Source organism: Azospirillum terrae, assembly GCF_053470425.1.
The window spans coordinates 56,204-110,379 of sequence record NZ_JBPXMR010000015.1; the positions used below are offsets into that span (position 1 = coordinate 56,204).

The 54,176-nt window shown below is 68.3% G+C and carries 55 protein-coding genes (2 of these 55 running past the window's edge); 17 read left to right on the top strand and 38 right to left on the bottom strand.

Translation table 11 applies throughout. The features are described 5' to 3' along the window. Positions 1-865: the 5' portion of a citrate synthase gene (gene gltA, locus ACSVDD_RS25630; RefSeq protein ID WP_448192260.1), read on the bottom strand. Its footprint begins 470 nt before the window's first position; 865 of the gene's 1,335 nt are visible here — the first part of the coding sequence; its start codon is at positions 863-865; the stop codon falls past the left edge of the window. 204 nt (positions 866-1,069) lie between these two features. Here gltA and ACSVDD_RS25635 point away from each other — a divergent pair, with 204 nt between their 5' ends. Then, positions 1,070-1,237, top strand: coding sequence for a hypothetical protein (locus tag ACSVDD_RS25635; RefSeq protein ID WP_448192261.1), 168 nt, complete (start codon positions 1,070-1,072; stop codon positions 1,235-1,237). A 3-nt stretch (positions 1,238-1,240) separates the two neighbouring features. Here the strand turns inward: ACSVDD_RS25635 and ACSVDD_RS25640 are convergent, their stop codons facing one another. From ACSVDD_RS25640 to ACSVDD_RS25670, 7 genes are read right to left on the bottom strand one after another with little or no spacing between them, the layout of a single operon-like run. Next, complete coding sequence (locus ACSVDD_RS25640; RefSeq protein WP_448192262.1) at positions 1,241-2,242, bottom strand: formate dehydrogenase subunit gamma; 1,002 nt, start codon at positions 2,240-2,242, stop codon at positions 1,241-1,243. Between the two features lie 40 nt (positions 2,243-2,282). After that, positions 2,283-2,918, bottom strand: a complete 636-nt coding sequence (gene fdh3B, locus ACSVDD_RS25645) for a formate dehydrogenase FDH3 subunit beta (RefSeq protein WP_448192263.1) — start codon at positions 2,916-2,918, stop codon at positions 2,283-2,285. Between the two features lie 28 nt (positions 2,919-2,946). Then, on the bottom strand, positions 2,947-5,844 hold the full coding sequence (locus ACSVDD_RS25650; RefSeq protein ID WP_448192264.1) for a formate dehydrogenase subunit alpha: 2,898 nt from the start codon (positions 5,842-5,844) through the stop codon (positions 2,947-2,949). Positions 5,845-5,870: 26 nt separating this feature from the next. Further along, positions 5,871-6,083, bottom strand: a complete 213-nt coding sequence (locus ACSVDD_RS25655) for a twin-arginine translocation signal domain-containing protein (RefSeq protein WP_448192265.1) — start codon at positions 6,081-6,083, stop codon at positions 5,871-5,873. After that, positions 6,037-6,711, bottom strand: a complete 675-nt coding sequence (locus tag ACSVDD_RS25660) for a TorD/DmsD family molecular chaperone (RefSeq protein ID WP_448192266.1) — start codon at positions 6,709-6,711, stop codon at positions 6,037-6,039. The genes ACSVDD_RS25655 and ACSVDD_RS25660 overlap by 47 nt, the downstream gene beginning before the upstream one ends. 48 nt (positions 6,712-6,759) lie before the next feature. Continuing rightward, entirely contained in the window at positions 6,760-7,242 is a 483-nt protein-coding gene (locus ACSVDD_RS25665; RefSeq protein ID WP_448192267.1) for a DUF3306 domain-containing protein, read from the bottom strand. Further along, the gene (locus tag ACSVDD_RS25670; protein ID WP_448192268.1) at positions 7,235-7,744 is read right to left on the bottom strand and encodes a DUF3305 domain-containing protein; all 510 of its coding nucleotides are present in this window, start codon (positions 7,742-7,744) and stop codon (positions 7,235-7,237) included. Before ACSVDD_RS25670 ends, ACSVDD_RS25665 begins: the two co-directional genes overlap by 8 nt. A gap of 83 nt (positions 7,745-7,827) precedes the next feature. Here ACSVDD_RS25670 and ACSVDD_RS25675 point away from each other — a divergent pair, with 83 nt between their 5' ends. Further along, entirely contained in the window at positions 7,828-8,169 is a 342-nt protein-coding gene (locus ACSVDD_RS25675) for a hypothetical protein (RefSeq protein WP_448192269.1), read from the top strand. 187 nt (positions 8,170-8,356) lie between these two features. After that, complete coding sequence (locus tag ACSVDD_RS25680; protein ID WP_448192270.1) at positions 8,357-10,054, top strand: methyl-accepting chemotaxis protein; 1,698 nt, start codon at positions 8,357-8,359, stop codon at positions 10,052-10,054. A gap of 62 nt (positions 10,055-10,116) precedes the next feature. On the opposite strand, the gene kce is transcribed toward ACSVDD_RS25680, so the two are convergent. From kce to ACSVDD_RS25720, 8 genes are all read right to left on the bottom strand, one after another. After that, a complete protein-coding gene (gene kce / locus ACSVDD_RS25685; protein ID WP_448192271.1) occupies positions 10,117-11,061 on the bottom strand; it encodes a 3,5-dioxohexanoate:acetyl-CoA acetone transferase in 945 nt (314 codons plus the stop codon). A gap of 19 nt (positions 11,062-11,080) precedes the next feature. Next, positions 11,081-11,854 carry an SDR family oxidoreductase gene (locus ACSVDD_RS25690; RefSeq protein ID WP_448192272.1) on the bottom strand — a complete coding sequence of 258 codons (774 nt, stop codon included), beginning with the start codon at positions 11,852-11,854 and terminating at the stop codon, positions 11,081-11,083. 72 nt (positions 11,855-11,926) lie between these two features. Beyond that, a complete protein-coding gene (locus ACSVDD_RS25695; protein WP_448192273.1) occupies positions 11,927-12,865 on the bottom strand; it encodes a 3-hydroxyacyl-CoA dehydrogenase in 939 nt (312 codons plus the stop codon). Positions 12,866-12,887: 22 nt separating this feature from the next. Next, positions 12,888-15,464 (bottom strand): branched-chain amino acid ABC transporter ATP-binding protein/permease, encoded by a 2,577-nt coding sequence (locus ACSVDD_RS25700; RefSeq protein WP_448192274.1) that lies wholly within the window; start codon positions 15,462-15,464, stop codon positions 12,888-12,890. A gap of 10 nt (positions 15,465-15,474) precedes the next feature. Beyond that, complete coding sequence (locus tag ACSVDD_RS25705; RefSeq protein ID WP_448192275.1) at positions 15,475-16,350, bottom strand: branched-chain amino acid ABC transporter permease; 876 nt, start codon at positions 16,348-16,350, stop codon at positions 15,475-15,477. 169 nt (positions 16,351-16,519) lie between these two features. Next, complete coding sequence (locus ACSVDD_RS25710; protein ID WP_448192276.1) at positions 16,520-17,767, bottom strand: ABC transporter substrate-binding protein; 1,248 nt, start codon at positions 17,765-17,767, stop codon at positions 16,520-16,522. 222 nt (positions 17,768-17,989) lie between these two features. Then, entirely contained in the window at positions 17,990-18,217 is a 228-nt protein-coding gene (locus ACSVDD_RS25715; RefSeq protein ID WP_448192277.1) for a hypothetical protein, read from the bottom strand. Between the two features lie 95 nt (positions 18,218-18,312). Then, complete coding sequence (locus tag ACSVDD_RS25720; RefSeq protein WP_448192278.1) at positions 18,313-18,678, bottom strand: hypothetical protein; 366 nt, start codon at positions 18,676-18,678, stop codon at positions 18,313-18,315. Positions 18,679-18,818: 140 nt separating this feature from the next. On the opposite strand from ACSVDD_RS25720, the gene ACSVDD_RS25725 reads away from it, so the two are divergent. Both ACSVDD_RS25725 and ACSVDD_RS25730 read left to right on the top strand, forming a co-directional pair. Further along, entirely contained in the window at positions 18,819-19,319 is a 501-nt protein-coding gene (locus ACSVDD_RS25725; protein WP_448192279.1) for an MORN repeat-containing protein, read from the top strand. Between the two features lie 79 nt (positions 19,320-19,398). Beyond that, entirely contained in the window at positions 19,399-19,920 is a 522-nt protein-coding gene (locus ACSVDD_RS25730) for a hypothetical protein (protein ID WP_448192280.1), read from the top strand. Here the strand turns inward: ACSVDD_RS25730 and ACSVDD_RS25735 are convergent. The 7 genes from ACSVDD_RS25735 to ACSVDD_RS25765 all read right to left on the bottom strand — a co-directional run bounded on the left by ACSVDD_RS25735 (position 19,883) and on the right by ACSVDD_RS25765 (position 27,897). After that, on the bottom strand, positions 19,883-20,758 hold the full coding sequence (locus ACSVDD_RS25735; protein ID WP_448192281.1) for a YihY/virulence factor BrkB family protein: 876 nt from the start codon (positions 20,756-20,758) through the stop codon (positions 19,883-19,885). The two genes, ACSVDD_RS25730 and ACSVDD_RS25735, sit on opposite strands and share 38 nt — an antisense overlap. A 67-nt stretch (positions 20,759-20,825) precedes the next feature. Beyond that, positions 20,826-21,671 (bottom strand): ABC transporter ATP-binding protein, encoded by an 846-nt coding sequence (locus tag ACSVDD_RS25740; RefSeq protein WP_448192282.1) that lies wholly within the window; start codon positions 21,669-21,671, stop codon positions 20,826-20,828. A 158-nt stretch (positions 21,672-21,829) separates the two neighbouring features. Continuing rightward, positions 21,830-23,104 (bottom strand): ABC transporter substrate-binding protein, encoded by a 1,275-nt coding sequence (locus ACSVDD_RS25745; protein WP_448192336.1) that lies wholly within the window; start codon positions 23,102-23,104, stop codon positions 21,830-21,832. A gap of 46 nt (positions 23,105-23,150) precedes the next feature. Beyond that, positions 23,151-24,224, bottom strand: a complete 1,074-nt coding sequence (locus ACSVDD_RS25750; protein WP_448192283.1) for a branched-chain amino acid ABC transporter permease — start codon at positions 24,222-24,224, stop codon at positions 23,151-23,153. Between the two features lie 10 nt (positions 24,225-24,234). Beyond that, positions 24,235-25,128: a branched-chain amino acid ABC transporter permease gene (locus ACSVDD_RS25755; RefSeq protein WP_448192284.1), complete on the bottom strand. Its 894-nt coding sequence runs from the start codon at positions 25,126-25,128 to the stop codon at positions 24,235-24,237. 16 nt (positions 25,129-25,144) lie between these two features. Next, the gene (locus ACSVDD_RS25760; protein ID WP_448192285.1) at positions 25,145-27,085 is read right to left on the bottom strand and encodes a long-chain fatty acid--CoA ligase; all 1,941 of its coding nucleotides are present in this window, start codon (positions 27,083-27,085) and stop codon (positions 25,145-25,147) included. Continuing rightward, positions 27,085-27,897 carry an ABC transporter ATP-binding protein gene (locus ACSVDD_RS25765; protein WP_448192286.1) on the bottom strand — a complete coding sequence of 271 codons (813 nt, stop codon included), beginning with the start codon at positions 27,895-27,897 and terminating at the stop codon, positions 27,085-27,087. Before ACSVDD_RS25765 ends, ACSVDD_RS25760 begins: the two co-directional genes overlap by 1 nt. 610 nt (positions 27,898-28,507) lie before the next feature. On the opposite strand from ACSVDD_RS25765, the gene ACSVDD_RS25770 reads away from it, so the two are divergent. From ACSVDD_RS25770 to ACSVDD_RS25780, 3 genes are all read left to right on the top strand, one after another. Then, positions 28,508-28,723, top strand: coding sequence for a hypothetical protein (locus tag ACSVDD_RS25770; protein ID WP_448192287.1), 216 nt, complete (start codon positions 28,508-28,510; stop codon positions 28,721-28,723). A 68-nt stretch (positions 28,724-28,791) separates the two neighbouring features. Continuing rightward, positions 28,792-29,163 (top strand): hypothetical protein, encoded by a 372-nt coding sequence (locus tag ACSVDD_RS25775; RefSeq protein ID WP_448192288.1) that lies wholly within the window; start codon positions 28,792-28,794, stop codon positions 29,161-29,163. Between the two features lie 65 nt (positions 29,164-29,228). Continuing rightward, the gene (locus ACSVDD_RS25780) at positions 29,229-29,615 is read left to right on the top strand and encodes a PRC-barrel domain-containing protein (RefSeq protein WP_448192289.1); all 387 of its coding nucleotides are present in this window, start codon (positions 29,229-29,231) and stop codon (positions 29,613-29,615) included. A gap of 155 nt (positions 29,616-29,770) precedes the next feature. Here the strand turns inward: ACSVDD_RS25780 and ACSVDD_RS25785 are convergent, their stop codons facing one another. Then, complete coding sequence (locus ACSVDD_RS25785) at positions 29,771-30,529, bottom strand: SDR family NAD(P)-dependent oxidoreductase (RefSeq protein ID WP_448192290.1); 759 nt, start codon at positions 30,527-30,529, stop codon at positions 29,771-29,773. 223 nt (positions 30,530-30,752) lie between these two features. Here ACSVDD_RS25785 and ACSVDD_RS25790 point away from each other — a divergent pair, with 223 nt between their 5' ends. After that, a complete protein-coding gene (locus tag ACSVDD_RS25790) occupies positions 30,753-31,259 on the top strand; it encodes a DUF938 domain-containing protein (protein WP_448192291.1) in 507 nt (168 codons plus the stop codon). 8 nt (positions 31,260-31,267) lie between these two features. Here ACSVDD_RS25790 and ACSVDD_RS25795 read toward each other — a convergent pair whose 3' ends face one another. Beyond that, complete coding sequence (locus ACSVDD_RS25795) at positions 31,268-32,686, bottom strand: L,D-transpeptidase family protein (RefSeq protein ID WP_448192292.1); 1,419 nt, start codon at positions 32,684-32,686, stop codon at positions 31,268-31,270. A gap of 225 nt (positions 32,687-32,911) precedes the next feature. Between ACSVDD_RS25795 and ACSVDD_RS25800 the strand changes: the two genes are divergently transcribed. From ACSVDD_RS25800 to ACSVDD_RS25825, 6 genes are all read left to right on the top strand, one after another. Next, positions 32,912-33,811, top strand: coding sequence for a D-alanyl-D-alanine carboxypeptidase family protein (locus ACSVDD_RS25800; protein ID WP_448192293.1), 900 nt, complete (start codon positions 32,912-32,914; stop codon positions 33,809-33,811). A 91-nt stretch (positions 33,812-33,902) separates the two neighbouring features. Continuing rightward, entirely contained in the window at positions 33,903-35,537 is a 1,635-nt protein-coding gene (locus tag ACSVDD_RS25805; RefSeq protein WP_448192294.1) for a putative bifunctional lysylphosphatidylglycerol flippase/synthetase, read from the top strand. A 94-nt stretch (positions 35,538-35,631) separates the two neighbouring features. Further along, complete coding sequence (locus tag ACSVDD_RS25810) at positions 35,632-36,747, top strand: extracellular catalytic domain type 1 short-chain-length polyhydroxyalkanoate depolymerase (protein WP_448192295.1); 1,116 nt, start codon at positions 35,632-35,634, stop codon at positions 36,745-36,747. Between the two features lie 63 nt (positions 36,748-36,810). Beyond that, on the top strand, positions 36,811-37,167 hold the full coding sequence (locus ACSVDD_RS25815) for a ComEA family DNA-binding protein (RefSeq protein WP_448192296.1): 357 nt from the start codon (positions 36,811-36,813) through the stop codon (positions 37,165-37,167). Positions 37,168-37,207: 40 nt separating this feature from the next. Next, complete coding sequence (locus ACSVDD_RS25820; RefSeq protein ID WP_448192297.1) at positions 37,208-37,408, top strand: CsbD family protein; 201 nt, start codon at positions 37,208-37,210, stop codon at positions 37,406-37,408. Between the two features lie 97 nt (positions 37,409-37,505). Further along, positions 37,506-38,744, top strand: a complete 1,239-nt coding sequence (locus ACSVDD_RS25825) for a multidrug effflux MFS transporter (protein ID WP_448192298.1) — start codon at positions 37,506-37,508, stop codon at positions 38,742-38,744. Between the two features lie 6 nt (positions 38,745-38,750). On the opposite strand, the gene ACSVDD_RS25830 is transcribed toward ACSVDD_RS25825, so the two are convergent. The 5 genes from ACSVDD_RS25830 to ACSVDD_RS25850 form a co-directional block, all read right to left on the bottom strand. After that, on the bottom strand, positions 38,751-39,605 hold the full coding sequence (locus ACSVDD_RS25830) for an aldolase/citrate lyase family protein (protein ID WP_448192299.1): 855 nt from the start codon (positions 39,603-39,605) through the stop codon (positions 38,751-38,753). After that, positions 39,602-40,441, bottom strand: a complete 840-nt coding sequence (locus ACSVDD_RS25835) for an HTD2 family dehydratase (protein WP_448192300.1) — start codon at positions 40,439-40,441, stop codon at positions 39,602-39,604. Before ACSVDD_RS25835 ends, ACSVDD_RS25830 begins: the two co-directional genes overlap by 4 nt. After that, the gene (locus tag ACSVDD_RS25840; RefSeq protein WP_448192301.1) at positions 40,438-41,562 is read right to left on the bottom strand and encodes a CaiB/BaiF CoA transferase family protein; all 1,125 of its coding nucleotides are present in this window, start codon (positions 41,560-41,562) and stop codon (positions 40,438-40,440) included. Before ACSVDD_RS25840 ends, ACSVDD_RS25835 begins: the two co-directional genes overlap by 4 nt. Positions 41,563-41,565: 3 nt before the next feature. Beyond that, entirely contained in the window at positions 41,566-42,723 is a 1,158-nt protein-coding gene (locus ACSVDD_RS25845) for an acyl-CoA dehydrogenase family protein (protein ID WP_448192302.1), read from the bottom strand. A gap of 280 nt (positions 42,724-43,003) precedes the next feature. Next, entirely contained in the window at positions 43,004-43,981 is a 978-nt protein-coding gene (locus tag ACSVDD_RS25850) for a D-2-hydroxyacid dehydrogenase family protein (RefSeq protein WP_448192303.1), read from the bottom strand. A 268-nt stretch (positions 43,982-44,249) separates the two neighbouring features. On the opposite strand from ACSVDD_RS25850, the gene ACSVDD_RS25855 reads away from it, so the two are divergent. Then, a complete protein-coding gene (locus tag ACSVDD_RS25855; protein WP_448192304.1) occupies positions 44,250-44,693 on the top strand; it encodes a peptidoglycan-binding domain-containing protein in 444 nt (147 codons plus the stop codon). On the opposite strand, the gene ACSVDD_RS25860 is transcribed toward ACSVDD_RS25855, so the two are convergent. The 5 genes from ACSVDD_RS25860 to ACSVDD_RS25880 form a co-directional block, all read right to left on the bottom strand. Next, positions 44,672-44,992, bottom strand: a complete 321-nt coding sequence (locus ACSVDD_RS25860; protein ID WP_448192305.1) for a hypothetical protein — start codon at positions 44,990-44,992, stop codon at positions 44,672-44,674. The two genes, ACSVDD_RS25855 and ACSVDD_RS25860, sit on opposite strands and share 22 nt — an antisense overlap. A 118-nt stretch (positions 44,993-45,110) precedes the next feature. Further along, the gene (locus ACSVDD_RS25865) at positions 45,111-46,742 is read right to left on the bottom strand and encodes an alpha-D-glucose phosphate-specific phosphoglucomutase (protein ID WP_448192306.1); all 1,632 of its coding nucleotides are present in this window, start codon (positions 46,740-46,742) and stop codon (positions 45,111-45,113) included. A 93-nt stretch (positions 46,743-46,835) separates the two neighbouring features. Then, complete coding sequence (locus ACSVDD_RS25870) at positions 46,836-48,620, bottom strand: ABC transporter ATP-binding protein (RefSeq protein ID WP_448192307.1); 1,785 nt, start codon at positions 48,618-48,620, stop codon at positions 46,836-46,838. Positions 48,621-48,710: 90 nt separating this feature from the next. Next, entirely contained in the window at positions 48,711-50,519 is a 1,809-nt protein-coding gene (locus tag ACSVDD_RS25875; protein WP_448192308.1) for a carbon starvation CstA family protein, read from the bottom strand. A 121-nt stretch (positions 50,520-50,640) separates the two neighbouring features. After that, entirely contained in the window at positions 50,641-50,886 is a 246-nt protein-coding gene (locus ACSVDD_RS25880) for a hypothetical protein (RefSeq protein WP_448192309.1), read from the bottom strand. 257 nt (positions 50,887-51,143) lie between these two features. Here ACSVDD_RS25880 and ACSVDD_RS25885 point away from each other — a divergent pair, with 257 nt between their 5' ends. Beyond that, entirely contained in the window at positions 51,144-51,326 is a 183-nt protein-coding gene (locus tag ACSVDD_RS25885) for a CstA-like transporter-associated (seleno)protein (protein WP_448192310.1), read from the top strand. Between the two features lie 29 nt (positions 51,327-51,355). Here ACSVDD_RS25885 and btsR read toward each other — a convergent pair whose 3' ends face one another. The 3 genes from btsR to ACSVDD_RS25900 all read right to left on the bottom strand — a co-directional run. Then, complete coding sequence (gene btsR, locus ACSVDD_RS25890; RefSeq protein ID WP_448192311.1) at positions 51,356-52,075, bottom strand: two-component system response regulator BtsR; 720 nt, start codon at positions 52,073-52,075, stop codon at positions 51,356-51,358. Then, complete coding sequence (locus ACSVDD_RS25895) at positions 52,072-53,766, bottom strand: LytS/YhcK type 5TM receptor domain-containing protein (RefSeq protein ID WP_448192312.1); 1,695 nt, start codon at positions 53,764-53,766, stop codon at positions 52,072-52,074. Before ACSVDD_RS25895 ends, btsR begins: the two co-directional genes overlap by 4 nt. A gap of 102 nt (positions 53,767-53,868) precedes the next feature. Next, positions 53,869-54,176: the 3' portion of a hypothetical protein gene (locus ACSVDD_RS25900; protein ID WP_448192313.1), read on the bottom strand. It continues 127 nt past the right edge of the window; 308 of the gene's 435 nt are visible here — the last part of the coding sequence; its start codon lies off the right edge, out of view — the gene reads right to left on this strand; the stop codon is at positions 53,869-53,871.

Consider the following 54,176-nt stretch of genomic DNA (forward strand, 5'->3'; position numbering starts at 1 on the left):
TCAGCACGGCCTCGTTGGCGCCGCCGTGCGCCGGCCCCCACAGCGCGGTGATGCCCGAGGCGATGCAGGCAAACGGGTTGGCGTGCGACGACCCGGCGAGGCGGACCGTCGAGGTGGACGCGTTCTGCTCGTGGTCGGCGTGCAGGATGAAGATCTTGTCCAGCGCCCGCGCCAGCACGGGGTTGACCTTGTACGGCTCGAACGGCGTGCCGAACATCATGTACAGGAAGTTCTCCGCGTACCCCAGATCGTTGCGCGGGTACATGAAGGGCTGGCCGACCGCGTATTTGTAGGCCATGGCGGCCATGGTGGGCATCTTGGCGATCAGCCGGTGCGACGTGATCATCCGCTGCACCGGATCGTTGATGTCCATGGAATCATGGTAGAACGCCGACAGCGCCCCGGCGACGCCGCACATCACCGCCATCGGGTGCGCGTCGCGGCGGAAGCCGCTGTAGAAGCGGATCAACTGCTCGTGCACCATCGTGTGATAGGTGATGGTGTGGGAGAAATCCGCCTTCTGCGTAGCGTCGGGCAGCTCGCCGTTCAGCAGCAGGTAGCAGACCTCCAGAAAGTCGCAGTGCTCCGCCAGATCCTGGATCGGGTAGCCGCGGTGCAGCAGCACGCCCTCGTCGCCGTCGATGTAGGTGATCGCCGACTCGCAACTGGCGGTCGAGGTGAAGCCGGGGTCGAAGGTGAAGTAGCCGGATTCGGCGTAGAGCTTGCGGATATCGACGGTCCGCGGCCCCGTGCTGCCCTCCAGCAGCGGCAGCTTGAAGCTTCGCCCGGTGGTGTCGTCGGTGACGGTTACGGTACCGACCTGGCGGACGGGGGCGTGCCCCGGCATCGTCGTCTTGGGCTCCATGCCGCTGCTCCTGCCGTTTGAGGGTTCTGTCTTACGCGGTTGCAATATGTGACGTGTGCGCGTTGGGCGGTCCCGTCAATGGGCGCGCACCCTCTAATCCCATCAGCAGGCCACGAAGCGGTACTCTTGGCAATCGGCTGAACGGACTATCTGGCTTGAGCGGCTGTTGACGGTGGAAGAAGCAGTCACGCGGGAGTGAAACCCATGAAGGCCTTCGGACTTGCGGTGCTCTTCGTGCTGGTGATGGCGGCCGGCGCCGGGGCCGTGCTGGAAGGTGCGTTCAGCCGCAGCGCGGACGACGCCTTCGCACTCTCCAGCGTGCGGGTCGGCGACGCCGGCTCCATCGAGCAGCGCCACTTCTCGGGCAAGTAGCCGCTATTCCGCGGCGCGGGGACCCACCCGCGCGCCGTTGTTGGCGAGCCCTTTCTTGAGCTGCTGCTCGTACCAGCGGCGGTGGTGGTCCTTGGCCCAGTTCTCGTCCACCTCGCCGGTGCCCATGGCATCGAACGCGCCTTCCATGCCCAGCGAGCCGATGTAGATGTGCGCCAGGATGATGGCGATCATCAGCGCCGCCAAGCTGCCATGGATGACGTGGATGATCTGCATGCCGCCGATGCCCGTCACGGCGAACGGCGCCAGCATCAGGAAGCCGGTCACCGCCAGCGCCCCTCCGCCCAGCACGACGGCCCAGAAGATGCCCTTCTGTCCGGCGTTGAAGCGCCCGCACTCCGGGTGCTTGCCCTTCTTCGACAAGAGGCCGCCCAGCGTCTTGATCCACACCAGATCGGCCTTTTCCGGGACGTTGTCGCGGATCCACAGCCCGATCATCAACAGAATGCCGAGGACGAACGGCACGCTGAGGAAGTTGTGCACGGCCTTGCCGTTTTCGGCCAGCGTGCTGAAGGCCGGATGCCCGATCAGCGGGATCAGCAGCGGCCGCCCGAAGGTCACCACCAGCCCGGTCAGCGCCAGCGTCAGGAAACTCACCGCGGTGGTCCAGTGCGCGAAGCGGTCGATCCCGCTGAAGCGCGGCACGGTCCGGCCGGAACGCCCCTCTTCGATGCGGATGGTGCCGCGCACGAGGTAGAACAGAGTCAGCAGCGCCGCCATGCCGAGAATGGCGATGGCCGCCCCCCAGCGCAGGATGACGGTGCGGAAGTCCCGCCACTGCCGCCCCTCCGGCTGGACCAGCACGGCGGCCTTGGCGTCGGGGATGCTGACGATACCGACCGTCTTGCCCCGCTGCGGCTGGTACAGCTCCACCTGCTCCTTGGAGTTGGGCGAGTTGGGGCCGGGCGTCTGGGTGAGCTGCGCCTGCACGGCGGGGGCTGCAAGCAGCAGCGCCGCGAGGAGCAGGAGGTGCCTGAGGTGCCGCATGATGTCATTCCCTCGCTTGTTTTTTTCATGCCGAAGGGCTCTAACTGCCGCCCGTCCCCATATGCCCCGGCGCCAGCGCGTCGTCGCGGTTGTGGACTGCGTAGGCCGTCGTCCACCCCGGCGCCCCCGAGCCATACCCCCGCCGCACCACCCGTTCCTTGTAGATGTCGGCCAGCACGTCGCCGTCGCCGGCCATCAGCGCGCGGGTCGAGCACATCTCGGCGCACAGCGGCAGCTTGCCCTCGGCCAGACGGTTCTTGCCGTACTTCTGGAATTCCTCGGGGGAGTTGTCGGCTTCCGGGCCGCCTGCGCAAAAGGTGCACTTGTCCATCTTGCCGCGCCCGCCGAAGTTGGTCGTCTTGGGGAACTGCGGCGCCCCGAACGGACACGCGTAGAAGCAATACCCACACCCGATGCACAGATCCTTGCTGTGCAGCACCACGCCCTCGGCGGTCTGGTAGAAGCAGTCCACCGGACACACCGCGGCGCAGGGCGGGTCGGTGCAGTGCATGCAGGCCATGGAGATGGAGCGCTCGCCCGGATCGCCGTCGCGCAGCGTGACGACGCGCCGCCGGTTCATGCCCCAGGGCACCTCGTGCTCGTTCTTGCAGGAGGTGACGCAGGCGTTGCACTCGATGCAGCGCTCGGCGTCGCAGAGGAATTTCATGCGTGCCATCGGATGATTCTTTCTCTGTCCCTGGCCCTCACGCCGGCTCGACGCGGCATAGCGTGACCTTGGTTTCCTGCATGAACGTCACCGGGTCGTAGCCGTAGGTGGTCACGCCGTTGCACGGTTCGCCCAGCACGATGGGGTCGGTGTCGGGCGGATAGGCCGCCCGCAGGCTCTCGCCCTGCCAGTAGCCCGAGAAGTGGAAGGGCATGAACACCGTGCCCGGCCCCACCCGGTTGGTGACCAGCGCCTTTACCCTGGCCTTGGAATTGTTCTCCGGCCCGTACACCCACACCCAGCCGTCGTTCTTGATGCCCAGGCGCTCGGCGTCGTGCACGTTGATCTCGGCGAACATCGACTGCTGCAACTCGGCCAGCCAGCGGTTGGATCGCGTCTCCTCGCCGCCGCCCTCATACTCGACCAGCCGGCCCGAGGTGAGGATGAACGGGAACCTGCCCGGAATGTCCTTGTCCTGCACGCTGGCTTGCAAGGACTTGGCGAGCTGCGGCAGGCGGAAGTCGCGGCGGTCGTTGATCGCCGGGTACTGCGAGACCAGATCCTTGCGCGGCGTGTAGATCGGCTCGCGGTGGACCGGCACCGGGTCGGGCAGGTTCCACGCCGACGCCCGCGCCTTGGCGTTGCCGTGGGGCGAGCAGCCGTGCTTCAGGGCCACGCGGATGATCCCCATGGACAGGTCGGTCTGCCAGCTCACCTCGTCGACCTTGGCGCCGCCGACAGCCTGGATGACGCGCATCTCCTCCGGCGTCAAATCCTTGTCCCAGCCGAGCTTCTTCAGCACGGCCATGGTGAACTCGGGGTATCCGTCCTGGATCTCCGATCCCTTGGAGTACGACCCCTCGGCCAGCAGCGACACGCCGTCGCGCTCGACGCCGAAGCGGGCGCGGAAGACGCCGCCGCCCTCCATGACGTGCTTGGAGGTGTCGTAGAGGATGGCCGAGCCGGGATGCTTCAGCTCCGGATGCCCCCAGCACGGCCAGGGCAGGCCGTAGTACTCGCCTTTGCACGGCCCGCTTTCCGCCCGCATGGAGATCTTGTCGAAATCGGCCTGATGCTTCATGTGCAGCTTCAGCCGCTCCGGCGACTGGCCGGTGTAGCCGGTCGAGATGCAGCTGCGGTTCATCTCGCGCAGGATGTCTTCCGGCACCGGCCGCGTGCCCTCGACCGTGATGTGCTTGAACATCTCGTCGGCGAGGCCGAGCTTGCGGGCCAGCAGGTACATGATGGTGTAGTCGTCCTTCGATTCGAAGATCGGCTCGACGATTTTCTCCCCCCACTGCATGGAGCGGTTGGAGCAGGTGCGCGAGCCGTCCGTCTCGAACTGCGTGCAGGCCGGCAGGATGTAGGTTCCGTTGCGCCGGCCGCTGATCGCCGCGAAGGTGGTCGGGTGCGGGTCGGCGATGACCAGCAGCGACAGCTTTTCCAAGCCCTTCAGCATGTCCGGCATGCGGGTGACGGTGTTGCCGCCATGGCCGAAGCACACCATGGCCTTCAATGTGTCGGGCTGATCCAGCTCCCCCTTCTTGGCGAGCACCGCGTCGAACCAGCGGGTGGTCGGGATGCCCTTGGCCTCCATCAGCTCCTTCGAGGCGAAGCGGCCCTTGATCCACTCGTAGTCCACGTCCCAGGCGCGGCAGAAATGCTTCCACGCCCCCTCGGCCAGCCCGTAGTAGGACGGCAGGGTGGACACATCCAACCCGAAGTCGGTGGCGCCCTGCACGTTGCAGTGGCCGCGGTAGATGTTGGCCCCGCCGCCCTCCACGCCGATGTTGCCCAGCGCCAGTTGCAGGATGCTGAAGGCGCGCACGTTGGCGGTGCCGACCGTTTTCTGCGTCGCCCCCATGCACCAGATCAGCGTGGAAGGCTTGTTCTTCGCCATCGCCTCGGCGACGCGCTTCAACTGTTCGCCGGGCACGCCGGAGACGCGCTCGACCTCCTGGGGCGTCCACTTCTTCACCTCGGCGCGGACCTGATCCATGCCGTAGACGCGCTGGCGGATGTACTCCTTGTCCTCCCAACCGTTCTCGAAGACGTGCCAGAGGACACCCCAGATCACCGGAATGTCGGTGCCGGGGCGGATGCGCACGTACTCGGTGGCGTGCGCGGCGGTGCGGGTGAATCGCGGGTCGATGACGATGAACGGCGCCCGGTTGCGCTCCTTACCGCGCAGCATGTGCTGCATGGACACGGGGTGCGCCTCGGCCGGGTTGCCGCCGATGATGACCAGGCACTTGGAGTTCTGGATGTCGTTGTAGCTGTTTGTCATGGCGCCGTAGCCCCACGTGTTCGCCACGCCGGCGACCGTGGTGGAGTGGCAGATGCGCGCCTGATGATCGACGTTGTTGGTCCCCCAGAACGCCGCCAGCTTGCGATACAGGTACGACCCCTCGTTCGAGAACTTGGCCGAGCCCAGCCAGAACACGCTGTCCGGCCCGGACTTCTGCCTGATATCCAAAAGCTGGTTGCCGATTTCCTCGATGGCCTGATCCCAGGACAGGCGCTTCCACTCGCCATCGACCAGCTTCAGCGGGTACTTGACCCGCCGCTCGCCGGTGGTCAGCTCGCGCACCGAGGCGCCCTTGGCGCAGTGCGTGCCCTGGCTGATCGGGCTTTCCCAGCCCGGTTCCTGGCCGGTCCACACGCCGTTCTGCACCTCGGCGATGACGGTGCAACCGACCGAGCAGTGCGTGCAGATGTTCTTGCGCGTCACCGTCTCGGCGCCGGGGATCGGGCCTGCGGCTTCGGCCTTGCGGATCATCGCCGCCGGCAGCGCGCCCAGCGCCGCCAAGCCGCCCGCCGCAAGGCCGGAATTGTGCAGGAAACCGCGCCGGCTGATGCCCTCGCCGGTCCCGGCCGTGACGGAGCGGGACAGATGCCGGCGCGACACCGTCCCTGGGGAACGCTTGATCAACATGGCGGACCTCCGCTCACAGGCGCCGATCACAGGCGGTTGAGGGCGTAGAAGCGTTTGACGTGTTCGGTTTCGCGGTAGCGCTGCTTGACCTGCTCCTGCGGCGTCTCGCCGGCCTCCGCCGTTTTGGGCGCCACCGCCACGGCGGCTGCCCCGGCGGCGCCGAGCCCCAGGCCCTTCAGAAGGTCGCGCCGGTCAATACCGGGCTTGCCGCTGTCCCGTGTCGTTGGGTCCCGCGTCATGGACGTATCCTCCTCCCTGCCTCGTCTCTTGTTCCGGCGCTGCCAGCATGGCGAAGGCGTCGGTTTCGATGGTCATGAACAGCCGGCCGACCGTGCCCACCGGCCGGTACAGCCGCGCCGCCTCCGCGCGTTCCAGGTCGGCGAAGAAGCGCCCGGCCCACGGCGCCAGATGGCGGCTGAAAAAGCGTTCCTGGGTGTGCAGGTCGGCGCCTTCGATCAGCGCCGCCATCACCTCGCACAGCGTGGCGATGTGGTCTTCCGGCTCGGCCACGCCGGGCGCGCGCTCGAAGCCCAGCCTGCGCAGGTCATGGCGCACCTCGGCCAGCGGGCGGTCGTTCAGGCAGCCGGCGATGTAGTAGGAGCCGTAGGGGACCAGTTCGCCGCGCACGACGCCGATGAACAGCGCGTTGAACTCGCGCTCGGCATCGTCTTGCGTGGCGGTGCGGGATGCCGCGCTCAGCGCGTCCAGCGCGCGGCCCATGAGGGTGGCGTCGCCGCCCAAACCCCCGACCATGTCCAGCAGCGCACGCGACGGCGCGCGCGCGAGGCAGTGTGCCAACAGCATGTAGGCTTGCGCCCGCAGCCGGTCGGCCTCATCCACCATCGCCCGTTCGGCAAGCGCCGCCATTCGCGGTCTCTGGTCCTTCACGTATGCTCCCCAAAAGCGTCAACAGCGTTACGCCCCGGATGTTTCGCCACCCTTTCCGGGTTGCTCCGAAGTGGGATCTTCCGCGGCGGTTCCGGCCGGTTCGGCGTCCGCCACCGGCACGGCTTCCGGCGGTTCCGGCGGCGTGTCGCCGAACACCGCGTCCAGCAGTTCACGCACGTTGTCGGTCGCCCGCAGCTGCCCGTAGCCCGGTGCGTTGCAGTCCCAGTCGTACTCGGCGAAGCCGCGGAAACCGGCGATCTTCGGGTCGCTGACCCACGCCTTGCGCAGCGCCAGCCGCGTCAGTTCCACCGGCACACCGGGGGCGAGGAAGCGCGTGTAGTCGCTGTCGGCCCCCAGGCTCTCGACCGGCGGCAGCGGTTCCCGCTCCGGTTCCGGCGGGACGGCCTCGGGCGGCGGGGTGTCTTCCGGCGCCGCATGCTCCGCCAGGGGGGGCTCCGCTTCCCGCTTCAGGCGCGACCAGCGGCCGAGGAAGCTTTCCGGGTCAGCCATGGTCGTTCTCCAGATGGGAGCGGCGGGCCAGCGCCTCAGGGTCGGCGCGGTCGCGCTTGCGCTTGTGGAACGGACGTTCGACGTGGTAGCGCTCCACGAAGTCCCGCATCCACGCGGCGAGGTCCGGCGGCAGCGGCAACGCCTCGATCAGATCGTCGCCGGCATCGGAGTGGGCGTCGATCTCGCCCGGATCGACCGTGACCCCGAGCAGCCGCAAGCCGGACTCGCCGCTGCCGTCGCGGCGCAAAATCACGAAAATCGCCGGCTGCGGGCCGTCGAGGTTGTGCTTGTAGTTGTCGGTTTCACTGGCGAACAGCGCCACCTCGGCGGCCCCGGCGTAGCGGCGTGTCCAGCCCTCGCCCTCATCCAGGACGGTCCACGGCGCCACGTCCGGCCGTCCGGGAAGCAACGCAACGGCGCTCCAGCGCTCCGGCTGCCAGATGTTGCCGGTCTGCCGGCGCTCGACCACCACCCCGACGCTTCTGCTTTCGCTGATCTGCATGCCAGGAAAACAGTCGGACGGGAGACTTGGTGCCATCGGCTGTTGTTGGCGGGTGTGTTCCTGTTTCCGGAGGGAGCCTTTCCATGCGTGCGATCCTGCCGCTGAGCGCGGCCTGCCTGCTGTTGGCGTCTGCCGCCTTCGCTCAGGATGGGCAAAAGGAGAACCTGTCCAAGGACCCCAACGTCCAGCAGAGTCAGCAGCCGCACTCCGACCCCCAAGGCACCCGCTCGCCCAGCACCGCGACCAGCGGCGCCACTCAGAGCGCCGAGTTGAACGAGGCGCTGGCGGCGGTCCGCCGCGCGCCGCCCGACCTTCAGGGCAACCCCGTGCCGCGCCCGAATCCCCTGGCGAGCGAACCCGACGCCCCGAACGAGCCCACGCGCTCGAACAACCCGTCGGACCTCAGCAGCAAGGAAACGAAGTAGCGGGCGGCTTCGGCGGGGCGGTTCCCGACCAGCCCCGGTGGGGGGCTGTTATGGCGGCCGAACCGAAAGCTTTTTACCTTTAGTTTAAGAATAGGCGTCACCTTTGGGGTGGGCTGCGACCGGATGTCGCAGGGCGTCCGCAGTCTGCGGCGCCTGCATCCGGCCGATATGCAACCGGAGGGCTTCTATGACGCGCTGGTTTGTCAATCTTTCCTTGCTCAAAAAAGTTTTGCTTCCTGTGGCCGTGCTTGGAGTTGTGAGCGGCCTCATCGCATGGGAAGCCAGGGTTGAGATCGACGGGTTGAGCAGGCTGTCCGGCGAAACCATCCACATCGTCGCCGCGCGGCGTGCCGTCATGCTCGACACCGGGAAGACCGTGGCGGAAGCGGCCACGCAACTGCGCAACATCATCCTGGCGACCCGTGATGCGGATGCGCAGACCGCTTCCAGTGCTGTCCGGGACAGGCTCGACAAAATCGACGCGAACCTTCGCAAGCTGGATGAGACATCGGACACCGATGACCGGCGCGGCGCGACCCAAACCATGCGGGTGCTGGCCGCCGCCTACCGGAAGGCAGCGGAGGCGACGGCCGCCGCAGGAGGATCGAACGAAAAGGACGCCGCACTGAAGCTGTTGAACGAGCAAGCGGTCCCAGCCCTCAAGGCCCTCAGCAAATACACCGACGAGCGGGTCGCGCTGATCGGCACGCAGATGGCCGAGATATCCAAGCGAACCGACGACACGGCGGAGCAAGTCGGACGCAACATCCTGCTCATCGCGGCGATCGGCCTGATATTCTCCGTCGGCCTGGTCGTGTGGGTCGTCGTGTACTTGGTTGCCCGGCCTCTGGCACGCATCACGTGTTCTCTCGCCGAACTTGCCAACGGCAGCCTCGACGTGACGGTGGAAGGCGCCGACCGGAAGGACGAGGTCGGCACGCTTGCCCGTTCCATGCAGGTCTTCAAGGACAACGGCCTTGAAATGCGGCGTCTGCAGCGTGAGCAGGAGGACATGAAGAAAAAGGCCGAGCAGGACCGCAAGGCCATGATGCTGCGGATGGCGGACAGCTTCGAGGCGAGTGTGAAGGGCGTCGTCGAGGCGGTGGCCTCTGCGGCCACGGAAATGGAGGCATCGGCTTCGTCGATGTCCGAGACGGCACGGCAGGCGTCCCAACAGTCAACGGCCGTTGCCGCGGCGGCGGAGCAGGCATCCGTCAACGTGAATACGGTGGCTGGTGCGACCGAGGAATTGTCGGCATCGGTTCATGAGATCGGGCGTCAGGTGGTCGCCTCGACGCAGATCGCGGCCCAGGCTGTCGAAGACTCTCAAAAGACGGACACCATGATGGCCGGGCTTGCCGAGGCGGCCAAACAGATCGGCGAAGTTGTCGGGCTCATCAACAACATCGCGTCGCAGACCAATCTGCTGGCCTTGAACGCGACGATTGAAGCGGCTCGTGCCGGTGAAATGGGCAAGGGCTTTGCGGTTGTCGCCGGCGAGGTGAAGCACCTGGCCAGCCAGACGGCAAAGGCGACGGGAGACATTCAGGCCAAGGTGGATGAGATCCAGACCGCCACCAGCGGTGCCGTCGCTGCGATCCGCAGCATTGGCGGAACGATAGCCCGGATGAACGAGATCGCGACGGCCATCGCTTCGGCGGTGGAAGAGCAGGGAGCGGCGACGCGCGATATTGCCAGCAACGTTCAACAGGCGGCGCGTGGCACCCATGAGGTCTCGTCCAACATCTCTGGCGTGAACCAAGCGGCGACTGAGACGGGAGCGGCCGCCGCACAGGTGGCAGGCGCCGCCGGCAGCTTGTCCCAGGAGGCCGAGAAGCTGCGTGGGCAGGTGGCCGGCTTCCTCGCACAGGTTCGCGCGGCGTAGGTCCGCAGACGAAGCCCAACGCACGCCCCATGGCGGGTGCGGTGGGCTTCGCTGCGCTCACCCTAGAAGTTGACGTCGTCCCCGCCCTTCAGCGACAGCATCTGCCGCGCGTCGGCCGGCGTCGCGACATCCAACGACAGCCCCTCGATCACCTTGCGGATGGTCTTCACCTGCTCGGCGTTGGAGGTGGCGAACTTGCCCGGCCCGGACCACAGGCTGTCCTCCAGCCCGACGCGGACGTTGCCGCCCATGGCCAGCGCCTGCGCGGCGATGGGCATCTGGTTGCGCCCGGCGCCCAGCACCGACCAGACGTACTGGTCGCCGAACAGCCGGTCGGCGGTGCGCTTCATGTGCAGCACGTCCTCCGGGTGTGGGCCGATGCCGCCGAGGATGCCGAACACCGTCTGCACGAACAGCGGCGGCGTCACCAGCTTGCGGTCGAGGAAGTGCGCGAGGTTGTAGAGGTGCGCCGTGTCGTAGCACTCGAACTCGAACCGTGTGCCGTTGCCGGCGCAGGTTTGCAGAATGTACTCGATGTCCTTGAAGGTGTTCTTGAAGACGAGGTCGCGGCTGCCCTCCAGGTAGGGCCGCTCCCAATCGTGTTTGAAGTCCTTGAAGCGCTCCAGCATCGGGAACAGGCCGAAGTTCATTGACCCCATGTTGAGCGACGCCACCTCCGGCTTGAAGGTCGCGGCCGGGCGCAGGCGTTCTTCCACCGTCATGGTCGGCGCGCCGCCGGAGGTCAGGTTGATGACCGCTTCCGAGTTCTGCTTGATGCGCGGCAGGAACTTGGCGAACAGCTCCGGGTCCTGGCTTGGGCGGCCGGTCTGCGGATCGCGGGCGTGCAGGTGGATGACGGTGGCGCCGGCCTCCGCCGCGCTGATGGCGGCCTCGGCGATCTCGTCGGCGGTGACCGGCAGGTGCGGCGACATGCTCGGCGTGTGGATGGCCCCGGTGACCGCGCAGGTGACGATCACCTTGCGGCCGCGTTTCGTCTCGGTTGCCATGGTTCCCTCCCTGTTTTTCTTACAGCGCGACGATGTTGCCGCAGACGCTGACGGCTTGGCCGCTGATGTTGCGCCCGGCGTTCGAACATAGGAACAGCACGGTGTTGGCGATGTCCTCGGCGCTGACCATGCGTTTCAGCGAGGCCTTGTTCCGGTATTCCGCCTCCATCTCCTCGTACGGCAGCCCGAGCGCGTCGGCGCGGGCGGAGATCACCGCCTCGATGCGCGGCCCCTGGACGACGCCGGGCTGCACGGCGTTGACCCGGATGCCGTCGCCGCCCAGCTCGATGGCGAGGCTCTTGACCATGCCGACGATGGCCCATTTGCTGGCCGCGTAGGGCAGCCGGTAGGCGTAGCCGAGCCGCCCGGCCACCGACGACATCGCCACGATGCTGGCGTCGCCCGAGCGCTTCAGCAGCGGCACGGCGCGCTTCAGGCAGAAGAACTGGCTGTCCAGATTGACGGCGATGGTGCGGTGCCAGTCCTCGTCGGCAATCTCCTCCACCGCCGCGGTCGGGCCGGCGATGCCGGCGTTGTTGATGAGGATGTCCAGCCCGCCCCAGTTGGCCTCGACCTCGTCGAACAGCGCGTCGATCTGCGCGCGGTCGGCCACGTCGGTGCGGCTGGCGCGGTGGTCGGGGTGGGCGGAGCGGAACTCCGCCAGCGCCGCGTCGGCCACGTCGCAGACGTGCACCTTCGCCCCGGCGGCGATGAAGCCGTCGGCGATGGCCCGCCCGATCCCGGCCGCCCCGGCGGTGACCAGCACCCGCCGGTTAGCAAGGCCGAAGTCCATTCCCTGTGCTCCGAGCATGTCTTCTCCCTGTTCCTGTAGCCCCTCTCCCGTCGAGGGAGAGGGGGCCTTTGTTCAATCCTTGGCCGCGGCGGCCTTCTTGTGCGCCATCAGCGCCATCAGCCGGCGGTCGCGCCACGCCTGTCGCTCGCCGAGCCTGTCGGCGGGCAAAGCGGCGCGGCGTTCGGCGTCGATTTTCTTCACCACCGGGTGCTGCCAGCCGCAGGGCGGCAGCGGCTCGGCCGCCAAGCGGTCGTAGAAGCCGCCGTAGCGCGCCCCATAATCGGCCACACCGGCCGGTGCGTTGAGGTCGATGGTCTCGAACGGCCCCATGAAGGCCCAGCGCAGGCCGAGCCCGTCGCGCACCGTCTTGTCCAGATCCTCGGCCGAGATGTAGCCATGCGCCACCAGCTTCAGCGCCTCGTTGAGCAGCGCCCCTTGCAGGCGGTTGAGCACGAAGCCCTCGACCTCGCGCTCGACGGTGACCGGCACTTGGCCCGCCTGTTCGTGCAGCGCGCGGGCGCGGGCCACCACGTCGTCGGCGGTCCACGGCGTGCGGCACAGCTCGACCAGCGGCACGAGGTGCGGCGGGTTGACGGGGTGCGCCACGAGGCAACGCTGCCGGCCCGCCAACCCCTCGGTGAAGGCCGAGCCGGGAATGGCCGAAGTCGAGCTGGCGAGGATGGCGTCGGGCTTCGCCAGCCGGTCCATCTCGGCGAACACGGCGCGCTTGAGGTCCAGCACCTCCGGCAGGTTCTCCTGCACGTAGTCGGCGCCCGCCACCGCCCCGGCAAGGTCGCCGGCGATGGAGATGCGCGCCAGCACCGCGTCCGGCGCCTCGTCCAGCAGGCCGGCGCCGTGCAGGTCGCGCAGGCTCTCGCCGATGATGCCCAGCGCCGCCGTGGCGGCAGCCCTTGAGGCGTCGGTAATCCGCACGGTGCACCCGGCGCGCGCGAAGACGATGGCCCAGGCGCGGCCGATCAGGCCGGCGCCGACGATGCCGATGATGGTCATGCTGTCCTCCCGATTCTTCTTTTCACAGCCACAGCACCCGACGCCGCAGATCGAGGTCTTCCAGAAGCGGCCGGCTCGCTCCGGTGTGGACGACCCGGCCGCGCTCCAGCACGTAGGTCCGGTCGGACAGCGCCAGCACAAGGTCGAGGTTGTGGTCGACGATGATGATGGAAATCTCCCGGCGCAGACGGTCGAAGACCTCGAACAGTTCCTCGGTCACCGCCGGGGACAGGCCCTCGAACGGCTCGTCCAGCAGCAGGACGCGCACGTCGCCGTGCAGAGCCCGCGCCACCGCCACCATCTGCTGCTCGCCGCCCGACAGATAGTCGGCCGGCGTGTCGATGCGGGCCTTGAGGCGCGGGAAGAATTCGAAGATGCGGTCCTCATCCCAATGGATGCCGTGCCCGGTGCGCCGCCGCAGCCGCCCGAGCATCAGGTTCTCCGCCACCGTCATGCCGGCGAACAGCCCGCGCCCCTGCGGCACGTAGCCGATGCCGAGCTTGGCGATTTCCGGCGCGCTGAGCCCCACCAGATTGCGCCCGGCGTAATGCAGCGCCCCGCTGGCCGGCGGCGCCACGCCGATGATGCCTTTCAGCAGCGTCGATTTGCCGGCCCCGTTGCGGCCAAGCAGGGCGACGATCTCGCCCTCGTGCACGTCCATCGACACGCCGTCGATGATGTGGCTCTTGCCGTAGTAGACGTTCAGGTCCTCCACCCCCAGCACCACATCGTTGCCGACCGCGGTGATGCGGGGACGCTGGGTGATCGCGGCGGTGCCGGAGCCGATGTAGACCTCCTGCACGCGCTTGTCGGTGCGGGCGTCCTCGACGCTGCCGTCCACCAGCACGCGGCCCTGGTTCATCACCGTGACGGCGTCGGCGAAGCCGAACACGCGGTCGATGTCGTGCTCGACGATCAGCACGGGGATGTGTTCGGCGATGCGCTGGATCAGGCCGGAGATGCGCTCGCGCTCGGCCGCCGCCAGACCGGCCAGCGGCTCGTCCAACAGCAGGATCGACGGCTTCGACGCCAGTGCCAGCCCCATGTCCACCAGCCGCTGCCCGCCATAGGACAGGCTGCCGGCCAGCGCGGTTTCCGTGCCGGTCAGGCCCATGAAGTCGAGCACGGCGCGCGTCTCGGCATTGATGACGTCGAATCGCGTGGCGGGGGTCCACGGGTTGTGCCGGACTCCGTGGCGGGCCTGCGCGGCGAGGCGGATGTTCTCCGCCACCGTCAGTCCGGGGAACAGGTTGGTGATCTGGAACGAGCGCGCCAGCCCGGCTTGGCAGATGGCGTGCGCCCCCATCCCGGAAACCACCCGCCCGCCCAGCTTCACCCGCCCGATATCGGGGCGGAACATGCCGGAGATCAGGTTGAACACCGTCGTCTTGCCGGCCCCGTTCGGGCCGATCAGCGCGTGGATGGTGCGGTCGCGGACGGCGAACGACACGCCAGCCACCGCATGAATGCCGCCGAAGCTCTTGGAAATGTCTTCGCACACCAGCGCTGTTCCCCCGGCCTTGGCCGCCTGCTCGATGAACGGCGGCACGCCGGCCGAGTCGCCGCGCGCCGAGACGCGGTTCGCCATGGCGCCGGCCTCGTCCGGCGCCTTGCGCACGAACCCCAGCAGCCGTGCCCCGATGCCCACCAGCCCTGATGGAGAGAACAGGATGAAGCCGACGAACAGCAGGCCGAAATACAGCAGCCAGTTCTCCGTCCAGATCGACAGGAACTCGCGGAACAGGATGAAGAACACCACGCCCAGCGCCGGCCCCAGGAAGGTGCGCATGCCGCCGATGACCACCATCGCCAGCAACTCGCCGGAAAAGGCGACGCTGGTCGGGTCGGCCGAGGCGAAGCGCTGGTTCAGCACGAACAGGGCACCGGCGAAGCCGGTCACCATGGCCGAGACGACGAAGGCCACCAGCTTGTAATTGCGGGTGTCGTAACCGACGAAGGACGCCCGCTGCTCGTTCTCGCGGATCGCCACCAGCGTGCGGCCGAGCGGCGACTGCACCACCCGCCACAGCATCCACACCGCGGCGAAGGCCAGCACGCCCACCGTGGCGTAGAAGGCGGCGCGGTTGTCGAGGCTGAGGCCGAAGATCGTCGGCCGTTCGATGCCGCCCAGCCCGCTCTCGCCGCCGGTCACCGCCGTCCAGCGGAAGGCGATCGCGTAGGTCATGGCGGTGAAGGCCAGCGTCATCAGCGAGAAGTAGACCCCGCGCCGCCGCAGGAAGAAGAACCCGAGCACCGCCGCCAGAACGCCGACCAGCACCACCGATCCCACGACCGGCAGCACGAGCCCCTTGGGCGCCCAGTTCAACTGGATCAGCGCCGCGGCGTAGGCGCCGATGCCCATCCAGGCGCCATGCCCGAAGGAGACCAGCCCGGTGTATCCCACCAGCAAATTCAGCCCCATGGCGGCGATGGCGAAGATCAGGCAGTCGGTCGCCGAGGTCAGCGTCATGCCCGCCGCCTCGAACAGGAAGGGCAGCACAACGATGCCCAGCGCCGCGACGATGGGCGGTGACGGTCGCCAGCCGGTCCACGTGGTGGGGGTGGGCTGGGCGGTGCCGGGAACGGCGGGATGGGTCATCGTCCAGCCCTCACTCGAACTTCTGGATGCGCTCGCCCAGCAGGCCGCGCGGGCGCAGCAGCAGGACCAGCAGCATCAACAGGTACATCGACGCTTCGGCGGCCGGCGGCATGTAATAGACGGCCAGGCCCCGCACGACGCCCACGAGCATGGCGGCCAGCACGACGCCCCAGAAGCTGCCCAGGCCGCCGATCACGACGACGACGAAGGCCGCCGTGATGATCTCCGTCCCCATGGCCGGGTGCACGCCGGCGATGGGGGCGAGCAGCACGCCGGCCAAGCCGGCCAGCCCGATGCCGATGGCGACCACGATGGTCATCACCGGCGCCAGCGAGATGCCGAGCACCGCCACCATGTCGGGGTTCTGCACGCCTGCGCGCACCACGCGGCCGAACGAGGTCTTGTTGAACAGCAGCCACGTCAGCACCACCGCCGCCGCGGCGACGGCCAGCATGGCGAGCCGGTAGTACGAATAGATGAAGTCGCCGAGGAACAGTTGCCCCTTGAAGAGCGGCGGGATCTGGAACGGCAGGGGCGCGGCGCCCCAGATGATGCGGATGATCTGCTCGATCACCATCGCCAGCCCGAAGGTCAACAGCAGGCTGAGGATCGGGTCGGAGCGATAGAAGCGCCTGAGCATGGTGCGCTCCACCGCCACGCCGAGCAGCGCCACGAGGATCGGCGACAGCACGAAGGCCCCGGCGAACCCCAGCCAGCGCTGGATCTCGAACGCCAGATAGGCGCCGAGCGCGTAGAAGGCGCCATGCGCCAGATTGACCACACCGCCCAGGCTGAAGATCAGCGACAGGCCAAGCGCGATGAGCAGGTAATAGGCGCTGACCACCAGCCCGTTCAGCACCTGCTCGACGATGAAGACGATTTCCACCTTCAACCTCGCAGTGATAGCGAGCAGAACCCTCTCCCGTCCCGGGAGAGGGTGGCGCCGTAGGCGCCGGGTGAGGGTAAAGGCAAGGATCCTTGGATATACCCTCACCCTCCCACGCTTTGCGTGGGTCCCTCCCTCTCCCCGGAGGGGAGAGGGAAAGAAGAACGCGTCAGGTAAACGTGCAGGCGTTTTCTTCTCGCGTCGGCGCGATCAGTTCCAGGTCCTGGTCCTTGCCGGGTACGGGCGGGCCGACCAGCATGATGTCCCACTTGTCTTTCTGCTGGTTCTTCGGCTTTGGCCGGATCGAGTACATCTCGGCGATGAGCTGGTGGTCCCAGTTGCGGAAGTAACCTTCCCGGCTCTTCAGTACGTCGAACTTGGCGCCGGATTCCAGGTGCTTGATCAGCGTGTCGCTGTCGGTGGACTTGGTCTCCGCCATCGCTTGCGCCAGCACCTTGACGCTGAGATAGTCGCCCCAGGCCTGGTTCTCCGGCGGCTTGCCCCAGCGCTTGATGAACGCCTCGGTGAATTTCTGCGCGCTGGGATAGCTGAGGGTGTGGTGCCATATGCACGGCCAGATGCCGGCGAACGCGTCCGGCGCTCCCCAGGCCGCCGCGGTGTCGAACCCGCCGCCGGCGATCGGGAAGGGCAGGTTGAACTCGCTGTACTGCTTGATGAAATTGGTGATCTGGTTGCCCGCGAGGTTCGACACCACCAGGTCCGGCCGCGCCTGCCGGATCTTCAGGATGAAGGGGCTGAAGTCGCTGGCGTCGGTCGGCACCAGCTCGTCGCCGACGAAGCTGCCGCCGTTGTCCTGGCAGAACTTTTTCGTCACCCGCAGCAGGTCGTGGCCGAAGGCGTAGTCGGCGGTCAGACCGAACCATTTCTTGCCCTTGACCATGTTTTCCAGCAGCAACGCCTGCCCCACCGCCTTCACGTACATCGTGTTGGCGCCTTCGATGTGGAACATGTACTTGTTGCAGGACTTGCCGCGCAGCTCGTCCGAATTGCACCCCGTTTGTATGAACAGCGTCTTGTTGCGCCCCGCCACCTGCGAGATCGACAGGCCGGACGCCGAGCTGATCTCGCCAAGGATGGCCGCGACCTTCTCGCGCTCGATCATGCGCTCGGCCTTGGTGGCCGCGGTGGAGGGATTGACGCTGTCCTCGGCGAGCAGTTCCAGCTTGCGCCCCAGCACGCCGCCGGCTGCGTTGACCTCCTCCACCGCGAGTGTCACGCCCATCACGGCGTACTCGCCCAGCGGTCCCAGAAAGCCGGTGCGCGGCGTCAGATGGCCGACGCGGATGACGTCGCCCTGCGCGTGGACGATGGCCGGCGCGCCGATGGCCGACAGCGCGGCGATACCGGCGCCCGACTTCAGCAGCGTGCGGCGGGTGAGCGGCGAGCGGGTGCTCATGGGTGTGTCTCCTCCCTTGGTTTTTGGTTTGGAACGCCGCCGGGCGCGCTCTTCGGCGCGCTTTTTGGTCCGGGATGTCCGTGATCGGCGGACGTGGGTTCGGCAGGCGGCTCCTGCGTTGTCGAGCGGCTCCAGCCGGCGGAATTGCCCTGCGGGAGCGGCGGACTGCGATCACGGTTTCAGGGTTGGGAACGGCCGTCAAGACGCGCAAAGGGCGGATTATCAGCCGTGGTAGCTATGACCGCCGTCGCCGCGGCCGGCGGCCAAGGTCGCGGCGACGCCGCGCGCTTCCATGAATCCGGGGTGGCGGTGCACCACCGCACCATCGGCGTAGACACCCCAGGCGCTGAGGAACCCGGCGCTCTCGTAGCGCAGTTCGATGCACCGCGCAGCGCCTTCCATGGCGAAGTGGCGCGGGGTGATCTGCTTCCAGACGGGCTTCGTGGTCATGCTCGCCTCCGGGGCCGGGGTGGTGATGGGCCGATCATGGACCCATCACCATCACTGCGGTATGAGGCGGCTCACACCAGCAAGCGGATGAGCGTTTACTCCGGGCGCACCACGCCGACGAACCAGATGCGCTCGAAAGTGCGGTTCAGCACCTTGCTGTAGAAGTTCTGCATCTCCGCGCCCGGACCGTAGCGGAGCACCATTCCGGGCTTCACCTCGGTGCGCGGCGCCGCCAGCCAGCGCTGCTGGGTGCCGTCCTTCAGCAGGACATAGGTGTAGGCGTTGGCGTCGAAGGTCTCGACCACCGTGCCCTTGTAGGGCAGCGCCTCGCCCGGCGTCTGGGCCTGCTGGATGCCGAGAATCTGGCCGGCGTCCTGCGGCGTGGGGTGGCCGGCCGGCGGCGCCGCGAGCGCCGCCGTCGGCAGCGCGAAAGCCAGCAGTGCGATGAGGGTACGGTTCATGGGTATCTCCGGAAGCAATGAACTGGACTGTATGCCCGAATCCGCTGCTTCGCCACGGTTTCCCACTGTGGCGCGGTTCACAGCACGGGCGGTGCGCCGCGCGTAGCGTGGCCCCATCGCATGACCGTTGGAGAACCGCCGTGGGGGAGCGTCGTCACGCCGTCCTTCTGGCCGGAGCCCTGCTCGCCCTGACCGCCGCCGCAGCGTCGGCGGCCGGCGGTTGCCGGAGTCCCGAGGGGCGCTGGTCCGGCGCCTGCCGGTCCGGGGTCGCGGATGGTATCGGCACCCTGGAATGGGCGGACGGGCGCACCTACACCGGAAAGCTGCGGCGTGGCCGCCCCGATGGCCACGGCGTGCAGGTGTGGCCCAACGGCACGCGTTACACCGGCGGCTGGCGCGACGGCGTGCGCGAGGGCTTCGGCACATTGCTGTTCCCCGATGGGCGCCGCTACGTCGGCCGCTTCGCGCGCGGCCGCGCCACCGGGGCGGGGGAGTTCCTGTCGCCGATGGGCACGCGCTACCGCGCGCGGATCGAGCCGGACGGCGCCATCGTTCCCGGCGCCATGCTGGGGGTTCCCGACCTGCCGGCGCAGACGGCGGCGCGTCCCGACAGCTTGGAAGAGTGGCTGCGCGGTCCATAAGTGAATTCGCGTTAACGTTGGGTAAAGGCTGCGTGTGCTCGTCTGGCGCTTCGATGATGACGCACACCGGCGAGACGCGATGACTCGGACAGCAAAAGTTCACGCCGACACGTACCGGCAAAGGTTCGTCGCGTTCTACGAGGAACTGTCCCTCATCTATCCGGAGGTTTTCGTCAGAGGATCGCGGCGAATCGGCTCAACCTTCCCGATTCCCGGTGCCGGCGGTCTGGACGCGCAGACCTTCTACATGAAGGCCGTGCTGGAGCTGATCTTCGAGGACGCGGTGGTCCTCGACCTCATGGTGCTTGCCCGCGCCGTGCAGCGGCATGGCGCGCTGCCCGACGCCCCGCGCATTCGGTTGGAGGCCGTCCCGCACCTGCGCAGCACGCTGATGACCGCGACGGAGGCGGCGATGGGCCTCACCGTCGAGTTCGGTCGCTGGGAAAGCGGCACCGACCTGTTCGCCAACGTGCTGGTCAACACCGAGGCCATCTTGCAGATCTGCGGGATGGACAAAACGGCCTTCACCGCCGAGGCTCTGGAGTCCGACACGAACACCGGCCTCATGGACCAATCATCGATCGACGCGCTGTTCGATTGACGGAGCGGCTGCCGACCCGTTCCGAATAGGCGCGGGTGATCTCGGCGCCGAACAGGAAGATCGTCGTCGAGTAGTAGACCCACAGCAGGATCAGCACGAACGACCCCGCCGCCCCGTACACCGAGGTGACGCCGCTGGTGCCCAGGTACAGGCCGATGAGCAGCTTGCCCACCGAGAACAGCAGCGCGGTGACGGCGGCGCCGAGCCAGAGGTCGCGCCACGGCAGGCGGGTGGTGGGCAGCACGCGGTAGATCAGCGCGAACAGCGCGGTCAGCACCGCCCAGGAGGCCAGAGTCTCGGCGATGCGCAGCAACGCCATGAACTCGGGCAGGCTCTGCCCAATCAGCCGGCCGAGCGCCGCCAGCGCGGTGCTGACGAGCAGCGAGACGATGAGCAGGAACCCCGTGGCGCCGATCAGCGCCAGCCCCTTCAAGCGCACCGTGACCAGCCAGCTCACCGCCGAATCCGGGGGCGGGGCGGCCTTCCAGATGCGGTCGAGCGAGGCCTGCAATTCGGTGAAGACGGTGGTCGCGCCGACCACGAGGGTGCCGATGCCCAGCGCACTCGCCAGCACGCCGGTGCGCTTGTCGTCGGCGCTGGCGACCAAGCCCTGCACGGTCTGCGCCGCGTCCGGCCCGATCAGGCTGGAGAGCTGGTCGGCCAGCGCGCCCTGCGCCGCCTTGTCGCCGAACACCAGCCCGGCGACGGCAGTGACCAGGATGGCGATGGGGGCCAGCGAGAAGATCGTGTAGAAGGCGATTGCCGCGCCCATGCTCATGGCGCCGTCGTTGAACCAGCCCTTGGCCGCATCGACGACGACCCGAACGGCGCCTTGCATGGTTGCCTCCCCGGACGCAGACACCCCCGACGGGGCGCCTGCTCGGGGAAACGCAGTCGGGGCGTGCTCAGATCCAGCGCTTGCGGCGCTTGAAGCTCTTCAGGTTCTTGAAGCTCTTGCGCTCCTCGGTGCCGCCGCCGAGATAGAACTCCTTGACGTCCTCGTTGTTGCGCAGCTCGTCGGCGGTGCCGTCGAGCACCACCTTGCCGTTCTCCATGATGTAGCCGGCAGCCGCGGCCTGGAGCGCCATGCGGGCGTTCTGCTCGACCAGCAGGATGGTAACGCCCAGGTCCTTGTTGATGCGCCGGATGATAGAGAAGACCTCCTTCACCATCAGCGGCGACAGGCCCATGGATGGCTCGTCCATCAGAATCAGCTTGGGCCGGGCCATCAGCGCGCGGCCGATGGCCAGCATCTGCTGCTCGCCGCCGGACAGGTAGCCGGCGAGGCCGGTGCGCTCCTTCAGGCGCGGGAAGAAGTCGTAGACCATGTCCAGGTCCTGTTTGACCTGATTGTCACGCCGGGTGAAGGCGCCCAGGCGCAGGTTTTCCTGGCAGGTCATGTCGCCGACGATCCGGCGGCCTTCCATCACCTGGAAGATGCCGCGGCGGACGATCTGGTCGGGGTCGATGCCGTTGATGCGCTCGCCCGCGAAGGTGATGTCGCCGCGCGTCACCTCGCCGTCCTCGGTCTTGAGGAGGCCGGAGATCGCCTTCAGCGTCGTTGACTTGCCGGCGCCGTTGGCGCCCAGCAAGGCGACGATCTCACCCTGCGGCACCTCCAGGCTGAGGCCGCGGAGCACGAGGATCACGTCGTTGTAGACGACTTCGATGTTGTTGACGGACAGCAGCAGCGGCTTGGCGGGCGCCGGAGCGGCAGCCGCCGCGGGAAGTTCGGCCTGGGCGATATTCATGCGGCACCTGGACTGAGAGAGTTCCTTAGAAGCTCCTCTCCCTTGGCGGGAGAGGGGGTGGGGAGAGGGTGGTTACGGGCGGGAGCCCGGAGAAAGGCCTTTCTCCCACCCCCTCTCCCCAAACCCCTCCCCCGCGAGGGGGGAGGGGCTTTAACGCCTTACCAGCCCAGCCACTCGGGCTTGCGCGGCACGGCCACGGTGGTGACCTTCTCCAGCTTGATGGTGCCGGCCTTGACCAGTTCGTCGACCGAGGCGCCGGTGTCGCCGCTCACCGACGCGCGGTACAGATTGACCGCCGAGGTGCCGCGGTGATCGGTCTCGGTCCAGGTCGACGGCTCGCACACGCCTTCCATGCCCGCCGGCACCCAGTCCTTCTTCTGGTACATGCCCTTGCGGATGTTCGGGCCGGTGACGCCGCCGTTCTTGGCGGCCCAGTCCATCGCTTCCTTCATGTAATAGGCTGAGCAGACGCCGGCCAGGTAGTGCACCGGGCGGTAGACGGTGCCGGCCGGGTCGGACATCTTGGAGATCTCCTTGACGGTCTTCATGCCCGGCGCGTCGCCGCCCCAGATGGCGCCGGTGCGCACCGGGAAGACCACGCCGCTGGCAGCCGCACCCGCCGCCTTGGCGGCGTTCTCGTCCATGCCCCAGACGTTGCCCATGAACTGCACCTGCGCGCCCACGGTCTGGCAGGCCTTCAGCACCGAGATGTTGGAGCCCGCGGTGTTGCCGAGATAGGCGTAGTTGGCGCCGCTCTGCTTCAACGTCAGGCACTGCGCGGTGTAGTCGCCCGGCGTCAGCGCGAACTGCACGGCCGGCAGCACGTCGAAGCCCAGCTCCTTGGCGATCGACTCACCGGCTTCCTTCGGCGCGTTCGGGTAGGGGTGGTTGGCGCCCATGTGGACGTACTTGGGCTTGCCGGCCCCGCCCTTCTTCTTCCAGTCCTCGGCCGCCCACGTCAGCATGCCGCGCAGCGCGTCGGAGTAGGACGGGCCGTAGAAGAAGTTGTACGGCGACGGCTTCGAGCCGTGCGAGCCCTTGCCCGACGGATCGGTCAGGTGCCCGGAGTAGGACCCGGAATAGTACGGGATCTCGTCCTTGGTGACGAATCCGGTCAGCGCTTCGGTGTCGGCGGTGCCCCAGCCCTGAATGGCGGCGACCTTGCCGGCGCCGGCCGACCAGCTCTTGTACTGGCTGATGGCGCGCGGCGCCTGATAGCCGTAATCGACGGTCTCCACCGCCATCGGCGTGCCGCCGACGCCGCCCTGCTTGTTCAGATAGGCCAGCGCGTCGGCCACGCCCTGGCCGAACGGCACGCCGACGTCCGACGTCGCGCCGGACTGGTCGGCGAGGTGGCCGACCGGGATCTTCTGGGCAAAGGCGCTGGTGCTCACCGCCAGAACGGCTACGGTGGCAAGAAGCGTCGTCTTCATCATGTGCGTTTTCCCCCTTGTTATACTTGGTTCGATTGTTTTGCGCTCAATGCGAGAACGGGTAGAGTTTCCAATAGGCCTTGATCTGCTTCCAGCGGTGCGCCAGCCCATCGGGCTCGAACACCAGGAACAGAATGATCACGATGCCGATCGACATCTCGCGCAGGAAGGCGACGGCCTCCTTGAGGTTCAGCGCCGCGTCGATGGCGGTGCCCGACAGCGCCGACGTGAGCGCCTGCATCAACTCGGGCAGCAGCACCATGAAGGCGGTGCCCATCAGCGAGCCCATGATCGAGCCCAACCCGCCGATGATGATCATGCCAAGGAACTGGATCGAGAAGAGGATGGTGAACCCCTCCACCGACACGAATTGCAGATAGTGCGCGTACAAGGCACCACCGATGCCGGCGTAGAAGGCGGAGATGCCGAAGGCCATCGTCCTGTACTTGGTCAAGTTGATGCCCATGATCTCGGCCGACAGGTAGTGGTCGCGCACCGCCACCAGCGCCCGACCGTCGCGGGTCCGCATCAGGTTGGTGGCCAGGATGTACATGACGACCACATAGGCCAGCACGACGTAGAAGTACCGCGCGTCGGTGTCGAAGGAGAAACCGAAGATCGACAGCGGCTCGGCGATGGTGCCGGCGACGCCGCCGGTGAACCAGTCGGCCCGCGCGAAGAAGTCCTGCAGGATGTACTGCGCCGCCAGCGTGGCGATGGCGAGGTACAGGCCCTTCAGCCGCGCCGCCGGCACGCCGAACACCATGCCGACCGCCGTGGTCATCACGCCGGCCAGCGGAATGGCGGCCACGACCGGGATGCCCCAGCGGTTGGACAGCCATGCCGACGCGAAGGCGCCGAAGCCGAAGAAGGCCGAATGCCCGATGGAGATCTGTCCGGTGAAGCCGACCAGGATGTTCAGCCCCAGCGCCGCGATGCCCAGATAGCCGATCTGGATCAGCTGGTTGAGCCAGAAGCGGTCCAGGAAGGACGGCACGGCCAGCAGCAGAACGACGCTGAGGATGGCGACGTTGCGGCTGGTGACGGTCGGGAAGATCGTCGTGTCGGTGCCGTAGCTGGTCTTGAAGTCGCCGCTCGGAATGATGGTGCTTGTGCTCATGGCCGTCTCCTCACACCCGCTCGATGTCTTTGGTGCCGAAGAGGCCGTAGGGCTTGACCATGAGGATCGCGATCAGGACGTAGAAGGGTGCGATCTCGTACATGTTGCCCCAGTTGAGCCACTGGCTGTCGACGTAATGGGCGATGTTCTCCAGCAGGCCGACGATCAGCCCGCCCAGCACGGCGCCGACGATGCTGTCCAACCCGCCGAGGATGACCGCCGGGAACACCTTGATGCCGAAGAAGGACAAGGCCGACGACACGCCGTTGACCACGCCCACCACGACGCCGGCCACGGCGGAGACCATGGCGGAGATGGCCCAGCTCATGGCGAACATCTGGCGCACGGAGATGCCCAGGGATTGCGCCACCTGCTGGTCGAAGGCGGTCGCCCGCATGGCGAGGCCCATGCGCGAGTATTTGAAGAACCAGCCGAAGCCGGCCATGATGACCAGCGAAATGGCCAGACTGACCACGTAGACCGTCTGCACCTCCAGCCCGAAGACGTTCATGGTCGGGCTGGCGAAAATCGGCGGGAACGGCTTGGCGAACACGCCGAACATCCACTTCATCAGCGCCTGGAAGACGATCGACAGGCCGATGGTCACCATGATGACCGAGATGATCGGCTCACCGATCATCGGCCGCAGCACGACGACTTGCAGGACGATGCCGAAGATCATCATGAAGACCAGCGTGATCGGGAAACCGATCCAGAACGGCAGCTGCCACGAGGTGAGCAGCCACCAGCAGGTCCAGGCGCCGATCAGCAGGAACTCGCCCTGGGCGAAGTTCACGATGCGGCTGGCCTTGTAGATCAGCACGAACGACATGGCGACGACGCCGTACAGCGCCCCGACGATCAGGCCGTTGATGAGCAATTGCAGGAGGAGGTTGGATTGCATGGTCTGTCTCCCCCGCTCAGGCCGCGACCGGAGCCGGCGCGCGGCGCGGCGTCGGGATCAGGTCCACGACCGGCAGCGTGGTGCGGATGCGCTGCTTGGTGCCGTCCTGGAAGGTGATGGTGGTGTCCACGTCGATGGCCTTCTGATCCGCGTAGATGGCGTCGATGATGGTGCCGTACTTGTCGGCGATGACGTTGCGCCGCACCTTGCGGGTGCGCGTCAGCTCGCCGTCGTCGGCGTCCAGCTCCTTGTAGAGCAGCAGGAATTTCGAGATGCGCTGCGCCTCCGGCAGGCCGGCGTTCACCTTCTCCACCTCCTGGCGGACCATCTCGTACACCTCGGGCTTGGAGGACAGGTCGGCGTAGGTGGTGAAGGCGATGCGGTTCTTCTCCGCCCATTTCGACAGGATGGAGAAGCGGATGCAGATCATCGCCGCCAGATACGGGCGCTTGTCGCCGAGGATCACCGCTTCCGCCACGTACGGCGAGAACTTCAGCTTGTTCTCCAGGTACTGCGGGCTGAAGCGGTCGCCGTGGGCGGTGGTGGCGATGTCCTTGATGCGGTCGATGATGACCAGATGGCCCTTCTTGTCGAAGAAGCCGGCGTCACCAGTGTGCATCCACCCCTGCCGCAGGTCGGCCGCCGTCGTCTCCTCGGCGCGGTAATAGCCGGCGAACATGTTGGGGTGCTGGGTGACCACCTCACCGACGCCGTTCTGGTCGGGGTCGATGACCTTCACCTTGATGCCGTCGTCGAACGGCACGCCCACCGTGTCGAAATCCACGTCGTTGCCGCGGTGCACGGTGTAGGCGCCCATGGTCTCGGTCTGGCCGTAGATCTGCCGCAGCGGCACGCCCAGCGCCTGGAAGAATCGGAAGGTGTCCGGCCCCAGCGCGGCACCGCCGGTCGCCGCCGAGGTCAGGTTGGTGAAGCCCAACCGGTCGCGCAGCGCGCGGAACAGGATCTGGTCGGCCAGCCAGGACCGCTTGCCCTGCGCCAGCGCCTCCAGCCCCAGCTTCATGCCCAACTCGAACATCTTCTGCTTGAACGGAGAGGCGTCCATCATCCGGGCGCGCACGTCGGCGGCGATCTGCTCCCACAGGCGCGGGGCGAACAGCACGAAGCTCGGCCCGATCTCGCGGAAGTCGTGCATCATCGTCTCGGCTTCCTCGACGAAGTTGACGCGCATGCGCGACACCATCGCCATTCCCACCGCGTAGACCTGCTCCATGATCCACGACAGCGGCAGCACCGAAACGTACTCGTCCGTCGGCCCCTTGGGGTCGGCCGACAGATAGCTGGCGCAGTGGCGCAGCAGCCGTCCGGCCGGCAGCATCGCCAGCTTGGGGTTGGACGTGGTGCCGGACGTGGTGCACAGCACCGCCACGTCCTCGCCCTTGCCCTCCGCCACCAGGCGGTCGTAGAGGTCCGGCTCGCGCTTGAGCAGTTCGTGGCCCATGGCGATCAGGTCGGTGGCGGCCATCAGCCGCGGGTCCTGATATTTGCGCATGCCGCGCGGGTCGGAATAGACGATGTGCTTGACGGTGTGGATGCGCTCACCCAGGCCGAGCAGCTTGTCGACCTGCTCCTCGTCCTCGGCGAACACCACCTTCACGTCGGCGTAGACGATGAGGTAGGCGACCTCATCCTCCAGGGCGTCGCGGTAGATGCCCAGGCTCATGGCGCCGGCCGCGTGGGCGGCAACCTCGCCCATCACCCAGTCCGGCCGGTTGTCGCCGATCAGCGCCACGACGTCCTCGCGGCCGATGCCCAACTGGCGCAGGCCGAGCGTGAAGGCGCGCACGCGCTCGTGCATCTGCGTCCAGGTGAAGGCGTGCCAGATGCCGAAGTCCTTCTCGCGCATCGCCACCTCGCCGCCGTGTTCGCGGGCGTGCAGCGCCAGCAGCTTGGGCAGCGTGTCGTGAAGGGTCAGATCGGGAAGCGGATGCGGGTTCATCACGCGACCTCCTCGTGCGGCGTTTCCTCGATTTCGTCGTCCTCGCCCAGATAGGCGCGGCGGACGCGGGGATCGGCCAGCACCTCGCCGGGCGTGCCCTCGGCGATCTTCTTGCCGAACTCCAGCACGATGACGCGGTGCGAGATGTCCATGACCACGCCCATGTCGTGCTCGATCATCACCACCGTCATCCCCCATTCCTCGTTGAGATCGACGATGTAGCGGGCCATGTCCTCCTTCTCTTCGAGGTTCATGCCGGCCATCGGCTCGTCCAGCAGGATGAGGTCGGGCTTGAGCGCCACCGCGCGCGCCAGTTCGACGCGCTTGCGCAGGCCGTAGGACAGCGTGCCGGCGACCGCCTTGCGGACGTGCTGGATCTCCAGGAAGTCGATGATCTCCTCGACGTCGCGGCGGTGCGACAGCTCCTCCTGCCGCGCCCCGGTCAGCCAGTACAGCGAGCCGGTGAGGAAGTTGTTCTTCAAGAGGTGGTGGCGGCCGACCATGATGTTGTCGAGCACCGTCATGTGGCCGAACAGCGCCAGATTCTGGAAGGTGCGGCCGATGCCCAGCGAGGCCCGGTGGTTGGGCGTCATGTCGGTGATGTCGCGCCCGTTGAACAGGACGCGCCCGCTGGTCGGCCGGTAGCGGCCGGAGATGCAGTTGACCATCGAGGTCTTGCCGGCCCCGTTCGGGCCGATGATCGAGAACAGCTCGCCCTTCTCGATGCGGATGCTGACGTCGGTCAGCGCCCGCACGCCGCCGAAGGCCAGCGAGATGTTGCGGGCTTCGAACATGGCATGGGGGGCGTTCATGAGCGCCTCCGATTCGCAACAGCCTGAGAGCGGACGCGCGGCATCCGGCGCGGCTGCGGCGCACCGGTCGCGTCTGGAATAAGGGCGGCGGAACTGAGCAAACTGTTTCTCCCCGAGCTGCGCCTTGCCTTGTTTGGTGGTCCGACCGGCCGGCGGGCGGCGGATCGGGCAGGCGCTTTCTTTAATCGCGGGCGATGATACACCATCCGTACGGTACCGTACAGTGGAGCTTTTTCAGTCAGCCCCCGGTCGAGGGCGCTCCCTCGCGCGACAATACGTCCCAGCCGGAAGGTTTGCGGAGAGCAGAGTCGATCTGCCGGTCGCTCGATTTCATAGGACGTTCCCCCATTACTGCGTTCCGCAGTGCGGCTGCCTTGAGCCAACCACCGTAAACCGGTCGTTGGCGCAGCTTCTTCGACGGAACCCTCCAGGGGCTCCGCTGTGGAAATTATCATAGGTTTCAACTGTATCCGGCCGCAACCGAAATCAGGACGGGGCTCTGCGGCGCCCGGCCGGGCGGGCTTAACTATGTCACCGTTAACTGTTGATTAACCATAGCTAACCGTTCGTGAATCCGCTTAGATGGCCTCGCCGATTGTTGGAGGAAGCCATGGCCCAGATCCTGTCGTTCCACGACGCCCAGCGCCGCCAGACGCAGGCGATCCAGCACGCCGCGGACCGCGCCGAGGCACTGTCCTACGTCGAGCGCATGACGGCCTTCCACGCCGAGATGCAGCGCCTGACCGCCCGCTTCGACATCCTCGGCGACGCCGAGACGCACGCCGAGGCGGAACTCTTCTTCCACCCGGCGATGCTCCGCGCCTAAACCCGTCGCCGCCCGCCCGCACCCGCGCTATACAGTGCCCGCGACGGCACGGGCGGGCAGCGGGAATGATGGCCGAAGAGGAATACGAGGAAGCGGCGCGGCCGGTCCCCGAGGATTACGGGCTAGAGGCCGAGGATCTGCGCCTCTGGTACTCGCCGGGGCGGGCCGGTGCGATCCTCACGGTGCTGACCACGCTCGGCATGGCGGTGAACGGCGCCATCGATGGGGCTGCGCACACGCTGCCGCAGTTGCTGGGTGCCGTGGTCGGCTTCTTCTATGGGGCGCTGCTGGGGGTGTTCGCCGGGATCGGCGTCATGGTGCTTCTGCTGTGGTGCGACCCGCTGCTGGCGCGGTCCTGGCCGACCTACGGGCGCCTGCGCCGCTACCGCGAGGCTCTGGCCGCCGCCCGCGCCGCCGAAGAGCGTACCCCGCACAGGTGACGGGAGCACAGCGGCTGACGCGCTGTTGAAGGGAGTGTCCGCATCGGCAGGGGGGAGGCCCGGCCATGTCCAACAACCCCATCATTCGCTCGGCGCTTGCCCTGTCGCTGACGCTGTGCGCCCCGGCGCTCGGCGCCGCCGCGTGCCCCGATCCGAACAGTCTGGCGGTCATCGGCGGGAACGAATTGTCGGACCTCGACGATCTCATCGAGCGCCCCGTCACCAGTGCCGACGGCCGGACGGTCGGCGTGGTCAAGGATGTCGTCCTCGACGCGTGCGGGACACCGTCGACGCTCATCGTGGCGCTGGCCCACAAGGACGTCGCCATTTCCATCGACCGCGTGCGATTCGAGCCCGAGGGCGAAGAGCTGTTCATCGCCGGCCTGACCCAGGCGGCGATTGCCGCCCTGCCGGCGGTGAACGGGGCGGCCGTATCGCTGGATCGCCGGTAACCGGGAGAGCCCCATGAGCCCCTATCCGCCGCCACAGGAACCGGACAGCCCCATCCCGGCACCGACGCCGCTCCCGGACCCGACCGGGCCGGATGTCCCTTCAGACGCACCGCCCATCCCCGGCGAGCCCCGGCCGCCCACGCTTGGCTGAGCGGTCAGGCCAACCCGACGCGCCGGCGCAGCTCCGGGTCGCGGATCGTCAATTCCTGCCCCGCGAGATCGTCGGCGTCGGCGGTGCAGAGATAGACGATGGCGCGCGCCGGGGCCTCGGGCTGGGCGAGATCCGAGCGCTTCAGCCGGCTGACCTCGTTGATGCCCGAGGCGCGAATCGTCGCCTGCATCCCGGTGTCCACCACGCCCGGCTGGAGCCCGAACACGCGCAGCCCTTCGGCGCCGTATTCCAGCGCCAGCATGCCGGTCAGCATCGCCAGCCCGGCCTTGCCGCTGCAATAGGCCGACCAGCCTTCGACCGGCCGGTGCGCCGCGCCGGAGCTGATGTTGACCACCGTGCCGCCCCGTTTCAGCAGACTCGGCAGCGCCGCGCGCACGACGTTGTAGGCGCCGCCGAGGTTGATCGCCAGATTGCGGTGCCACAGCGCCGGGTCGGTGTCGCCCAGCCGGCCGATGGGATCGACCACCCCGGCGTTGTTGACCACGATGTCGATTCCGCCGAATCGCTCGACGGCGGTGCGGACGATCCCCTCCACCGCGCTCCAGTCCGACACGTCGCAGGCGTGCAGAAGGTGCGGCCGGCCGAGGACCGTCAGGCGCTCGGCCAGAGCGTCGGACACCGGGGTGCTGCGCGCCAGCCCGATGATCGTGGCGCCGGCTTCGGCCAGGGCCACGGCGGCGGACAGGCCGATGCCGCGCGAGGCTCCGGTGACAAGGGCGACCTTTCGGTCCAGACTCGGCATGATCGTCTCCGTATCGGGGGAGGGGGAACGAACCGGCTCGACGAGGGGCGTTCGCCCGCTGGATAGTCATCGCACCGTCAACGAAACAAGAGTGCCCCGCCATGCTCTCCGCTGCTACCGTTCTCGACCATGCCGACCGCTGATCGCCTCGACGCCCCTGCCACCGGACGCAACCGCGCCCCCATCCTGGCGGTGCTGCGCCGCGTCCTGCCGTCCGCGGGCTTTGGTCCTGGAGGTCGCCAGCGGCACCGGGCAGCACGCGGCGTTCTTCGCAGCGGCCCTGCCGGGCCTCGTCTGGCAGCCGTCCGACCGCGATCCGACGCACCGCGCCAGCATCGCCGCCTGGACCGAGAGCCAGCCCAACGTCCGCCCGCCGCTCGACCTCGACACCATGCGCCGGCCCTGGCCGGTCGAGCGGGCCGAGGCGGTGGTCTGCATCAACATGATCCACATCGCACCGTGGGAAGCCGGCCTCGGCCTGCTGGACGGCGCTGCTGCGGTGCTTCCGCCGGGCGGGCCGCTGGTCCTCTACGGCCCCTACCGGCGCGGCGGCGCGCACACCGCACCGAGCAACGCCGCCTTCGACGCCGACCTGCGCGCCCACAACCCCGCCTGGGGCGTGCGCGACCTGGAGGCGGTGGAGACGGCCGCATCGGCGGCCGGGCTCATGCTGGAGGAGGTCGTCGAGATGCCGGCCAACAACCTGACGGTGCTGTTCCGGCGCTCCTGACGCCGCGGTTACATCGCCGCAGGCAGCAACTGCGCCTGACCGGCCGCCGGGGCGGGCGGCGTCGGCAGGGTGCGGATCGGCTTCGGTTCCAGGCGCTTGACCGTGGCGGTGGAAGCCGGTGCCGGCGGGGCCGGCGGCTCGTCGTAGATGCCGGGGTGGACGCGGACCGTGCCCTCGGGCTCGACCGTCGCCGTCCAGTACACGAAGCGGACGGGAACCGCGCTCGGCAGGCCGATGGTCTTGGTCTGCCCGGATTCGAGCTGGCGCTCGATGGCGGGGGAGTCGAGCTTGGCGGCGCGCAGCAGCGTCTCGGCCACCTGCCGCGCGTCGGCGAGGCGCACGCAGCCCGAACTGGCCGCCCGCAGATCGCGGTCGAACAGCTTGGGGTCGTTGGTGCCGTGCAGGAAGATCCCCTCGCCGTTGGTCAGGTTGAAGCGGAACCGGCCCAGCGCGTTGTTGTCGCCCGGCCGCTGCACGATCCTTATGCGGCCGGGATCGACCGACCACCAGTTGACCGTCTCCGGCACGACCTCGGCGCCGTCCAGATAGACGATGGCGTCCTTGATGCCCGTGTTGCCCTTCTTGCGAAGCACCGGCAGCTTGTCCTCGACCAGCACCGTGGGCGGCACCGTCCAGGTCGGGTTGATGGTCACGCTGGTGACGCGGTCCTGCAACAGCGGCGTCTGCCGGCTCGGCCGGCCGACCACGGCGCGCATGGTGAACACCAGCTTGCCGCGCTCGATGTAGGTCACGGTCTGGCTCGGCAGATTGACCAGCAGCACCGTCTCGGGCACCGAGGGCTGGAACGCCTTCAGCGCCACGGCGGCGTTGCGCATCAGCGTCGCCGCCTCCTTGGGCGTGCGGTCGAGCGCCTGCCGGGTGACCTCGCCGACCTTGCCGTCGGGCATCAGCCCCTCGGCCACTTGGAAGGAACGCACCGCTGCTTCGAGCGTGTCGTCGAAGGCTTCCGTCCATTGTTCCGGCGCCAGATGGCCCAGCTCGATCAGGCGGGTCGCCACGCGGCCGACACGGTCGGCGCTGCGCGCCCGCATGGGAAGCGTCAACGGTGGCGGCGGCGGTCCGGCGGCGATGGTCGCGGGAATCTCCGGCGCCGGTTCCACGGCTTCAGCCGACACCGGTGTGACAGGAACCGGTGCGGATTCCCATCCGGCGGCCGGCTGCACGGGGCCGGGAACGACCACGTCGACCATGCCGCCATCGCCCTTCTTGAGGACCATGCCGTAGCCGATGCGGGTGGCCTTCACCTTCGGCGCGGTTTCCAACTCGGTGGCCCGCTGTTCGAGCCGGGTCAGCCAAGAGCCCACCAGGTCGCGGGCCCCCGGAGCGGTTCCCCCGGCGGCTTTAGCAGCGGCGTTCGCGGTGCCGATGGGCATCAGGAGAAGGCCGGAGAGGAGCCCTGCGGCCATCCCCACCCGCATGCAGGGTCGTGCGTAGGAGCGAAGTGCGTTTAGCATGTCCGTAACATCCCACGCATCCCTTAAAAAATCCTGCTCATGCGGCGGTGCCGTGCCGCGGGGCAGATCTGCCTTGGACGCGGGTGTGGGGCAAGTGACATCCGGCGGACGTATGGCAAATGTTTGTTAACCGCTTGCGGCTTAAACGGGGCGATCACTCCAGCCCTGGTCCCCATCATGCCGCGTACGCCTTCCGGTTTTTTCCTGCCGCTCCTGCTGTCGCTTGCGCTTGTCGCACCCGTTTCCCTTGGATCGCCGGAGGCCGCGGCGAAGACCGCCAAGGCCGCCGCGCACGCGCCGGCCAAGAAGGCCGTCAAGGGCTTCCAGCCCGTCCACGCCTCCGTGCTGATGGACGCGCGGACCGGGCGCGTCATCGAATCGAACAACGCCGACGTCGTCACCTATCCCGCGTCTCTCACCAAGATGATGACGCTGCTGCTCACCTTCGAGGCGCTGGAGCGCGGCGCGCTGCGCCCCGACCAGGAATTGCCGGTGTCGGCGCACGCTGCGAACCAGAAGCCGTCGCGCCTGGGCGTCGTGCCGGGCGGGACGATCCGTGTCGAGGACGCCGTCCTGGCGCTCACCGTGAAGTCCGCCAACGACGTGGCCGTGGTGCTGGCCGAAGCGCTGGGCGGCAGCGAGGCGAAGTTCGCCGAGCAGATGACCGCCAAGGCCCGCGCGCTCGGCATGACCAACACCACCTTCCGCAACGCCTCGGGCCTGCCGCACCGCGAGCAGCGCACCACGGCGCGCGACATGGCGAAGCTGTCGCGCGCCGTGGTCAGCCTGCCGGGGCGCTACTACGCCAATTTCGGGCGCACCAGCTTCGACTGGAACGGCACCACGGTGGCCGGCCACAACCGGCTGATCGGCAAGGTGGATGGCTATGACGGCATCAAGACCGGCTTCGTCAACACCAGCGGCTTCAACCTCGCCGGCAGCGCCACCCGCAACGGCCAGCGCCTGATCGCCGTCGTGCTGGGCGGCAGCACCGCCGCCGTGCGCGACCGCGAGGTCGCCGACCTCCTGGAAAAGGGCTTCCGTTCCACGACGAAGCAGTCGGTGGCGGCGCGTTGATCACCGGTGCACCGGCTCGTCTGCGATCGGGCGAGCCGGAACGGGCCTTGCGCTGTTTGACTCCCACTGACTCGTTTGGAGCCGGTGGGCGATGGTCGACACTGCACGCATTCCTGAGCTTGGCGAGCGCGAGGACCGGCGCCACGCCATGGTCCAGACGCTTCTGCGCTATGGGACCGGCCTGCTGATCCTGGCGCTGCTCGCCGGCGCGCTGCTGATCCTCAACCGCTGGCTCGAGCGGTACAGCATCCACGACATCCGCCTCGCCATGGCCGGGATCGGCGCCCGCCAACTGGTGTGGGCGGCGGCGGCGGCGGCGACCAGCTATTGGCTGCTGACGCTGTACGACGTGCTGGCGCTCCACCATCTGCGGCGCGACCTGCCGTACCGCTGGGTGGCCTTCACCGCCTTCACCAGCTACGCCTTCAGCCACAGCCTGGGCTTCGCCAGCATCATCGGCACGACGGTGCGCTACCGCCTCTACGCGCCGCTGGGCTTGAGCGCCATGGAGGTGGCGCAGGTGACGCTGTTCGTCGTCACCACCTTCACGCTGGGGCTCGCCGTGGTGATGCCCATCGTCATGCTGATCGATCCCACGGCGCTGAAGGCGCTGCACCTGGCGCCGGAAGCCGCCACCCTGCTGGGCGGCGTGGCGCTGGCGATTCTGGCCACCTATGTGCTGGCCGGTGCGTGGCTGCGGCGTCCGCTGCGGGTGTTCGGGCACGCCGTCGCGTTCCCTCGCCCATCGGTCGCGGCGGGGCAACTGCTGCTCGGGCTGTGCGACCTGTCGCTGGCGGCCGGGGTGCTTTACCTCTGCCTGCCAGCGTCGGAGGCGGTCTCCTACATGGACGTGCTTGTGGCGTTCGGGCTGGCGCTGGTGGCCGGGATCATCAGCCACGTGCCGGGCGGGCTGGGCGTCTTCGACGCCATCGTGCTGGTCAGCCTGACGCCGGAGATGGCCGGCAACGACGTGATGGCCGGTCTGCTGACCTTTCGCATCATCTATTATCTGGCGCCGCTGGTGCTGGCCGGCCTGATGTTCGGTGCGCTGGAGGCGTTCCAGGCCCGTCACCACATCGGCGGCGTGTCGCGCGGCCTGTCCGCGGTGGTCAGCCCGGTGGTGCCGCTGGTGCTGGCCGCCTGCACCTTCCTCACCGGGGCGTTCCTGCTGTTCTCGCGGGCGACGCCCGACGAGACGCTGCCGTCGCCGTTCAGCGCGGTGTCGCTGCCGCTGGTGGAGATGTCGCACTTCACCGGCAGCGTCGTCGGCGTGCTGCTGATCCTGCTGTCGCACGCCATCCAGAAACGGCTGCACGCCGCCTGGGTGGTGTCGTCGGCATTGCTTGCCATCGGCACCCTGACCTCGCTGCTCAAGGGCGGCGACTGGCGTGAGGCCATCGTGCCGGGCCTGATTTTCCTGGCCCTGTTGCCGGCCCGCGGCGAGTTCACCCGCCGTGGGGCGATCTTGACGCAGTGCCTGTCGCCGGCCTGGTTCGTCGCGGTCGGCGTGGCGCTGTCCAGCGCGCTGTGGCTCGGCCTGTTCTCCTACAAGCACGTGGAGTTCAACGACGAGCTGTGGTGGCACTTCGCCCTGCACGGCGACGCGTCGCGCTTCCTGCGGGCCTCGGTGGCCGTTGGCGTGATCGCGCTGGTGGCCGCCCTCATCCACCTCGTCACCGCGGCGGCTCGCCTGCGCCACCCGGACGCCGGGGCGGATTGCCCGTGACCGGTGGAACCATCGCCCGGCAAGCCGGTTGACCCATTATGCTGCGCCGCAACATAATGCTGAGCCACGGCTTCGCCTTGAGAGGACAATTCTTTTGCTGAATCTCGGCCAGACCACCGCCAAGCTCGCCCAGCATCGCCGCCAGTGGGAACAGTTCCTGTCCGGCGGCGCCGCAGAGGTGCCGGGTGGCACCGGGCTGACCGAGGTGGCCGATTTCGGCACGAACCCCGGCAATCTGCGCATGTTCACCCACGTACCGGCGAAGGTGCAGCGCTCGGCGCCGCTGGTCGTGGTGCTGCACGGCTGCACGCAGACCGCCGCCGGCTACGACCAGGGCACGGGGTGGTCCGGGCTCGCCGACCGCTTCGGCTTCGCCCTGCTGCTGCCCGAGCAGAAGCGCACGAACAACCCCAACGTCTGCTTCTCCTGGTTCCTGCCCGGCGACACCGCCCGCGGCTCCGGGGAGGTGGCGTCGATCCGCCAGATGATCGACCGGATGGTCGCCGACCACGGCCTGGACCGTGACCGTGTCTACGTCACCGGCCTGTCGGCGGGTGGTGCCATGGCGTCGGCCCTGCTGGCGACCTATCCCGAGGTCTTTGCCGGTGGCGCCATCGTGGCCGGGCTCCCCTACGGCGCGGCGCGCAGCGTGGCCGAGGCGTTCGAGGCCATGTTCAAGCCGCGCAGCCGCGCCCCGCAGGAGTGGGGCGATCTGGTCCGCGCCGCCTCGCCGCACGCCGGGCCGTGGCCCAGGGTTTCCGTGTGGCACGGCGATGCCGACAAGACGGTGATCCCGCGCAACGCCGACGAAGCCGTCAAGCAATGGCTGGACGTGCACGGCGTCGGCCCGGTCCCGGCCTCCGAAAACATTTCCGGCGAGCACACGCACCGCATCTGGCGGAACGCCGCCGGTGAGGAGGTTGTCGAACTGCACACGCTGGCCGGCATGGCGCACGGTGTCGCCGTGCACCCCGGCGAGGGCGGCGAGCGCTGCGGCGTTGCCGGGCCGTACATCCTGGATGTCGGCGTGTCCTCCACATGGCGGATCGCCGCCTCGTGGGGGCTGACCGAAGGGGTGCCGGAGGTCGAGGTGCAACGGCCGGCTGCGGAACCGGTCGAGGCCAAGCCAGGACTTGGCGCGAAGATCAAGTCGGCGGCCATCAAGGTGTTGCGGGCCATCGGGCTCATGAAGCCGCCGCGCGGCCCCTGACGCACACGGAACGTCCGGCCGCTGCCGAGCGTTTCCGAGGCATTGGGTCTCAGGAGCGTAGATATGGACATCGACAAGAAGACGATCGCCGGAGCCGCGGCCGCCGTTGCCGCCGGCGTGGCCGGTGCCGTTGCCTACACCGCCCTCAAGGGCAAGGGCGCGCCGGGCGACGGCAAGCCGGCGGCCCGGCCGCCGAAAGGGCAAGGCAAGCGAAAGCACGAACCCGAGGCGACGCCCGAGGGTCCGATCAACCTCAACAAGGCGGCGCACCGCGAGTTGATGGCCCTGAAGCACATCGGCAAGGCGCGGGCCAAGCGCATCCTGCACGCCCGGCCGTTCAGGTCGGTCGACGATCTGGTGAACCGCGGGCTGGTCCCCGCCGACGTCCTCGCCGCGGTCCGCGATCGCCTGACGGTGTGACCGGCCGCGCAATCAATTGCCGGGCGGGCGGTTATCCCTGATGGTCGCAACCCAGGAGGACACCATGGACAAGGACCGGGTTCAAGGCGCGGGCAACAAGATGAAGGGCGACGTCAAGCAGGCCGCCGGCAAGGCCACCGGCGACCAGAAAATGCAGGCCGAGGGCGCCATGGACAAGGCCAAGGGCAAGGTCCAGAACGCCGTTGGCGGAGCCAAGGACGCCCTGAAGGGCAAGAGCTGACCGGGCCACGGAAAAAGACAGGCGAAGGGCGGTCCGGCGTGACCGCCCTTTTCCGTTACGGCTTGCCGATCCGGCCGCGCCGCACCAGACTTAGCCGATGCCTTACTCCCACGACATTCCCCCGCGGACGACCGACATCCGCTTCGCCGAGTTCGTCGCCCTTATCGCACTGCTGATGGCGATGACGGCGCTGTCCATCGACATCATGCTGGTGGCGCTGCCGGACATCGCCCGCACCTTCGCGGTGGCCGGGCCGAACGACCGGCAGCTCATCGTCACCGGCTACATGCTGGGCTTCGCCGCCGGCCAGCCGTTCCACGGCCCGCTCTCCGACCGCTTCGGGCGCAAGCCGGTGCTGGCCGCCGGGCTGGTCATCTTCGCGCTGGGCTCGCTGGGCGCTGCGCTGGCGCCGAGCTTCGGCTGGATGCTCGCCGCCCGCGCCGTGCAGGGCTTCGGCGCCGCGGCGCCGCGGGTGGTCGCCGTCGCCATCGTGCGCGACCGCTTCGTCGGGCGCGACATGGCGCGGGTCATGTCGTTCGCCATGATGGTCTTCATCATCGTCCCGGTCATCGCGCCGGCCATCGGCGAGGGCATCATGCGGGTGAGCGCGTGGCCGTGGATCTTCGGCGCGCTGTTCCTGGCGGCGGCCGGCGCGCTCGCCTGGGCGGCGCTGCGCCTGCCGGAGACCCGGCCGGCCGAGGACCGCATGCCGCTGTCCGCCAGCGCGCTCGGCGGCGCCTTCCGCACGGTGGTGACGACGCGCTGCACGGTGGGCTACACGATCGCCATGGGGTTCATGTTCGGTAGCCTGCTGGGCTACATCGGCAGCGCGCAGCAGGTCTTCGTCGACGTCTACGGCCTGGGCGCCCTGTTCCCGGTGGCGTTCGGGGCCATCGCCGGGGTCATGGCGCTCGCCTCGCTGACCAACGCGCGGCTGGTCGGCCGGCTGGGCATGCGGCGGGTGTCGCATGTGGCGCTGATCGGTTTCGTGGCGGCCTGCGCCCTGATGGCGCTCGCCGGGTTCCCGGAACACCCGCCGCTGCTGGCGCTCGGCGCGTTCCTGGCGACGACGTTCTATTGCTTCGGGCTGATCGCGCCGAACTTCAACGCGATGGCCATGGAGCCGCTCGGCCACATCGCCGGCATGGGGTCCTCGTTCGTCGGGTTCTACACCACGGCGGCGGGGGCGTTCTTCGGCTGGCTGGTCGGGCAGGCTTTCGACGGCACCGTGCGCCCGATGACCATCGGTTTCGCATGCCTCGGGCTGGCGACGCTGGTGAGCGTGCTGCTGACCGAAGGCGGAGCCCTGATGCGGACGCGCGACGCCGGGCCGTGAAGCCGGTCAGTCCGGGATCGATTCCCCCGCGGCGGCGAGGACCCGGCGGGCCTTGCGCGCCACCGCCTCGTCGATCATGCGGCCGTTCACCACACCGACGCCCTTGGCGTTCTCTTCGAGGATCCGCCGGGCCTCGGCCACGGCGTCGGGGCTGGGCGTGAGGGCTGCGTTGATCGCGGCGACCTGATTCGGGTGGATCGCCGCCTTCGCCGTGAAGCCGAGCCGCACGGCGCGCTGGACCTCGTCGCGCAAGCCCTTGTCGTCGCGCAGGTCGAAGAAGGGCGAATCGATCACGCCGACGCGCGCCACCGCCGCGGCGTTCACCAGCCGCGACCGGGCCGACAGCAGCGGCTCCCACGCCACCTCCGCACCGAGGTCGGCGGCGAGGTCGGCCGCCCCGAAGAACAGCGCCGCAACGCGCGGGGAGGCGCCGGCGATGTCCTGCGCTGCGACGACCCCGCGGGCCGATTCGATCAGCGGCACCAGCGGCATCGCCCGGCCGCCGTCCACCAGCAGCGTGTCGATCAGCCGGACGGTCTCGGCGGAGTCCACCTTCGGCACGATCACCACATCAGGCTTTGCCGGCGAGCGCAGCAGCGCCAGCAGATCGTCCAGCCCATGGGGCGTGGTGGGCGGGTTGATCCGCAGCGCGCGGGCGGTGCGTTCCCAGCCGGACGCCTGGGACAGGAAGTCTACGGCAATCCGGCGCGCCTCGTCCTTGCGGTCGGGGGTGACGGCGTCCTCCAGGTCGAGGATCAGCACGTCGGCGCCGGTCGCCGCGGCGCGCTCGAAGCGCTCGGGCATGGTCGCCGGGGTGAACAGCCAGGACCGCCGGGCAGAGTGCGTGTGTGCCGAGGTCATTCCGCCTCCAGGGTCGCGGACATGGCGACGAAGCCCTGGTGGTCGCGCACCCACAGCTCGGCACCACCGTCGCGCGGGGCTCCGCACACCGTGAAGGGATGCACGTCGAACACCGGCCGGTGGGCGCGGAAGCGGAAGCCGGTCACCCGAGCCCCTGGATTGTTGCACAGGAACAGGTCCACCAGCAGCGTCGCCATCAGCGGCCCGTGCACGATCAGCCCCGGATAGCCCTCCACCTCCTCGCAATAGGTGCGGTCGTAGTGGATGCGGTGGCCGTTGAAGGTCAGCGCCGAGAAGCGGAACAGCAGCACCGGGTCGCCGGTCATCGGCCGTTCCCACTCCGCGAACGCCGAGGGCGGTTCACCGGGGGTGGGCGCCTCGCCGGGCTTGGGCGGGTCGCGGTAGACGATGTCGTGCACCTCGCGCACGGCAAGGCCGCGTTCGGTCTTCACCTCGTGCACCACCTTCACGAACACCAGATCGCCGGAGCGGCCGGCCTTGTGCTCGACGCTCTCGATGGTGGAGCGGCGGCGCAGCGCCTCGCCGACGCGGATCGGCGCGTGCCATTGGAAATCACCGCCCGCCCACATGCGCCGCGGCAGCGGCACCGGCGGCAGGAAACCGCCGCGGTGCGGGTGGCCGTCCTCGGCGATGTCGCGCTGCGGGGCCTGCGGCAGGAAGTACAGCCAGTGGCCGAGGGGCGGCACCTCGCCGGGGCGCCATGGCGGGTCGTCGTGGTCGAGGGTGCGCGCCAGCCCGGTCAGCGGCGCCACGGTGGCGACGTCCAGGTGCTCTTCCTGGCGGCCCACCCAGTCCTTCAGATTGTCGAAGCTCATGGGGCGAATTCCTTGCGCAGATCATCGGTGTGCTGCCCGATGGCCGGGATCGGGCGGGGCTGGAATTCCTTGCCCCGCCGGCACACCGGCGGGGCCACGCCGACCACCGGGCCGGTCGGCGTGTCCGTGGTGATGCGCCGCAACTGGCGGTGCGCCGACAGGTCGGCGACGCTGTTGAGCGCCCCGAACGCGATCCCCGCCCGCCGCAGCCGCGCCTGCGCCTCGTCGCGGTCGAGCGTGGCGAAGACGGCCGCCACCGCAGCGTCCAGCGCCGGCCGGTTCGCCACCCGCGCGTTGTTGGAGGCGTACCGCGGGTCGGTGGCGAGGTCGGGTTGCTCCAGCACCTCGGCGCACAGCCGCACCCACTCCCGCTCGTTCTGGATGGAGATCACCATCGTGTGGCCGTCGCCCAGCGCAAAGGCGCCGTAGGGGGCGATAGACGGGTGGTTCAGCCCGACCCGTTCCGGCGCCTTGCCGCCGTAGTCCTGGTGCAGCAGCGGCACGGTCATCCAGTCGGCGATGGCGTCGAACAGCGACACGGCGATCCCGCTCCCCTGGCCAGTCCGCTCGCGCTCGTAGAGCGCTTGCAGGATGCCGGCGTGGGCATACATGCCGCAGGCGATGTCGGCCACCGACACGCCGACCCGGCCCGGCCGCTCCGGTGCGCCGGTGACCGAGGCCAGCCCGGCTTCGCACTGGATCAGCAGGTCGTAAGCCTTCATGTCGCGGTAGGGGCCGTCCTCGCCGTAGCCGCTGATGTCGCAGGTGATGAGGCGGGAGTGCTGCCGGCGCAACGCCTCCGAGCCAAATCCGGCGCGCTCGGCGGCGCCGGGGGCGAGGTTCTGCACCAGCACGTCGGCCCTGGCGACCATGCGGTGCAGCAGCGCGGCTTCGTCCGTGTCCTTGATGTCGAGGACGACGGATTCCTTGCCGCGGTTGAGCCAGACGAAATACGCGCTCTCGCCATGCGCGACATGATCGTAGTGGCGGGCGAAGTCGCCCTCCGGCCGCTCGATCTTGATGACCCGCGCCCCGGCGTCGGCGAGGCGCGAGGTGCAGAACGGAGCGGCCACCGCCTGCTCCAGGGAGATCACCAGAATGCCGTCCAGCGAGTTCGTCATGGTTCAGAACGATTTGGGCATCTTCAGCGCGTGGGTCGCCACGTGCGAGAGGATGAGGTTGGTGGAAATCGGCGCGACTTGATAGAGCCGCGTCTCGCGGAACTTGCGCTCGATGTCGTACTCCTCGGCGAAGCCGTAGCCGCCGTGGGTTTGCAGGCAGGTGTCCGCGGCGTGCCACGACGCCTCCGACGCCACCAGCTTCGCCATGTTGGCCTCGGTGCCGCAGGGCTGGCCGGAATCGAACAGCTCGATGGCCCGGCGCACCATCAGCGCCGCCGCCTCGGTCTCCACATAGACGCGCGCGATAGGGAACTGGACGCCCTGGTTGGCGCCGATGGGCCGCCCGAACACCTCGCGCCCGGTGGCGTAGGCGGAGGCGCGGTCGATGAAGAAGCGGGCGTCGCCGATGCATTCGCTGGCGATCAGGATGCGCTCGGCGTTCATGCCGTCGATGATGTAGTGAAAGCCCCGGCCTTCCTCGCCGATCAGGTTGTCCGCCGGTACGCGCAGATCGTCGAAGAACAGTTCGGTGGTGGCGTGGTTGATCATGGTGCGGATCGGCCGGATCGTCATGCCCTTGCCCAGCGACGCGCGGATGTCCACCAGCAGCACGCTCATGCCGTCGGTCGGCTTCTTCACCTGATCGCGCGGCGTGGTGCGCACCAGCAGCACCATGAGGTCGGAGTGCTCTGCCCTGGAGATCCAGACCTTCTGGCCGTTCACCACATACGCGTCGCCCTCGCGCCGGGCGAAGGTGCGGATGCGCGTGGTGTCGGTGCCGCTGGTCGGCTCGGTGACGCCGAAAGCCTGAAGCCGCAGGTCGCCCGACGCGATGCCCGGCAGGTAGGCCCGCTTCTGCGCCTCGCTGCCGTGCCGCAGAACCGTGCCCATGGTGTACATCTGGGCGTGGCAGGCGCCGCCGTTGCAGCCCGTGCGGTGGATTTCCTCCAGAATGGCGCTGGCCGCGTCCAGCCCCAGGCCGGAGCCGCCGTACTCCTCGGGAATCAGCACGGACAGGAAGCCGGCCTCGGTCAGCGCCTGCACGAACTCGGTGGGGTAGGCGCGCTCCGCATCGAGCTTGCGCCAGTACTCCCCCGGAAAGGCGGCGCAGAGCCGGCGAACGGAGTCGCGGATCTCGGGGTGGGATGCGGTGGCGGGCATGGGTGTCCCTCCCTTCTGGACCTCCTCCTGCAACAGAAGTGCGTTGCGGGCGCCGTCAGCCTATATGATCTTCTGCATACGGAACATTCCCCATGAAACGGGATCGTGCTCCCGCTTCTGTCCGACCCGTCGTCGGATGCAACGCTATGAAACGCTATGAAACGCGATTCGATGGAGCGTCTCATCCGTTCGGCATCACGCGGGCGCGCCTCGCCCAACGAGGAATTTTATCCTAAATCCGATTGCCGGCCGGAGCAAGGAGAAGGTGCCGGGCTTGCCGTTACGGCGCCGCCAGCACCCGCACCGGCTGCCCGTCGGCCCAGGCCAACACGTCCTCCAACGCCTCGCGGTAGAAGACTGCGTAATTCTCTTGCGTGACGTATCCCAGGTGCGGAGTGAGCACGGTGTTGTCCAGCCGCAGCAGCGGGTGGTCGGCGGGCAGCGGCTCGGTGGAGAACACGTCCAGCCCGGCACCGGCGATCCACCGTTGGGTCAGCGCGTCGAGCAGCGCCGCCTCGTCCACCAGACCGGCCCGCGCCGTGTTGACGAAATACGCGGTCGGCTTCATGGCGCGCAACTCCGCCACGCCGACGATGCCGCGGCTGCGCTCGCCCAGCACAAGGTGCAGGCTGACCACGTCGGCGGTGGCGAACAGCTCGTGTTTTTCGACGCGTGTCGCGCCGACCTCCCGCGCCCGCTCCGCGGTAAGGTTCGGACTCCACGCCATCACCTCCATGCCGAAGGCCAGGCCGACGCGCGCGACCTGCGCGCCCAGCTTGCCCAGGCCCACCACGCCCAGCCGCTTGCCGGCCACCGTCCCCGTCAGTCCGGTCTGCCATGCCCCGGCGCGGAGCGCGCCGTCCTCGGCCGGGATGCGCTTGATCAGCGCCAGGATAAGGCCCCAGGCCAGTTCCGCCGCGGGCGTGCCGCCGATGGCCGTGCCGCACACGGTGATGCCGCGCGCCCGGCAGGCGTCGAGATCCACCGCGAGGTTGCGCATGCCGGTGGTGACGAGCAGCCGCAGATTCGGCAGCCGGTCCAGCAGGTCGGCGGAGAACGGCGTGCGCTCCCGCATGATGACCAGCACGTCGAAGGGAAGCAGCGCCGCGACGAGGCGCTCGCGGTCGGCGATGTGCTCGTGAAACACCTGAAGGTCGGAGCCGGGCGGCAGCCGGTCCCAATCGGCCAGGGCCCGCGCGATGCGCTGGTAATCGTCGAGGATGGCGATCTTCATGGCGGCACCAGGCTGGAGGGGCATGGTGACTTTGTGGACCCGCGTCACGCGCTTCGCAAGGCCGGCGCCAAGTCGCCGCGCCTCGCGGGCGGAAATCCGTGGACGCGCTATGGAACCTGACAGTCGCGGTTGCGCAGAAGGGGCAAATTCGCTCGCAAACACTCCTTGCCTGCAACCGCCCGTCCCCTCCGGGGTGCCCCCACAGGGGGCGCTGTGAGTCGCGCTGCGCCCGTATAGCTCTCTTCTCAAGGGCGGCGGACGCCGCCCTCCAGATGAAAGGGGGAAACCGAATATGAGAACGCATAAGCTGGCTGCGGCGCTGCTCGCCATCGGCGTGCTGTCGTTTGCTGGCGCCGCCAGCGCCGAAATGGTGAGCCACGACAACATCCGTAAGGTTCAGCGGGCGCTGAACACCGAGGGCTACAACCTTTCCGTCGATGGGGTCTGGGGGCCGAACAGCACCCGGGCGCTGAGCGACTACCAGGGCAAGCACGGCCTGAACGCCACCGGCCATCTCGATCGCGACACCCTGGCGGCACTGAACGTCGAGCCGTCGTCCCGGATGTCCGGCAGCTCGGGCAAGTCGTCGCGCAAGCTCACCGGCAGCACGGTGCCGCGCAGCGACTCGCCGTCGGAGGGCGGCACGGCCGGCATCAGCCACATGGGCAGCGGGGCCAAGGGCTCGCGCACCCAGACCGATACCCTGACCAACCCTCAGACCATACCGACCCGGTAAGGAGGAGGGCGGGGCGCCGGGCCATCCACCGACGCTCCGCCCGCCGGACTGCAACGATGCGGTCGCGGCTGCTGCCAATGGAAGAGCACGACGACGCAGCTCCCGTCACCGCCACGCCGGATGTCGGCGCGGGTGATCCGGCCATCGGCTTCCCTTCGCCAACGATTCGGCGCGCCGACGAAGATGAAGCGCTCACGCTTCAGCAGTTCGGTTGCTTCCGGTATCCCCGCCACATGAAGTCGGCTGACGTTGAGTGCGTCCGGCAACGGGGTGGTGTCCCTGGCCACTGCGGTGTGCATGGTGGCGTTCCTCCTGTTGGCGCCATCATGCTTCGTATCGAAAGGGGTAGCCTGTGCGATTGCCGTGGCCTGGGGCGGGCAAAAAAGCGACGTCGCCGCCCCAGGCCGTTTTTTCCCGTTACGTCGCCACGTCCGGCTCGGTCCGGCCGGTGAGCCGTTCGATGGCGGCGAGGTCGGCCGCCACGTCCGCAAGCTCCTTCAGCGCCGCCGCGGCCTCCATCGTGTGGTTGCCGCCGACCGGCTCGTAACGCTCGAAGTACACGCGCAGCGTGGCGCCCGAGGTTCCGGTGCCGGACAGGCGGTAGACGATGCGCGCGCCGTCCTCGAACGACACCCGCAGCCCTTGCCGGTCGGAGCGGCTGCCGTCCACCGGATCGACATAGGAAAACTCGTCGGCCGCGGCGACGCGGCGCCCGCCCAGCGTCGTGCCGGGCAGCGCCGGCAGTTGCGCGCGTAAGCCGTCGATGAGCGCGTCGGCGGACTGCTGCTCGATGGCCTCGTAGTCGTGCCGGCCGTAGTAGGTCCGGCCATAGGTGGCCCAATGCTCGGCCATCAGCTCGGCGACGGACTTGCGGCGCGCCGCCAGCACGTTGAGCCACATCAGCACGGCCCACAGGCCGTCCTTCTCGCGCACGTGGTCGGCGCCGGTGCCGAAGCTCTCCTCGCCGCACAGGGTGATGCGTCCGGCGTCCAGTAGCGTGCCGAAGAACTTCCAGCCCGTGGGCGTCTCATAGCAGGGGATGCCCAGCGCAGCGGCGACGCGGTCCGGGGCGCGGCTCGTCGGCATGGAGCGGGCGACGCCTTTCAGGCCACCGGCGAAGGCCGGCACGCATTTGGCGTTGGCGGCGAGCACGGCGAGGCTGTCGCTCGGCGACACGAAGATTCCCCGGCCGAGGATCATGTTGCGGTCGCCGTCGCCGTCCGACGCGGCGCCGAAGTCGGGGGCGTCGGGGCCGGTCAGGGCCGCCACCAGATCCACCGCGTGGGCGAGGTTCGGGTCGGGGTGGTGACCGCCGAAATCCTCCAGCGGAACGGCGTTGATGGCGGTGCCGGCCGGTGCGCCCAGCCGGCGCTCCAGGATCTCCACCGCGTAGGGGCCGGTGACCGCGTGCATGGCGTCGAAAACCATGCGGAAGCCCGAGGCGAACAGCGCGCGGATCGCCGCCATGTCGAACAGCGAGTCCATCAGCTCGGCGTAATCGGCGACCGGGTCGATGACTTCCACGACCATGGCGCCGAGGGAGCGCTCGCCGATCCGGTCGAGGTCCACATCGGCGGCCTTGATGGTGCGGTACGCGGTGATCGCCTTGGAGCGCTGGTAGAAGGCTTCGGTCAGCGACTCCGGGGCGGGGCCGCCGTTGCCGGCGTTGTACTTGATGCCGAAGTCGCCCGAGGGGCCGCCGGGGTTGTGGCTGGCCGACAGGATGAGGCCGCCCAGCGCACCGCGCTTGCGGATGACGCAGGACGCGGCCGGCGTGGAGAGGATGCCGCCGGCGCCGACGACCACGCGGGCCACACCGTTGGCCGCGGCCATCTTCATGATGGTCTGGATGGCCGTGCGGTTGTGGTAGCGGCCGTCGCCGCCCAGCACGAGCGTCGCGCCGGCCAACCCGTCGAGGCAATCGAAGATCGCCTGGACGAAGTTCTCCAGATAGCGGGGCTGTTCGAAGATCTTCACGGACTTGCGCAGTCCCGAGGTTCCCGGCCTTTGGCCGTCGAAGGGGGCCGTCGGGCAGATGACTGGTTCCACGAGATGTCCTTTCCGGTCGTACGCCTGTCGGTGGCTACGATGCGCAGTTCCGCGCCCGCAATCAACAGGCCAGCGTGCCGTCCGGTCGCGCGATCACGCGGTCCCTGACGCCACGTGCGTGCGGGCACCGGCGGTCGCCTTCTCCCACAGCGCGCGGAACTGCGGCTGCCGGTGCACCAACTCGTCCAGCCCGCCCAGGTCGAGGATGCGGCCGTCCGCCATGTAGACGATGGTGGTGAAGCGCGGCAGCAGGTGCAGCCGGTGGATGGACGAGATGATGCAGGCGTCGGGGAACTCCGCCAGGAGGTTGCCGTAGACCTCCGCCTCGGTGGCGGGGTCGAGGCTGCTGGTCGGTTCGTCGAGCATGATGATCGAGCTGGATTTCGCCGCCAGGATGCCGCGCGCCAGCGCCAGACGCTGCTTCTGGCCGCCGGACAGGTTGCCGCCGCGCTCGACGATGGGGGTTTCCAGGCCGTGCGGCATGGACTCGACGATCGGCGTCAGGCGGGCGAGGTCGCAGGCGCGGCGGATCTCGGCCTCGCCGACCTCGATGCCCATGGTCACGTTGTGGGCGACATTGTTCTCGAAGATCTCCGGGTCCTGCGGGATCAGCGTCGTCACCGAGCGGAGATCGACCAGTTCGGGGTGGGCTTCCCCGTCGATGCAGAAGCGGACGGCGTTCGCCTCGTACAGGCCGCTGAGCACCCGCATGAGCGAGCTTTTGCCCGACCCGCTCTCGCCGACCAGGGCGATGCGGTCGCCGCGCCGCAGCGTGATCGACACGTCGTCCAGCGTCGGCACCGCGCGGCGCCGGTTCGGGTGGTAGAAGCGCAGGCCGTCCACCCGGATCTCGCGCCAGCCTTCCGGCACATGGCCGCCGGAGCCGCGGCGCTCCTCCGCGTCGAAGATCTCGTCGGCGCCGGACAGGTCGGTGCCGTTGCGCACGATGTCCTGCCACTGGTTGGCGAAAGAGCCGACCACGTCACCGATCTGCTGGGAATACTGGTAGACCATCACCGCGGTGCCGACCATGATCACCCCGGCGTGGCGCCACTCCAGCCAGGCGAACAGCGCCACCAGACCGACGCGCAGGATCTGGCCGAACAGCTCGATGGTCAGCCATTTGGCCTCGTTGAGCACGATGTTCCGGCGCAGCGGTGCGAACACCGCGTGCAGCCGGTGCGCCATCGCCGAGCGCGTCGCCTCCTCCAGGCGCAGGGTCAGCACCGTGCCGACGTTGCCGAGGCTGTCCACCAGTTCGGCGCTGTAGCGGCGCTCGGCGCGGTTCTCGTCGTCGATCAGGCGCGCCATGGTGCGGTCGAGGCGCAGCACGATGGCGCCGAGCACCGCGTAAGCCGCGATGGCCGCCAGCCCGACCGGCACCGAGATGACGAACAGCGCGGCCAGAGGGCCGAACAGGCCGACGAGGTTCTGCAAATAGGTGTACTGGTGCTGGGCGAAGCTGAACAGCGCGAGGTTGGCCTTGCCGATGCGCTGGATGGTCTCGCCGGAATGGTGCGTCTCGTGCCAGCCCATAGGTAGGCGCATGAGTTGGGCGTACACCGCGTCGGAAAAGCGCTCGCGGATCTTCAGCGCGGCGAAGCGCTCCACCACGCGGCCGGGGCCGTGCAGCAGCCAGCCCAGAACGCCCGCTCCCAGCATCAGCAGCAGCGCCGTGGTGGCGGCCCGGATGTCCTGGGCGCGGGTGTCCTGCAACGCGTTCACCGCTGCCCCGAAGAAGTACGGCACGGCCAGCCGCGCGAACTGGGCACCGAGCAGCAGCGCGAAGAACGTCACCACCAGACGGCGGCTGCCGGCGGCGAAGTGCCAGAGGGCGCGGTACAGCGTGACGAGGTTGCTGCGGGGTTTGGGCTTCATGCACGCATCAACGGCGGAAGACGGCGTTCGGTCACGACGATGCCGCCGCTGTGGTGGGCGGCGGCATCTTCGGTTGGTGTGGTTGTTCGGTTACTCGGCAGGGGTGGCGACCATCGCGACCGGCACGGCGGAGCGGCTCTGCAGCAGTTCCTTCCACTTGCGCAGGGCGGAGACGAGGATGACGAAGCCCAGCGACAGCATGACGATCGAGATGCCGGCGTTGAAGACGTTGTAGCCCTTGGCCGCCGGGTTCAGGTAGACGTTGGCGATCATCCAGTAGCCGGCGTAGTTCACCGTGATGAACAGGTAGGTCAGCGGGACCAGGCAGGTCAGCATGTAGGCCCGCTTTTCCGACAGGCGCAGGATGATGGTGGCGCCGATGATCAGGCCGACCGAGGCCATGAGCTGGTTCGACACCCCGAACAGCGCCCACACCGAGTTGATGTCGCCCGAGGTCAGCAGGTAACCCCACGCCACGCAGGCGATCACGCTGGCGGCGATCGAACCGGGGACCCAGTCAAGGCGCTTCATCGGGGCGTAGACGTCGCCGACCAGATCCTGGATCAGGTAGCGGGCGACGCGGGTGCCGCTGTCCACGGCGGTCAGGATGAACACCGCCTCGAACATGATGACGAACTGGAAGAAGTACGAGGCGAGGTGGGTGAACCACGGGATGCGGGTGAAGATCTCGGTCATGCCGACCGCCAGCGTCACGGCACCGCCGGTGCGGCCGTAGAGGTCGAGGCCGATGGCCTGGCTGAGGCGCGGCAGGTCAACCACGTCCATGCCCAGCGCCTTGAAGACCGCCGGAGCCGAGTTGATGGCGAAGTAGTCGGCCGGGTGCAGGGCGGTGGCGGCGATCAGCGCCATGACGCCGACCACGCATTCCGCCAGCATGCCGCCGAAGGCCACGGTGCGGATGTCGCTCCACTTGTCGATCAGCTTCGGCGTGGTGCCCGAGCCGATGAAGGCGTGGAAGCCCGAGATGGCGCCGCAGGCGATGGTGATGGAGATGAACGGCCAGACGGGACCGTTGAGCACGGGGCCGCCGCCGGCGATGAAGTCGGTGAAGGCCGGGAAGCGGATTTCCGGGTTGATGAAGACGACGCCGACGACCAGCGCGCCGAACACGCCGATCTTCATGAAGCTCGACAGGTAGCCGCGCGGGGTCAGCAGCATCCAGACCGGGAGCGCCGTGGCGAAGAACGCGTAAATCGGCAGCGCCAGCGCGACCGTCTCCTTGTGCAGCGTCAGCCAGCTGCCCAGCATCGTGCCCTGGATGTACGGGCCGGCGAAGACGGACGCCGCGATGGCGGCGATGCCGACCTGGGTGGCGCCCTTGGAGCTGCCGGTGAAGCGCTCGTACAGGCCCAGCGCCATGGCGATGGGGATCGTCATGAACACCGCGAAGGTGCCCCAGGCGTTGCGCTCCAGCGCGTGGACGACGACCATCGACAGGCCGGCCATGGTGATGGTGATGATGAACAGCATCGCCAGACCGGTGCACCAGCCGGCCACGGGGCCGAGTTCCGCCTTGGCGACCTCGGACAGGGACTGGCCCTTGTGCTTCATCGAGGCGAACAGCACGACGGTGTCGTGCACCGCACCGCCGATGACGCAGCCGATCAGCAACCACAAGAAGCCCGGCAGGTAGCCGAACTGCGCGGCGAGCACGGGGCCGACCAGCGGGCCGGCGGCGGCGATGGCCGCGAAGTGCTGGCCGGCGTTGACCCATTTCTTGGTGGGGACGTAGTTCTTGCCGTCTTCCAGCGTGTGGGACGGCGTGACTTCGGAATCATCGGCACGGAGGACCTTGCGCACGAAGAAGATACCGTAGAAGCGGTAGCAGAGTGCGAGGGTGCAGAGTGTCGCGATCACAAATGTGAGTGCGTGATCCATGACGGCTCTCCTTGGAAGGAACTGGGCCGACCGTACCCCTGGTGCTAAGCGATGTGGGCCGGGATGCCGGGAGCGGCGGAATGGGCTGCTGAGTGGTCGCTACAGCGGGGTGAGCGGCGCCTCACGCGGCGGCCTTGCGGGGCAGGGCGACGGTGCAGACCACCGCGTCGACGGTGCCGGCGGCCTGCGGGTGAATGCGGTTCACCTCGTTGAAGGCGCTGATCTGCGCGTGGCTGACGTGGGCGAAATGCTCGGCGGCGCACAGCGCGACGGCCTCGGCGTTGCCCGGCGAACCGGCCGGGAGGCTGACCGTGACGTGCAGGGTGACGGGGACGGCGACGGTCACGGTCTTGGGAGAGATGGACATCGGGGACACTCCTGTTTGGCTGGGCGCGACGCTAACGCAAGCGTGGGCGCACGCCGTCGGGTATCCCCGGAGCGGGAGGCTGGGTGTGGCGAGCGGTCGGAAACGGGGGGTGAGCGGTGGGCGGCTCGCCGCTTGGGGGCGGGGGGCTGCCGCTGGGTTGGGCCATCGCGCCGGTCGCGGGGTTGGCGGGCGACGGGCCGCGGCGTGGGGATAGGATGCCGGTGAACCTCTTTCACTGCTGTCAGCGAGACACGCCCATGCCGTCATCCGCCGTCCGCGCCGCCTGGACCGGTCTGTGCCGATTCCTGAGGGACGATTCCTACGAACGCTATCTGGAGGAGCAGGCGCGCCTCACACCGGACGAGCCGCCGCTGGACCGCCAAGCCTTCAAGAAGAAGCAGATCCTGCTGACCCTGGGCCGCGGCTGCTGCGGGCGGTGATAACCCTCTCCCGGAGCGGGAGAGGGTTATCACCCGAAGCCCAAACGCTCCTTCAGCGCGCCCAGGAAGCGCCGGCTGACCGGCACGGTGTGGCCGCCCAGCGTCTGGATTTCCGCCAAGCCACCGTCCTGAAAGCGGATCTCCTTGATGCGCTCCGGATTGACGAGGTGCTGGCGATGGCAGCGGAACAGCGGGCTCTTTTCCTGCAAGGTGTGCAGCGTCAGTTCGGTGAAGCGCTCCTGCCCGTCCTCGCCCACCACGTAGACGCCGGCCGCGCGGGAGACGACGTACTCCACCTCCTCCAGCTTCATCAGCGTGACGCGATTGTGGCCCGAGCACGGGATCTGCCGCAGCTCGGCGGCGCCCTTCAGCACGCTCATGTCCTGGGGCGCGTGCTCGCGGCGCAGGCGTTGCAGCGTCTTTTCCAGCCGCACCGGGTCCGCCGGCTTCAGCAGATAGTCGAAGGCGTGCTCCTCGAACGCCTGCACGGCGTACTCGTCGTGCGCGGTGAGGAAGACGATGCGCGGCATGCGCTCGGGGTCGAGCATGCTCAGCATCTCCAGGCCGCTGACCCGCGGCATCTGGATGTCGAGGAACACCACGTCGGGCGCCTGCCGGTTGATGGCGCCGATGGCCTCGATGGCGTTGGCGCACTCGCCCATGATGCGGATGTCCGCGGCACCCTCCAGCAGGCGCCGCAACTCCTCGCGCGCCAGCGGCTCGTCATCGACGATAAGGATGGTCATCATGCGGGAACGGTCTCCAGAGGCACGCGCAGCGTGACGCGGGTGGATACGTCCGGCTCGCAGGCGACCGTGACGCCGTAGGCCTCGCCGTAGCGGTTGCGGATGCGGCGGTCGACGAGGGTCATGCCGAGGCCGTCGCCGCCGGGCTTTTCCTCGTACAGGCCGGCGTTGTCCTCCACCGACAGCAGCAGGTCGCCACCGTCACGCCGCGCCGAGATGCGCACATGGCCGCTGCCCAGCAGTTGCGAGGTGCCGTGCTTGATGGCGTTCTCCACCACCGGCTGGAGCGAGAAGGCGGGCAGGCGGGCGTGGCGCAGTTCGTCGGGCACGTCCATCTCCACCGTCAGGCGGCCGGTGAAGCGCGCCAGCTCGATCTGGAGATAGGCGTTGACGTGCTCGACCTCGTCGTTCAGCGACGCTTCCTCGCTGGGCCGCTTGAGGTTCTTGCGGAAGAAGGTGGAGAGGTTCTGCACCAGCTGGCGCGCCCGCTCCGGGTCGTTGCGGATCACCGCCGACAGGGTGTTCAGCGTGTTGAACAGGAAATGCGGGTTGACCTGGGCGTGCAGCAGCTTGATCTCCGATTGGGAGAGTAACTGCTTCTGCTGCTCGTAGCGGCCGGCGAGGATCTGGCTGGACAGCAGCCGCGCGATGCCCTCGCCCAGTGTACGGTTGATGGTGGAGAACAGTTTGGTCTTGGGCTCGTACAGCTTGATGGTGCCGATCACCCGCTCGTCCTCGCCGACCAGCGGGATCACCAGCGAGGCGCCCAGCCGGCACTGCGGACTGATCGAGCACTGGTAGGCCACCTCGTTGCCATCGGCGTAGAGGACTTGGTTGTTGGCGATCGCCTGATGCGTCTGCGGCGAGGTGATCGGCCGCCCCGGCAGGTGATGGTCGTCGCCGATGCCGATGAAGGCCAGCAGCTTCTCGCGGTCGGTGATCGCCACCGCGCCGACGCCGGTTTCCTCGTAGATGATGCGGGCGACCCGCATGCTGTTTTCCTGGTTGAAGCCGCGGCGCAGCACGCCGTCGGCGCGCGCGGCGATCTTCAGCGCCTTGGCGGAGAAGGCGCTGGACTGCTTCTCGATCAGCGCCCGGCGGTCGAGCAGGATGCGCATGAACAGCCCCGCTCCCAGCGTGTTGGCGATGATCATCGGCGCCGCCACCACCTGCACCAGATGCAAGGCCGCCTCGAACGGCCGGGCCACCGCCAGGATGATGAGCATCTGCATCACCTCGGCGAACAGCGTCACCGCGCCGACGCGGATGGGATCGAACAGCGGTTCGATCTTGCCCTGGCGGACCATGTGGCGGTGCACCAGCCCGCCGATCAGCCCCTCGACCACGGTGGAAATGGCGCAGGCCAGCGCCGAGATGCCGCCGAGGGAATAGCGGTGCAGCCCGCCGGTCAGCCCCACCGCCACGCCCACGGACGGCCCGCCGAGGATGCCGCCGAGCACCGCGCCGATGGCGCGGGTGTTGGCGATGGAATCGTCGATCTGCAAACCGAAGTAGGTGCCCAGGATGCAGAACATGGAGAAGATCAGGTAGCAGGCCAGCTTGTGCGGCCAGCGCACCGTCACGTGCATGAGCGGGATGAACAGCGGCGTCCGGCTGAGCAGATAGGCGACCACCAGATAGACGCACATCTGCTGGAGCAGGGAGAGGATGAGGGTGAACGGCTCGACGGTCATCGCTCGTCCTTTTCCGCCGGGGCATTACGGCCGGACTTTGATATATGAGTTGGCGCTCCGCTCACAAGGCGGCTGATGGCTGGGCTGCCTTGTGCGGAGCGGTCACTTCCCCTGGCGACGCCGGAGCGACAGAAAGCGCTCGAAGGTCGCGGGTTCGTCGTAGGCGCCCAGGAACAGGTCGCCGAGGGCACGGCGCATGCGCGCACGCAGGCGCCCGCGAATCCCCTCTTCGATCATCTGGCAGCGGCGGCAGAGCAGGCGTGGCCGGCTGTTCGGGACGCCGGAGGCGCGCACCGGGCGCACGCGGACGGCGATGTCCTGCGTGGTCGTGTATTCGACGACGTCGGGCCACGCCGCCCGGCGGCCGCGACCGTCGCGCCAGGTCTGATCGGCGGCATCGTACCAGCGGC

Excerpts from the sequence above, each read along its gene's own strand:
- ACSVDD_RS25715 (WP_448192277.1), bottom strand. The coding sequence starts at position 18,217 with ATGACCACGAAGCCCGTCTGGAAGCAGATCACCCCGCGCCACTTCGCC.
- ACSVDD_RS25755 (WP_448192284.1), bottom strand. The coding sequence starts at position 25,128 with ATGCAATCCAACCTCCTCCTGCAATTGCTCATCAACGGCCTGATCGTC.
- ACSVDD_RS25700 (WP_448192274.1), bottom strand. The coding sequence starts at position 15,464 with ATGACCCATCCCGCCGTTCCCGGCACCGCCCAGCCCACCCCCACCACG.
- ACSVDD_RS25855 (WP_448192304.1), top strand. The coding sequence starts at position 44,250 with ATGAGAACGCATAAGCTGGCTGCGGCGCTGCTCGCCATCGGCGTGCTG.
- ACSVDD_RS25655 (WP_448192265.1), bottom strand. The coding sequence starts at position 6,083 with ATGACGCGGGACCCAACGACACGGGACAGCGGCAAGCCCGGTATTGAC.
- ACSVDD_RS25850 (WP_448192303.1), bottom strand. The coding sequence starts at position 43,981 with ATGCCCCTCCAGCCTGGTGCCGCCATGAAGATCGCCATCCTCGACGAT.
- ACSVDD_RS25860 (WP_448192305.1), bottom strand. The coding sequence starts at position 44,992 with ATGCACACCGCAGTGGCCAGGGACACCACCCCGTTGCCGGACGCACTC.
- ACSVDD_RS25665 (WP_448192267.1), bottom strand. The coding sequence starts at position 7,242 with ATGGCTGACCCGGAAAGCTTCCTCGGCCGCTGGTCGCGCCTGAAGCGG.
- ACSVDD_RS25800 (WP_448192293.1), top strand. The coding sequence starts at position 32,912 with ATGCCGCGTACGCCTTCCGGTTTTTTCCTGCCGCTCCTGCTGTCGCTT.
- ACSVDD_RS25675 (WP_448192269.1), top strand. The coding sequence starts at position 7,828 with ATGCGTGCGATCCTGCCGCTGAGCGCGGCCTGCCTGCTGTTGGCGTCT.
- ACSVDD_RS25775 (WP_448192288.1), top strand. The coding sequence starts at position 28,792 with ATGGCCGAAGAGGAATACGAGGAAGCGGCGCGGCCGGTCCCCGAGGAT.
- ACSVDD_RS25670 (WP_448192268.1), bottom strand. The coding sequence starts at position 7,744 with ATGCAGATCAGCGAAAGCAGAAGCGTCGGGGTGGTGGTCGAGCGCCGG.
- ACSVDD_RS25635 (WP_448192261.1), top strand. The coding sequence starts at position 1,070 with ATGAAGGCCTTCGGACTTGCGGTGCTCTTCGTGCTGGTGATGGCGGCC.
- ACSVDD_RS25750 (WP_448192283.1), bottom strand. The coding sequence starts at position 24,224 with ATGAGCACAAGCACCATCATTCCGAGCGGCGACTTCAAGACCAGCTAC.
- ACSVDD_RS25680 (WP_448192270.1), top strand. The coding sequence starts at position 8,357 with ATGACGCGCTGGTTTGTCAATCTTTCCTTGCTCAAAAAAGTTTTGCTT.
- ACSVDD_RS25730 (WP_448192280.1), top strand. The coding sequence starts at position 19,399 with ATGACTCGGACAGCAAAAGTTCACGCCGACACGTACCGGCAAAGGTTC.
- ACSVDD_RS25770 (WP_448192287.1), top strand. The coding sequence starts at position 28,508 with ATGGCCCAGATCCTGTCGTTCCACGACGCCCAGCGCCGCCAGACGCAG.
- ACSVDD_RS25815 (WP_448192296.1), top strand. The coding sequence starts at position 36,811 with ATGGACATCGACAAGAAGACGATCGCCGGAGCCGCGGCCGCCGTTGCC.
- kce (WP_448192271.1), bottom strand. The coding sequence starts at position 11,061 with ATGGCAACCGAGACGAAACGCGGCCGCAAGGTGATCGTCACCTGCGCG.
- ACSVDD_RS25690 (WP_448192272.1), bottom strand. The coding sequence starts at position 11,854 with ATGGACTTCGGCCTTGCTAACCGGCGGGTGCTGGTCACCGCCGGGGCG.
- ACSVDD_RS25805 (WP_448192294.1), top strand. The coding sequence starts at position 33,903 with ATGGTCGACACTGCACGCATTCCTGAGCTTGGCGAGCGCGAGGACCGG.
- ACSVDD_RS25740 (WP_448192282.1), bottom strand. The coding sequence starts at position 21,671 with ATGAATATCGCCCAGGCCGAACTTCCCGCGGCGGCTGCCGCTCCGGCG.
- ACSVDD_RS25840 (WP_448192301.1), bottom strand. The coding sequence starts at position 41,562 with ATGACGAACTCGCTGGACGGCATTCTGGTGATCTCCCTGGAGCAGGCG.
- ACSVDD_RS25875 (WP_448192308.1), bottom strand. The coding sequence starts at position 50,519 with ATGGATCACGCACTCACATTTGTGATCGCGACACTCTGCACCCTCGCA.
- ACSVDD_RS25795 (WP_448192292.1), bottom strand. The coding sequence starts at position 32,686 with ATGGCCGCAGGGCTCCTCTCCGGCCTTCTCCTGATGCCCATCGGCACC.
- btsR (WP_448192311.1), bottom strand. The coding sequence starts at position 52,075 with ATGATGACCATCCTTATCGTCGATGACGAGCCGCTGGCGCGCGAGGAG.
- ACSVDD_RS25660 (WP_448192266.1), bottom strand. The coding sequence starts at position 6,711 with ATGGCGGCGCTTGCCGAACGGGCGATGGTGGATGAGGCCGACCGGCTG.
- ACSVDD_RS25785 (WP_448192290.1), bottom strand. The coding sequence starts at position 30,529 with ATGCCGAGTCTGGACCGAAAGGTCGCCCTTGTCACCGGAGCCTCGCGC.
- ACSVDD_RS25820 (WP_448192297.1), top strand. The coding sequence starts at position 37,208 with ATGGTCGCAACCCAGGAGGACACCATGGACAAGGACCGGGTTCAAGGC.
- ACSVDD_RS25735 (WP_448192281.1), bottom strand. The coding sequence starts at position 20,758 with ATGCAAGGCGCCGTTCGGGTCGTCGTCGATGCGGCCAAGGGCTGGTTC.
- ACSVDD_RS25650 (WP_448192264.1), bottom strand. The coding sequence starts at position 5,844 with ATGTTGATCAAGCGTTCCCCAGGGACGGTGTCGCGCCGGCATCTGTCC.
- ACSVDD_RS25895 (WP_448192312.1), bottom strand. The coding sequence starts at position 53,766 with ATGACCGTCGAGCCGTTCACCCTCATCCTCTCCCTGCTCCAGCAGATG.
- ACSVDD_RS25830 (WP_448192299.1), bottom strand. The coding sequence starts at position 39,605 with ATGACCTCGGCACACACGCACTCTGCCCGGCGGTCCTGGCTGTTCACC.
- ACSVDD_RS25765 (WP_448192286.1), bottom strand. The coding sequence starts at position 27,897 with ATGAACGCCCCCCATGCCATGTTCGAAGCCCGCAACATCTCGCTGGCC.
- ACSVDD_RS25880 (WP_448192309.1), bottom strand. The coding sequence starts at position 50,886 with ATGTCCATCTCTCCCAAGACCGTGACCGTCGCCGTCCCCGTCACCCTG.
- ACSVDD_RS25825 (WP_448192298.1), top strand. The coding sequence starts at position 37,506 with ATGCCTTACTCCCACGACATTCCCCCGCGGACGACCGACATCCGCTTC.
- ACSVDD_RS25760 (WP_448192285.1), bottom strand. The coding sequence starts at position 27,085 with ATGAACCCGCATCCGCTTCCCGATCTGACCCTTCACGACACGCTGCCC.
- ACSVDD_RS25780 (WP_448192289.1), top strand. The coding sequence starts at position 29,229 with ATGTCCAACAACCCCATCATTCGCTCGGCGCTTGCCCTGTCGCTGACG.
- ACSVDD_RS25640 (WP_448192262.1), bottom strand. The coding sequence starts at position 2,242 with ATGCGGCACCTCAGGCACCTCCTGCTCCTCGCGGCGCTGCTGCTTGCA.
- ACSVDD_RS25745 (WP_448192336.1), bottom strand. The coding sequence starts at position 23,104 with ATGAAGACGACGCTTCTTGCCACCGTAGCCGTTCTGGCGGTGAGCACC.
- ACSVDD_RS25885 (WP_448192310.1), top strand. The coding sequence starts at position 51,144 with ATGCCGTCATCCGCCGTCCGCGCCGCCTGGACCGGTCTGTGCCGATTC.
- ACSVDD_RS25870 (WP_448192307.1), bottom strand. The coding sequence starts at position 48,620 with ATGAAGCCCAAACCCCGCAGCAACCTCGTCACGCTGTACCGCGCCCTC.
- fdh3B (WP_448192263.1), bottom strand. The coding sequence starts at position 2,918 with ATGGCACGCATGAAATTCCTCTGCGACGCCGAGCGCTGCATCGAGTGC.
- ACSVDD_RS25710 (WP_448192276.1), bottom strand. The coding sequence starts at position 17,767 with ATGAGCACCCGCTCGCCGCTCACCCGCCGCACGCTGCTGAAGTCGGGC.
- ACSVDD_RS25835 (WP_448192300.1), bottom strand. The coding sequence starts at position 40,441 with ATGAGCTTCGACAATCTGAAGGACTGGGTGGGCCGCCAGGAAGAGCAC.
- ACSVDD_RS25845 (WP_448192302.1), bottom strand. The coding sequence starts at position 42,723 with ATGCCCGCCACCGCATCCCACCCCGAGATCCGCGACTCCGTTCGCCGG.
- ACSVDD_RS25720 (WP_448192278.1), bottom strand. The coding sequence starts at position 18,678 with ATGAACCGTACCCTCATCGCACTGCTGGCTTTCGCGCTGCCGACGGCG.
- ACSVDD_RS25695 (WP_448192273.1), bottom strand. The coding sequence starts at position 12,865 with ATGACCATCATCGGCATCGTCGGCGCCGGCCTGATCGGCCGCGCCTGG.